Here is a 56,210-nt window from a genome sequence, read left to right as displayed (position 1 = left end):
CCGGGCGCGGCGTGCGGCTGGTTGGACTGCATGTCACCATGGTGGATCCCCAGCTAGAGCGTCAGCTGCTGCTGGGTCTGTAACGGTCAGCCTCACCCATCGGGCAGGCTGACGCTGGATTACTTCTTATATTTCGCCTCAAGGGTGGCAAACCACGGCGCGACGAAATCTTCATTGCTGCCCCAGCCCGGAATGATCTTGTTCAGCGACGCGACATTCACTGCGCCAGGCTGGCTGTTGAGCTGCTGCTGAGAGATTGACGCGGCTTTAAACTGGTAAGTCGCTGGCGTCTCTTCACCGGCAATCTTCTTCGCCACCAGCCGCATATTCACCGCGCCAATGGTTTTCGGATCGACTGCTACCGTCTGCACCCACGGGCTGTTTTTCTGGCGCATCAGCTGCAAATCCTGGTTCGAGACATCAATGCTGTAGAGCTTGATCTCGGTTCGCCCATTCTCCTGCAGCGCTTTGTAAGCGCCCTGGCTGAAGGCATCCCACGCACCCCAGATCGCGTCGATTTTTCCTTTCGGGTATTTCGCCAGAATCGCACCAATTTTGTTGGCGGTATCGCCCTGAACGTCAGTCGAAACTGCACCAATCGACTCCAGCTGATGAATGCCCGGGTTCTCTTTCAGCAGCTTTTCATACACTACCTGACGGCGTTCCATCGGTGGGAAACCGGCGACCCACAGCTTGACGATATTCGCCTTGCCGTTGAAATCATGGATGAGCTGGCCCAGCGACAACTGCGCCAGTGAAGCGTCATCCTGTGCAGTGACCGTGACGCCCGGAATCGGGCTATCCACCGGCGTATCAAATACTGACAGCTTGATGCCCGCGTCGGCAATGCGCTTCACCAGTCCGCTGGCGTAGGGCGCTTTACCGTGCGACAGCACGATGCCGTCATATTTCTGGCTGATCGCCTGATTCACGAAATCCTGGAAGCGCGCATCGTCGCCGTTGCTCAGGAAGGTGCTGACCTTGAAGCCCAACTGGCGGCCCTGCTGAATGGCACCAGCAACAAACTGGGTGGTGTTGTCATCGGAGCCGAGGTTGCGGATCACCGCAATACGGATTGGGCCATCATGGCTGGCGATAGCCGCAGGCACCGGGTTGACCGTGTCCGCGAAGGCGGCGCTGGCGTTCAGCAGGCTCAGGGCCAGCAGCGAGAGTGTTATTTTTTGCATTGTTATCAACTCCGGTAAATGCGCCTCAGCGGCGCTGGATATAGGTGATCGCCAGTGCTAAAGCCAGCACCAGCCCTTTAATAATGTCCATGGCGTAGTAGGGAACAGAGAGCATCACCAGGCCGTTCTGCAGCACGCCGAGAATAACCGCGCCGACCAGCGTGCCCAGCGCATTGGGTTTGCCGGAGCCTGCCAGTGAGAAGCCAATCCACGCCGCCGCGACGGCATCCATCAGGTAGCCGCTCCCGGCATTCACCTGCGATGAACCGATACGCGAGGCGAGCAGGATACCGCCCAGACCGGCCAGCAGTGAGGCGATCACATAAGCCAGCACCCGGTAGCGGGTGGTGCGGATGCCGGAGAGGCGCGCCGCTTCCGGATTTCCGCCCAGCGCGTACATCCGCCGGCCATGTTTGGTCAGGGACAGCGCCAGCTGCGCGGCGACGGTGACGACCAGCATAATGATGACGATGGTCGGCACCTGGCCGAGCAGGCCAAACGTGGCCGGAATGGTGCCTTCCGCCATATCACCGCTCGGCAGCACCATGTTCTCGGTGATCGACCCGCCAAAGCTGTAGGTCATCGCCACACCCTGAATCACAAACAATGTTGCCAGCGTAGCCAGCATGTCCGGGATGCGCAGGATCACAATCAGGAAGGCGTTAAACAGCCCGACCAGAGTGCAGAGTGCAAGGGTGATCAGGATCGCGGCTGTGGTACCGAAGCCGTACCAGACAAACAGCGAAATCACTAACGCATTGGCCAGCGAGGCGGTCGAGCCGACCGACAGATCGAAGCCGCCCACGGTCAGCGAGATCGAGACGCCGATCGCAATCACCGTAACAATGGCAATGGATCGCAGAATATTGATGATGTTGTTGGGTTCAAGGAAGCTGTCGGAGGCAAGGCCAAAGGCGGCGATCAGGATTACCACCGTGAGCAACATGCCCCATTTATAGAGAAAGTCGAACAACTGGTGACGCCACGGCGAGGGGGTCAGATTCAGGCTGGTTTCTTTGCTGCTCACGCAGGGGTTCCTCCGGTGGAATAGAGCAAAAGCGTCTCTTCGGTGACGTCGCGTGCAGCCAGCTCGGCCACAATGCGTCCATCCCAGAGCACGCAAATCCGGTCGCATAAGCCGACCAGTTCAGAAAATTCACCCGACGCGTAGATGATGCCTTTACCCTCGCGCGCCAGGTTGTCGATCAGGGTGAATAGCTCGGTTTTGGCTTTGATATCGACGCCTTTGGTTGGCTCATCGAAGATCAGCACGTCAGCGTTGTTGCGCAGCCATTTGCCAATCGCTACCTTCTGCTGGTTGCCGCCGGAAAGGCGTCGCAGTGTCTGTGCCGGGCCGGTGGTGCGCACCTGTAACTGCTGAATAACCTGCTCCGCCCAGCGCCATGCCTGGCGATGCCCGAACAGGCTCCAGCGCGAAAAGCTGTCGTCCGCGCTGACGCTGAGGTTCATCGCCACCGACTCATCAATAAAGATCCCCTCTTTACGCCGCTCTTCAGGAACCAGCGCCATGCGGCGACTGACGGAGTCGTGCGGGGAACGGGGCTGCCATGGCTGACCGTGTAGTTCGCCGCGACTGATGCGGCTTTTGCTGGCACCAAACAGCGCTTTGCAGAGTTCGGTTTTGCCCGCACCGGCCAGTCCGGCAATCCCCAGAATTTCGCCTTTGTGCAGCCGCAGCGAGATATCCTGCAGCAGTTGCTCATCGTGCAGTCCCTCAACCGCCAGCAGCAGCGGCTGTACCTGCTGTGCACGGCGGGCCGGGAAGATATCGGTCAGCTGATGGCCCAGCATCTTCTCCACGATCTGTTCGCCGCTCAGCGCCGCCATCGGGCCGGTTTCGATCAACCGGCCGTCCCGCAGCACCGTCAGCTGGTCGCAGATCGCTTTGAGTTCATGGATACGGTGAGAGATAAACACCACGCCGATGCCGCTGGCCTTCAGGCGACGTACCACGGCAAACAGCCGCTCGCTTTCATGCTGATCCAGCGGGGCAGTGGGTTCGTCGAGAATCAGGAAGCGGCAGTGATGCGACAGCGCCCGCGCCAGCAGAATTTGCTGTTTCTCCGCCAGGGTGCAGCGCTCCACCAGCCGGTTGACGTCCAGCGCCACGTCGAGCTGAGCCAGCAAGGTCCGCGCCTGACGGCGGATCGCGCCCCAGCGATAGCGGTGGCCTGGCTCTGCCAGCCGATCCAGCAGAATGTTTTCCGCCACGCTGAGTTGCGGCACCAGGGCGACATCGACTTCCTGCTGAACCAGATGGATACCCAGCTGTTTCGCATCGCGCGGCGTGCGGATAGAGACCGGCTCACCATCCAGCAGGATCTGGCCGCTGTAGTGGCTGTGCGCGCCGGAAAGGATTGCCATCAGCGTGGACTTTCCCGCGCCGTTAGCGCCGGTCAGCGCATGAACTGAATGGCCCTCACTGCGGAAATCCACCGACGATAGCGCGGCAAACCCGCCAAAAGCGATGGAGATGTTACGCATCTCAAGGCAGTTTAACCCTGGCATGTCATTACTCTCCTGAAGAATCACTGGCCGCATTTTTTCCTGAACCTTCAGGCGCGGCAACAGCCGAAAGCGCATAAGCTAGCACGAAATCTTATTAGCCATCCAGACATCTGGACATAATGGCGGCTACAACCAGCGAAGCGCGGGAAAGCGGCGGAATAGCGGGGTAAAGGGCGGAAAAGGCAGCGAATCATGCTGGTGAAAAAGTTAAGGCTATAAAACCAGGTCAAAGCCGGGTATGGGTGACTTAAGAGTCTGGTGCCAGCTAAGCGTCTATCCCGGAGCCTGCGATGGCAACGGGGATTTGAGAGATGATGAAATGGAAATCATGGATATCTGGCGTCTGCATAAAGCCTTTATCACCCCGGCGCTGGAAGTGTATTGGCTAAAAGCTAAAAATGGTCGCCTCAACATAATGTGGGATTGAAGCAGGAATGCCTATATCGCTTTTCGGCTATTTTTTACTGCCAGAAGTCGGGAAAGGGGGATGTGGTATTTTTCCTTAATATTGTTGCTTTCTGTCAGCCACCAGTTGATCTTTCCGTGATCGGTTAAAGGAAAGCTTTTTACTAAAACAGCGCTGAAGCCACGATGACCTTTATGAATAGCAATGATCTCAACCGGACGTGAGATTAACCAAAAAAATAGCCTGCCATCAATAGCCCTGCAACAGCAAGCACCTGGGACGCCTGTTTAATGATGCCTTTTATTATAGCCTCCGATAATTTTAAGGCCTTTTGCAGTACTGTTCATAACTATTTTAAAGTCAAAATTATTGCTGGCTAATAGCCTATTTAACGGCTATCCGCTATCCTGTCAGGACATTGAATTACCTTTGTTCCTTTATTATTCTACCGTCATCTTCCATGCGGTATTCTCCATCATCAACAGTATATGTAATGCCACTATTTTTGCTGTAACTGATTATAAAAACCCTGTCCTTCTCGATGCAGTTCATGGGTGGCTTCATGTCAGAAAAACAGAGTCGGTCATATTGATCATCTTCTTTGTAGCCTTCTCCAAACAACCAGATACTTACGGTATAATTACCGTAAGATGCTGGTTTGGGGATGTCATATTGTCGTTTCAGGGCGTCTTTGTTTTTTAACCACCAGTCAATTTTTCCACGATCTGTAATCGGAAAGTTTTTTACTAAAACATCACTAAAATTTCCGCCTCCATGAACTCTGACGATTTTAACAGGACGGAGTTCGGACCATAGAAAGTAACCAGCCAGCGTGAAGCCAAAAACTGTCAGTAAAATAAGAGTTTTTATTTTATTTTTCATTGCGATCCCCCATGATTTCTATAGTGGTTTCCATATTTGTCATAAAGGGCTTAAAACCAAATTGATTGTATCTCTGAAGAACAAACCAGATGCGGAAAAAATGAAACTGGCTGAACTTTGTCTTTAGTATATCAGCACTGTCGAGACCAAAATGATCCTGTGATTTATAATGCACCGTTGCCCGATAGTGGTTATTATCAATATGCAGTGATTTTATGGTGATATGCATTGCCGAGATATCATGAACGGTAATCCCCATGCCATTATAATTATCCTGTAACCTGTCGAATTTTGGTAGCCTTCCCCTGAGAACGACTTTCCGTAATTCTTCTTTTCCCAATAGATATATTCTATTCTTCCAATCTATTTCTTTTTTAAGATGTTTCTCCAGCAATAAGCGAGTGCTGTTTTCACTTTTATCACTGACAATATGATTTTCTAAAGCCCTATCCAACGCCATATCACGGAAGGTCTTACCGCTATTGTTCTGCATATGTGTGATCATCTTTTCGATCAGGTGACTGTAAGGCCTGCTCAGGGAAAATTTACGGGACAACGATCGAAATTCATCAAATAGCATTTCAGCACACTGCTGGCGGGAAATCGTTCGACCCTGGCCACGCAGATTACAGCAGAACATGGATTGAGGACGATCCAGTGAGGAACGCAGAGTCAGGGTCCAGGGATCAACCCGATCAGAAATGTAATCCAGCCGGTATTTGGATTTTAACTCTGCTTCAGTCAGATCGCCGCAGCGCATATCATCAGCACTGTAGTCGTCCATCGCCTTTCGGGTGATAAATATTGTGCAGGGAAACTGTAATGCGGCCATTGTGATACACTCCTTGTATTATTGTCCGTTCAGCTTTTCATGGGAAATATACCATTCTGGTAATGGTGGGATGTGCCGTATATCACATTATCGTAATAATTAAACAGATTGCCTGTAATGATCTTTTCTCAAAGAGTGTGTCAGTAAGCTGGATGCACAGGATAATAAAGAAAGCATTAAAGATGTTAAAGATTTATGAATTAAAATGAGTTGATTTAAATTTTATTCAATTTTTTATTTTTATTGTAATTTATACTGGTGTTGGGATGGGAAAATGCGAGATTTTATTACTGTCTCTGCAGCAGAAGCGCAGGTTTAATCACTTTTAAGCTTTGTTATTTTACCTTCTTTAAAATTCCCATCCTCATGAACGCTGGTAAATTCAGCAGGATGAAGGGATAACCATAGAAAGTAACCAGGCAGAGTGCAACCAGCAGCGGGTAGCAGAGCATAAGGTTTCTTTCTGTTTTTTACAGTGCCTTCCGATAGTTTTTTATCGTGGCTTTCCTGTTATTCATAAATGGTTTAAACCAAATCGATAGTATCGTTGTGCGTATATCTCTGACCCTGTCGTCGTCCATCGATTTCCGGGTTTCCGCTATTTGCAGGGAAACGGCCTTCCGGTCATCATGATATTTTTCATGTATTCTTGTTCTTTTCAATTTTCACAGAAAATATTACAGGGTGGTCGTCAGGAGAGTAAATTCCGTAGCCACACGACCTTAATAATTTAAAGATTTCGGGCGGGGTAACTTACGCAATGGCTAAAAGGTTGTGACCGAAGAGGACAGTGGCGGGGACGGGCTGAACAGGTCAACATCACCGATCAGGAAAAGTGCCGGTCACTGAGATGACCGGCATCAGGCCGGAACCTAGTTTACTTTTCTGGCACCACATTCAGCAGGGTGGTCAGCAGTTTCCAGTAAAGGCCTACGCTTTCGATGTGAACCTGCTCATCAGGCGAGTGCGGCCCGGTGATGGTCGGCCCAATCGATACCATATCCATCTCCGGATAAGGCTTCTTGAACAGACCACACTCCAGACCGGCGTGAATCACCTGAATGTTCGGAGTCTTATCAAACAGCGCGATATAGGTCTGACGGGTCAGCGCCATGATGGCGGAGTCCGCATCCGGCTGCCAGCCAGGGTAGCCGCCTTTCGCTTTGGTCTGTGCAACGGCCAGCTGGCCCAGTGAGGTCAGCATCTGCACCACATAATCGCGGCCGGTGTCGATCAGCGAACGGATCAGGCAGTTGATCTCTGCATGATCGGCTTCCATGGTCACCACACCAATATTCAGTGAGGTTTCTACCACGCCTTTCGCCACGTCGGAGTTGCGGATCACGCCGTTTGGCATGCTGTTGAGCAGGTTCAGGAAGCGATCGCGGCTGTCAGCGTTCAGGGCATCACCCTGATGCGCGAGCGGCTCAGTGACCAGTGCGATGTTCGGCTCTTTGATGCCGTGCTCATTTTTGATGGCGCTCAGGAAGTGCGCCGCAGCTGATTTCAGCGCATCTGCTTTGTGGCTCTCGACCGCCACGGTAGCGAAGGCTTCACGCGGGATCGCGTTGCGCAGCGTACCGCCGCTGAAGGCCAGCAGACGCAGATCCAGTTCAGCAGCGTGTGCCGCCAGGAAGCGCGCCAGCAGTTTGTTGGCGTTGCCGAGGCCCATATGAATATCGGCACCGGAGTGACCGCCTCGCAGGCCTTTCAGCGTCAGCTTCAGGGTCTGGAATTCAGCAGGCACCGCTTCACGGGTCAGTGGCAGGGTGGTGACGAAGTCGATACCGCCCGCGCAGCCCATGTAGATCTCACCTTCTTCTTCGGAGTCGGTGTTGATCAGGATTTCTGCCTGCAGCCAGTTGGGTTGCAGACCGAATGCGCCATCCATACCGGTCTCTTCCGTCATGGTCAGCAGCACTTCCAGCGGGCCATGCGTCAGGCTGTTATCAGCCAGCACTGCCAGCGCAGAAGCCATACCGATGCCGTTGTCCGCGCCCAGCGTGGTGCCGCGCGCTTTCACCCACTCGCCGTCAACCCAGGGCTGAATCGGATCTTTGGTGAAGTCATGAACGGTGTCATTATTTTTCTGCGGCACCATATCCAGATGCGCCTGCAGCGCAACCGGGGTACGGTTTTCCATGCCTGCGGTGGCGGGCTTACGAATCAGGATGTTGCCGACCTGATCGCGCTCACACCAGAAGCCTTGCTCTTTGGCCCAGCCGACGATGTAACTCGCCAGCGCTTCTTCGTGAAAAGAGGGATGGGGAATAGAGCAGATCTTAGCGAAAATATCCCACAGCGGCTGTGGAGAGAGTTGAGACAATTCAGACACGACAGGTCTCCTGTGTCAGTGTACCGGCGAGGCCGGACATCGCGAGTTTCCAGTGAAAAATCGCCGTCAGAGAATCTGACGAGCCAGGCCCGAGAATATCACTGTTTTCTACCGGGTGCGCTCTCAGACGCGCTAAAAAGCCGCAACCAGTGCGCGGGTGCTGGTTTTTAGTGCGTCAACTCCTTATAATCTCGCGCAACCTTTTCCCCGTTGCACATTTTTACGCCACCTCGGTTGGCTGGGATTTCTATTCTATGAGCGAAAAATACGTCGTTACCTGGGACATGCTTCAGATTCATGCCCGTAAACTGGCCCAGCGCCTGCTTCCTGTTGAACAGTGGAAAGGCATTATCGCGGTGAGCCGCGGCGGTCTGGTACCGGCTTCGCTGCTGGCACGTGAACTGGGTATCCGCTACGTCGATACCGTCTGCATCTCCAGCTATGACCACGATCATCAGCGCGAAATGAAAGTCCTGAAGCGCGCAGAAGGCGACGGTGAAGGCTTTATCGTGATCGATGACCTGGTGGATACCGGCGGCACTGCCCAGGCGATTCGCGAGATGTATCCGAAAGCGCGTTTCTGCACCATTTTCGCTAAACCGGCCGGTCGCTCACTGGTTGATGATTATATTGTCGATATTCCGCAGGATACCTGGATCGAGCAGCCGTGGGATATGGGTGTGGTCTACATCCCGCCGATTGTTAAAAACTGATTGATACACATCAGACAGCGCCCGGTTTTCCGGGCGTTGTGCTTTCTGTGCCTCGCACCCCGAATTGCCGTACAGTACACTTAGCCATCGCCGTTTCTGTTGCAGGAGAAGTGAGTATGTCGAGCAAAAATCTCAGCGAGGAGTTGTTCAAACCGCGCTTTAAACATCCTGAAACCTCAACCCTGGTTCGCCGCCACCATCATGCTACTTCGGATGTCCACTCAGCCCTGGATGGTGACAGCCAGCGTGGCTGGTATCGTATGCTGAATAAGCTGATGTGGACATGGCGTGGCCTGACGCCGCAGGAGATCAGCGAAGTGCTGGCACGTATTGCCATCAGCAATGTTGAACATACTGATGAGACGCTGCTCGACACTGTAATAGGTTTTCGCGGCGGCAACTGGCATTTCGAATGGTGTAAACAGGCGGGTATCTGGCAGCAGAAAGCGCTGGAGGCCACCGACGACAGCGAGGCGGGCGACTACTGGCTACACGCGGCGCATCTCTACAGCGTTGCGGCCTATCCCTATATAAAAGGGGATGAACTGGCCGACCAGGCGCAGACGCTGGCGAACCGCGCCTATGAAGAGGCGACTCAACGCCTGCCGGGCGAGCTGAAACCGCTGACTTTCGCCATTCAGGGTGGCAGCCCGGTTAACGGCTTTCTGCACATGCCGCCTGACGTTGAAGCGCCTTATCCCACCGTGCTGTTCTGTGGCGCGCTCGACTCATTACAGAGCGATCACTATCGCCTGTTCCATGATTACCTTGCACCGCGCGGCATCGCCATGCTGACCATTGATGTGCCGTCGGTAGGCAACTCGGTGAAATGGACGCTGAATCAGGACACCAGCTTTCTGCATCAGCAGGTGCTGCGCGATCTGAAAAACGTGCCCTGGATCGACCATACCCGCGTGGCGGCGTTTGGTTATCGCTTTGGCGCTAACGTGGCCGTACGACTGGCCTATCTGGAATCGCAGCGGCTGCGTGGGGTCGCCTGTCTTGGCCCGATTGTGCATGCACTGCTGACGCAGACGGCGTTGCAGGATGAGATCCCGGATATGTATATGGATATGCTGGCGAGCCGGCTGGGCATGGCAACCGCCTCTGACAGTGCGCTGCGTACCGAACTCAATCGATATTCGCTGAAAACCCAGGGACTGCTGGGCCGCCGGACGCCGACACCAATGCTGTCGGGCTACTGGCAAAACGATCTTTTCAGCCCGGAAGAGGAGAGCAAGCTCATCGCTAACTCTTCGTCAGACGGTAAGGCGTTGCTGATTCCGGTGAAGCCGATGATGGCCAGTTTCGACAAGGCGCTGAATGAAATTTGCGACTGGCTGGAGAAGCGTTTAAAAAGGTAACTGGCAAAATTTACAGTATTTGCTACAACTAGTAGCGGAATTCTTCCGGGCTGCCGTTAAGCGAAACATGACATCCCCTGGCCGTCCGGAAAATCAAGGCTGTATAGCGGTCAAAAACTATGGAGAATCAGCATGACGTTACCAAGTGGTCATCCCCGCAGTCGCCTGCTTAAGCGCTTTACGGAGCTTGGGCCTTATATTCGCGATGGGAAATGTGGCGAAACCCGGTTCTTCTTCGACTGCCTGGCTGCCTGCATTAATGTGAAACCGGCACCGGAACTGCGTGAGTTCTGGGGCTGGTGGATGGAGCTGGAAGCGCAGCCTGACCACTTTACCTATGTCTACCATATCGGTCTGTTCGATAAAGAGGGTGACTGGTCAGTGGCAACCATTAAAGGCAAAGAGAATACAGCGCGCGTGGAAGAGACCTTACGGAATTTCCATACCCGTCTGAAAGCGATGCTGAAAGAGTTCGAGCTGGATTTGATCCCCGCCAGCGACTTCGATGAGAAACCGGTAAAGCTGAGCGCCTGATAGGGTGGTTCGGTTAAAGAACGCGTAAAAAGGGCGAGTGGAAACACTCGCCCTTTTTTACTTTTACGCTCACAAATACTGTAGCTTATGCTGTGCGGCATAAGCCTGAAATCAGAACTGGTAAGTCACACCCATCGCGACAATGTCATCGTTGTTAAGCGACAGCGCGTTGTCGTCATCCAGCTGGTTGATTTTGTAATCAACAAAGGCTGACATGTTTTTGTTGAAGTAGTAGGTCGCGCCCACATCGATATATTTCACCAGATCCGCATCGCCGATACCGTTTTCGATATCTTTGCCCTTGGTCTGTACGTAGCCGATTGACGGACGCAGGCCGAAATCAAACTGATACTGCGCAACCAGTTCGATGTTCTGCGCTTTGTTGGCTGCCCCCGCGACGGCAGCGCCAGTATTACGGTTGGTGCCGCTGATTGGCGTCATGTTGCGGGTATCGGTATAGATTGCGGCCAGGTAGACGCTGTTGGCATCATACTTCACGCCTGCGCCCCAGGAATCCGCACGGTCACCGCCGCCATAGGCGCGTGCCTGCTGCTGGTTGGTGCGGTCAGATGAGGTGATGGCACTCATCAGGCTCACACCTGAATCACCCAGGGCATAGCCGAGTGAGGCACCGTAACCGTCGCCATTCTGACGGTTAATGTCAGTACGGGCGTTGGTGCTGGTAGCGTCATTTTTGCCCTGGTACTGCAGCGCAAACTTCAGACCATCGACCAGACCAAAGAAGTTGTTGTTGCGGTAAGTCGCGACGCCGGTGGCGCGCTGGGTCATAAAGTTATCAGAACGGGCAGTACCGTCACCGCCGAATTCCGGGAACACGTCGGTCCAGGCTTCCACGTCATACAGCACGCCGTAGTTGCGACCGTAATCTACCGAACCGTACTGAGAGAATTTCAGACCGGCAAAACCAAGACGTGTTTTGTTGCCGTTGTTGGCGTCACTGCCTTCGGAGTTGTTAACGTTGTACTGATATTCCCACTGACCGTAACCGGTCATCAGGTCGTTAATCTGTGTCTGACCCTTAAAGCCGATACGGGTATAGGACTTGTCTCCATCCTGGCTGGCATTATCGCTGATGTAATGCTCAGCTTTAACTTTGCCGTATAAGTCCAGTTTGTTGCCATCTTTGTTATAGATTTCGGCAGCCTGCGCGGCAGAAGCCAGCGTCAGCGTGGAGAGGAGCAGTGCCAGTGTGCTTTTCTTCATTTGCTATCAATCCCAATGTGAACGCCGTAAATAAATGAAAGTTTTTGTAAAACACGGACTTTTTACCCGTCAGCGATGAACTTTTTATGACACTTTTCGTGATTTCTTGTTAAGGCTGAACTTTTGGTCTACGCCCTTGTCCGCGTAATTTCGTGCTTTTCCCCCGCTGGCTGTTGGCTTCCTTATCGACTCCTGTTAAAACGTCCTTTCGTAAAAATTTTTCACTACGGCAGGAAATATGAGTGGCAGTCAGACCTTAGTGGTCAAGTTGGGTACCAGCGTTCTCACCGGTGGCTCTCGCCGGTTGAATCGGGCGCACATGGTGGAACTGGTTCGTCAGTGCGCGCAGCAGCATGCCGCAGGCCACCGCATTGTGATCGTTACGTCTGGCGCAATGGCCGCCGGACGCGAACATCTGGGTTACCCCGAACTGCCACCGACCATCGCCTCAAAGCAGCTGCTGGCTGCGGTGGGGCAGAGCCGTCTGATTCAGCTGTGGGAGCAGCTCTTTTCTATCTACGGTATCCATATTGGTCAGATGTTGCTGACCCGTGCCGACATGGAAGATCGCGAACGTTTCCTGAATGCCCGCGACACGCTGCGTGCGCTGCTGGATAACCACATTGTGCCGGTCATCAATGAGAACGATGCTGTCGCCACCGCTGAAATCAAAGTGGGCGACAACGACAATCTCTCTGCGCTGGCGGCGATGCTCGGCGGGGCCGACAAGCTGTTGCTGCTGACCGATCAGCAGGGACTCTTCACCGCCGATCCGCGTAACAATCCTGAGGCTGAGCTGATCAGCGACGTGCATGTGATTGATGATGCGTTGCGCGCCCTGGCGGGCGACAGCGTATCGGGTCTCGGCACCGGCGGAATGTCGACCAAGCTTCAGGCGGCAGATGTGGCCTGTCGCGCCGGTATCGATGTGATCATCGCCTCGGGCAGCCGCAGCGGCGTGATCAGCGATGTGATTGACGGCAAGCCGGTCGGCACGCGCTTTCATGCGCAGCAATCGCCGCTGGAAAACCGTAAACGCTGGATTTTCGGTGCGCCACCGGCGGGTGAGCTCACTGTCGATGACGGTGCGCTGGCGGCTATCATCGAACGCGGCAGTTCGCTGCTGCCGAAAGGGATCCGGGCGATCCAGGGGAATTTCTCGCGCGGCGAAGTGATCCGTATTCGCAGTCTGCAGGGGCGGGATATCGCTCACGGCGTTTCACGCTACAACAGCGACGCGATGCGGATGATCGCTGGTCATCACAGCCAGCAGATCAGCGAGATCCTGGGATATGAATATGGCCCGGTGGCGGTTCACCGCGACGACATGATCGTCAGTTAAGGAGCGGACAATGCTTGAAGAGATGGGAAAAGCGGCGCGTGCCGCAGCTTACACCGTGGCCGATCTGTCGACGGCAGAAAAGAATCAGGTTCTGATGACCATTGCCGACCGTCTGGAGGCGGAGAGCGCAGACATTCTGGCAGCCAACGAGCTGGATTTAGCCGATGCGCGTCAGAACGGCATGAGCGCCGCGCTGCTCGACCGGCTGACACTCAATCCGCAACGCCTCAGCAGCATCGCCAGCGACGTGCGCCAGGTCTGTCAGCTGGCCGATCCGGTGGGGCAGTTAATTGATGGCGGCCAGCTCGACAGCGGCCTGCGCATTGAACGTCGTCGCGTGCCGCTGGGGGTTGTTGCGGTGATTTATGAGGCACGTCCCAACGTCACGGTTGATGTCGCCAGCCTGTGCCTGAAAACCGGCAATGCCGCTATTCTGCGCGGCGGCAAAGAGACCTGGCGCACCAATGCGGCCACCGTCCGGGTTATTCAGAACGCGCTGAAGCAGCACGGTTTACCGGTGGCTATCGTTCAGGCGATTGAAAATCCGGATCGCGAACTGGTGAATCAGCTGCTGAAGCTGGATCGCTACGTCGATATGCTGATCCCGCGTGGCGGAGCCGGACTGCACAAGCTGTGTCGTGAAAACTCCACCATTCCGGTGATTACCGGCGGCATCGGCGTCTGTCATATCTACATTGATGAGACGATGGAAATCGAACCGGCACTTGATCTCATCGTCAACGCCAAAAAGCAGCGTCCCAGCGCCTGTAACTCACTGGAAACGCTGCTGGTGAATCAGGCGATGGCCGAGCGTTTTCTGCCTGCCTTTAGCGCGCGTATGGCGCAGGAAGGGATCGCGCTGCATGCTGACAGCAACGTGCTGGCGCAGCTGCAGCAAGGTCCGGTTCCGGTCAAACCGGTTAATCCGGAGCAGTACAATGATGAGTGGCTGTCGCTGGATCTTAACGTCAAATTAGTGGCGGATATGGATGAGGCAATCGATCACATCCGTACGCACGGCACTCAGCATTCGGATGCGATTCTGACACGCAACACCCGCAACGCCGCGCGTTTTGTCCGTCAGGTCGACTCCTCAGCAGTCTATGTCAACGCCAGCACCCGCTTTACCGATGGCGGGCAGTTCGGACTGGGCGCTGAAGTGGCGGTCAGTACCCAAAAACTGCATGCCCGTGGCCCGATGGGATTAGAGGCGCTGACTACCTATAAATGGATAGCATGGGGCGACGATACGCTCCGGCCATAACTGCCATAATTTTTAACAAAGCGGGAGTCTTTTACAGACTCCCGTTTTTTTTAGTTCTATTTTTAGGGCCAGTGAAAGATACAGTTTTCTGCGCGTCAGCTTAATTTCTGTTCCGGTCTCGTCACTACTGGCCATTATTCTGGCTGATATTCACGCAATTTTTTACGGAACATTCCTGAAAGCCGGGGCTGTACGGGGCCTTAGGCAATATTTTTTGTTCAGCCGCGGACTGAAGCGGATAATGATTATCAGGAATGCTTGATAAAGCGGTTAGGTAGTAAACGAGCGGTAATATAAAATGAACTGGTAGCAATAATGAAAATAACATCCAGTATCTCTTCTATGGCTGATTATTAACTAATGGTTAAAAAAGAAAGTACAAGACAAGCTTTCACCGCCAGGCTGATAGCGGCCTGTGAGAGTGCCGGCATTGCCGGACATGGACGAAACAAACAGGTTGCCAGGGCCCTCCAGCAGCAAGGCTGTAAGATTTCAACGCCGGGAGTGTGGAAGTGGTTTAATGCGCAGTCAGTGCCGGATGGCGGCAATTTACTGGCACTCAGTCAGATGCTGGGAGTCAGGGTCGAGTGGCTTCAGTACGGTATGGAACAACCTGCTGAACCGGTGACGCTAAGCGCGCTCTCCGGCCAGAAGAGTGTGTTTCGGATTGATAGCCTCGACATTGGTCAGCGAAGCGCTGCGGGTCTGCCCGCGCGTGATGAGTTTGTCGAGACTATCCAGGCGATCGAATATGGTCTGGATGAGGCGCGGGTGCTGTTCAACGGTCGCCCGGCAGAAAACATCCGGTTAATCGCGATTAACAGTGACTCAATGGCTGACACCTTTGCGCCGCGCGATCAGCTGTTTGTGGATATCAGCGTGCGGATGTTCGACGGCGACGGCATCTATATTTTTACCCTCGATGAGCAACTCTATCTCAAGCGCCTGCAGCTACAGCACAAAAAAATTGCTGTAATATCAGACAATAAACGCTATGAAACCTGGTATCTTAATCATGATGACGTCACCAGCCTGAAGGTGCTGGCAAAAGTGATCATGAGTCAGGCGCGCCACTATCAAATCCTCGGCTAAGGCCGTTTCTGGTGCTTTTCCTGGGAGGCCTGCAAAAAAATAATCGGCATAAATTCATAAATTTAACCAGCGGTAAATAAAAAATTAACCAACAGTGTTTGATAAAGCATAAGAACCTGTTAATAATTTGGATACGGATGAACGAAGCTGTTCTTTCAGGGATGAGCCGCTCTTAAACAATTGAGGCGCTGCACAAGCGCGAATCATACCACCCAAAAGTCAGTGAACTTTGGGATGGGGTGGATGCGCAAAATGCAGCGTCGTCAGATGCCGTTTATTTCCCCTCGCTTACTTTCCACCTGACTGCTAATGCAGCCGGGCGGCGAGCGTGCGACCGTAATACACGACATTCGGGCCCGTTCGGTTCACCGAAAGCTCGTGCCTGCCACCCCATCGCCAAAGACTCATTCACAGGAGGAGTTATGGCGATAATTCACTATGGCAAAAGCGTTTTTATAGGCAACGCACGTACTCGTCGCCACCGGCGGCGCCAACCTCTCACCAGCCTGACACAGAGCATCGACGAGGCTCTGAACTTCCCAACTGAAACACCCACCCTGAGACGTGCAGAGCAAATCTGCCAGCGTCAGGTCGCCCCGCGCGTCGACCGCGCAATCACTGCACCCCGCGTCACCAGTCAGGAAACACCCAGTTTCGATAACTGCTGTCTTCCGCACGTTCATCTCTACGCCGTGAGCTGAAACGCGCAGAAAGCGCATTTTTCCGTTCCGACTAACTCTTCGCTTTCTCCAGTTCTCACTGGGCGCAATTTGCTGAATTACTGTTCAGTTTTGCTGCAGGGTCAGTAAGGCCTTCTGCTGCGCCGTGCTGGGTAATGATCAGTGAGCGTTATGTATTTCTTTTCACAAGGCTGAGTTGCTTTAACCCGTCATTGAGGAGTCGTTATGAGCCAGATAATCGCAGTACTGAATTTTGAAGAGGGGTATGTGGATACGCCCTATCTCGACACGCTGGGCTTTCCCACGGTGGCGGGTGGCATCCGCATCGGGCCAAAGGGGGCGTCGCTGAGTAATTACACCTTCCGCGTGCCACGGCGCGTCGGTGATGTCTGGAAGCAGTGCATTCTTGAGAACAAAGTCCAGGAGATGCAGGGCAGGGACCTGCTGCGCAATGCGCTGACAAAGTGCAACGACGCCCGCACCGATGTGTTGCTGAGCATGACCTATCAGCTGGGCGTCGATGGCGTCCTGCAGTTCAAAAACATGCTCACCGCCATCGCCGCTGAACAGTTTAGTGATGCGGCTGACGCGATGATGAATAGCCTCTGGGCGCGTCAGACGCCGGGCCGCGCTCGTCGTCACGCTGAGATGATGCGCACCGGCACCTATGCGATTTACAGGGGGCTGCTATGAGATGGCTCATGTTTCTCGTCGCCGTGCTGACGGCAATCATCATCCTGCTGCTGCTGCAGCGCTTTACCACTCTGCAGTTTGTCTCTCATGCCCGCCTGCTCTTCAAAACCTGGTCTGTCTGGCTCGCGTCGCTGGGTTCCATGCTCAGCGCCTGGGCGCAGTCATTTCCTTCTGCCGCCGTTGATGCCTGGACCGTGTTGCCGGAGGACGTGAAATCGATTCTGCCGCACAACTACCTCGGGCTGGTGGGCGCGTTCATGGTGGCGATGGGGGTGATTGCCCAGTTCGTTCGACAGAAAAACCTGCTCAACGCGAAGGAGCAGGCGGAAGGAGCGAAACCATGACTCTGATTACCACCTTACTGGGCGGCAGCTGGCACTGGCTGGCCGCACTGGCTGGCGTCCTTGTGGCGCTGGGCGCCAGTTATTTCGGCGGCAAGAAAATCGGCAAAGTGCAGCAAAAAGCGCGTTCTGACATCGCTAACGCGCAACAGGAGGCGTCCCGCGTTAGCGCGGTGGCGCAACAGCAACAATACAACCGCGAGGAGGCTAACCGTGTGGCGACCGACAACCATAGCCTTGATGACACTGCTGCTCGCGACAAGTTGCAGCAGTCGAAATACAACAAACCCTGAGCCGGTAGCGATCACTGACTCTGCCTGCGTACTTTTTTCCCCTCTTTATACCTACGGCGATGACGCGCAAAAAATGGACGTTCGTACGGTGCGTGCCATCAACACCCACAACGACATGTGGGACTCCCTTTGCGGCCATGTGGCTGAGGCTAAGTAGTGCGCTGATTTCAGCGCGATATCTCTGTGATCCTGAGGAGGATTCTATGATCGAAGTTAACTCTTTTGCTGAACTGCGCACCACTGTTCCACCAAAATCAGGTGAAGTCGCGAGCCTTAAACGCTATTACGATAAGGACTCCAGCTTCCGTGGTGGCGCAGACTTTGTCGGTTTTCTCAGCACCACACCGCTGAAAGATGATGGCGGTACGGTAGCGGTGGGTAACGGTTTCTACTGGAAGCGCACTATCAACGATCCCGCCGAAGTGAATATCCTGCACTTTGGCGCGAAAGGGGATGGCGTCACCGATGACACTGATGCCTTCAGGCGGATGCTGGCATGGACGCAGACTTATAACACCTATGCGAAAGCGATTCCGGTGCGTTTTCCGGGTGGCCGCTTCTTGATTTCACCCATCGATATCAGCGATACGGAATTGTCATTCTTTGGTCTGATAGGGGATGACATTGAACAGGGATCGTCACCCCGCACCACCATTGTTTCTGACAAAAGCGCTAATCCGGTGTTTAAGGTTAATGCGCGCAAAATCGCCATTAAAGGCATCTGCTGGCACGGACAGGCTAACGCCGGGACTGTCGACACTACTCTCAAAGTTACCGTCACGCCTGAACAGTGCAGTAACGTTCAGCCGTTCTTCGAAAATACGATTGTCGGAGGCCAGATCGTCAATATCTTCTGCTTCAAGGCGCAAAGTACAGGGGGAACCGTCTTTAAGCTGCAGGATACGCTCGACAGTAAATTCGATCAGATCTACAGCTCCAGTACCTATTCCCGCGTGTTTGATATCGGCTGGTCAAATACGCCGAAGGGGAACTGGGATCACTCAACCGCAATTGAGCTGTGTAATGCCAACTTCCAGTCAGGCTATGGCGATGCCACGCTCTATATGCCGCGCGTCACACAGGGGGTCATGCGCAACGTCTGGATTGAACACACGACTAACCCGGGTGACCTGTCGGACGGTGGCTGGAACATCGAAACGCTCAACATTGAAGATTGCGCGACGCCGCTCAATCTCAACAATGCCCGCGTGGTGATGCGTCATATTAACCTGCAGGCGGGGGCGAAAATCACCACTGATCTGGCCGGAAGTAAGTGGTTATCGACCTTTGAATATGGCTATCGTCGGGATGAGAACTACGGAACGTTCATGACCGGCTCGCTGCGTGCCGGCTATTACAGCGGCTATAAAGTGGTGAACAACACTGATACCGATAACTGGTATCGGCTGGGGCAGCTCTATTTTCCGGCGCCTAACCAGCAATGGGTAATGGAGCTGATCGGTAAAGCGGATGCCACCACGCCGTCCGGCACCGCCGGCTCGCCAGTTAATGTGGTGGGCACCGGTAAAACCCTGATCAACCTGCAGCGACTGGAGACGGTCTGGGCCGATGCTTACCATATGGGGCAGCCTTCAGTGCTGGACATTCGTTATGGCCGGGTAGGGACCACCTATGCCGTAATCTGGGTCAAGCTGAAAGCTAAAAGCGGCGAGACCATGTTCAACCTGAAGACCACCGGTCCGACCCGCTTCGATACCGGTTCCTGCTCGCTGTTCCAGGCTGATATGTCGGTGGTTGCGGACATTACCAACATCAGCAACCTGAAACCTGCTGCGCGCTTCGGCATGCATAATGGACTGGCGGGTATCGGTGCCAACGAGAAAGGGGTGGTTACGCTCGCGACCGCTGCGGGTACGCCGACCAATAAGACCGCTCCGACCGGTTTTGTGCTGATCAATATCAACGGTGTTGACCGTAAGGTTCCTTACTACGATTGATGATCGGCATGTTTTGGGCGAGGCTCCGGCCTCGCCCTTTTTTGATCGAAGGTTATCTTCGCTTCTCTCCAGGCTGTCAGCAAGCCATGGGGCACGATTGAGCCAGACCGCCTCCCTGGCACAGCCTTCTTCTTTTACCTTCTTCAAAAGGATGATAGTGATTAATTTGAATTAGGAGTTGCGTCACTGTGAGAAGTGTGGCCTAATGAATCGTCGGTTTGATTAACAGACACTATCAAAGTAAGTAACCAAAGCAGTTCTCATCTCTAAGTTTGTCGCGAGACATCCCTTCTTTTTGAGTCTTCTCTTACGTTCTGATTAAAATCTGTTCTCAGGCCATTATGCCGGAAGGCTCGATATATTAAGGATTTAAGCATGTCTAACAAAATTCGCGGTACCGTTAAATGGTTTAACGCAGAGAAAGGCTTCGGTTTCATTTCTCCTGCAGACGGCAGCAAAGATGTATTCGTACATTTCTCTGCAATCCAGGGCACCGATTTCCGTTCATTAGATGAAGGTCAGCAAGTTGAATTCACAGTAGAAAATGGCGCCAAAGGCCCAGCTGCTGCGAACGTTGTTGGTCTCTAAGGACTGAAAATTACTTTTAAATGTCCTCACTGTAATGGCTCACAGTTTCGTACATCACATTTTGATGTTACAAGAGCCAACCCGCATGGAGCGAAATGCATTTTCTGCAAATCTGCTGTGATTCAAGTGAATCTGGCAAGGATTGCAATTCAGAGCCAGCCTCGCGCTGTCTGATAAAGGCTAGTGAGCTTTATAGCGTTGTTGCATTTACAGTAATAAAAGGTCGCCTCTGGCGGCCTTTTTTGTTTCTGCGTTTCCCATGTTCTAACCTCGAACCTCCTCATTAATCCTGTCCGTTTACCTCTGCTTTCACCTGTATGACTCCCACTGTGAGCGCCTTGTAATCTATCCACTGTCTGGCATCAGGCAAAAAACAGCCCGCCGAAACGGGCCGTTGAAAGAGATTAGCGCAGTACGGGTTGCAGTGAGAGCTTGCCGGTATTAAACACGCTCATCGCTTGTGCCATACGCTCTGCCTGATCCTGCAGTGCCTGAGAGGCGGCTGATGCTTCCTGAACCAGCGCGGCGTTCTGCTGCGTTACTGCTTCCATCTGGGTAATCGCCTGATTGATTTCATTAATACCGCTGCTCTGTTCGCTGCTGGCAATGGTGATTTCGCTCATGATGTTCGCCACGTTCTGCACGCTGCTCACCACTTCACCGATCGTTGAACCGGCATGTGTCACCAGCTTGCTGCCTTCATCAACTTTAGCGACAGAATCTTCAATCAGAACCTTAATCTCTTTGGCTGCTGACGCTGAGCGCTGCGCCAGATTACGCACTTCGCTCGCCACTACCGCAAAGCCACGGCCCTGTTCACCGGCGCGGGCCGCTTCAACGGCGGCGTTGAGGGACAGAATATTGGTCTGGAAGGCGATGGAGTCGATAACGCTTATGATGTCGACAATTTTGCGAGAGGAGAGGGCGATTGCTTCCATCTTCTCAATAACCTTCTCCATCACTACGCCACCTTCACGCGCCACGCTGGTGGTAGTCGACACCAGGTGATTAGCTTCACGGGCGTTATCGGCATTATGTTTCACGGTCGACGTCATCTGCTCCATGGCAGAGGCGGTCTCTTCCAGCGAACTGGCCTGTTGTTCTGTGCGGGTTGAGAGATCAAGGTTACCGCTGGAAATCTGATTAGAAGCAACTGCGATGGTGTCGGAACCGGTACGCACTTCGGTGACAATCGACAGCAGGTTATCGTTCATGCGCTGCAGCGCCTGCATCAGGAGGCCGGTTTCATCGCGTGAAGTCACTTGCATCTGCGTGCTCAGATCGCCTGCGGCAACGCGTTCAGCCACATTAACGGCTGCAACCAGCGGACGGACAATAGAACGGGTCAGGAAGTAGCCCAGCATGATAGAGGCCAGAATCGCCAGTGCAGAGAAAATCAGCGTGATGGAGATGGCAGACTGACCATTTTCCACAATACCCTGACCTTCAGTGCGTAGCTGTGCGTCCTGAGAGTTGGCAAAATTCACGGCATCCTGCAGGAATTTATTCTGGGTAGCTGTCATCGATTTCAGCACATAGGTGCTGGCGGCATCAAGGTTGCCCGCTTTGATCAGGGTAATCAGTTCGGTCTTAACTTTCTCAAATGCCTGAGACGATTCCAGCAGACCGGCGATCTTTTTCTTACCTACTGCCGTAACCTGAATGTCTTCAATCTTTTTCATCGCGCGGTTGGTGCGTTGTGTGGCTTCATCCAACTGGCCATAACGCTTCACATTCATTTCCGGTCGATTTGTGTCGATCACCATGCCGCGCAGGTATTTGATCTGATCGTTGACGCCATCGCGCACATCAAATGCCAGTCGTACTTTCACATAGCGATCGTCAACGATCGATGAGATCGCCGTATTGATACTATTAATTCTGGTAATGGATGTCACGCCAATCACTATCAGTAACGTCACAATAATACCGAAGGCTGCTGCGAGCCGCATTCCGACCTTCATATTCTTGATACTGACCATGTTTTCTTCCCCGTTTTATTATTAATCAATTTGTTAGCAATGCTCAGGTTCCCTGCTGTTGTGCGCAGTGCCTTGCTGATGTCTGTGGTCACAGCCGCAGGCAAAAAGGTGATCTCGCGCATACTGTTATCGGAACACGTAGTTGTACCTTTAATATTTTTTAAGTAATAACCGTGCGTGAATAAATAATCAGTGAAAAGCATCAGAAAGGGTTAACAAATGAGCGGAGGCGAAATTAAGGCAAAAAAAAGGGCTGTCAGCAGTGATGCTGACAGCCCGATCCAGACAAACATGAATGGATTCAGAAAACTAAGAAGTAGAGGCCTACCCAGAACGCGACGCTTAAACTGACGGCGCTAATCCAGGCCAGCTGACGTAAACGGCCACGCAATAACTTTTGAGGAGAAGGGGTAGCAGGTGCTGGCGTAACAGGTAAAGTATCAATGTGCATAGTCGGTTCCTGGTCAGGTCAGCGATTCCGCTGTATAAAAAGTAAAAGCGCAGCGGGCATTCTTAGCGGCCCGCATTCGCTTAGCGGGCAGTCTCGAGAACGTTGAAAATCACGTCTGAAAGTTCATTCAGCTCAAACTTCGCCACATAGCCGTCGGCACCCACTTTACGCACGTGGTCTTCGTTGGCGCTGCCAGAGAGTGAGGAGTGGATCACGACCGGCAGCGTTTTCAGAATCGGGTCACGCTTGATGTTGCGGGTCAGCGTAAAGCCATCCATCTCGGGCATCTCCAGATCGGTCAGTACCAGGGCAATTTTGTCGTGAATCGACTCGCCTGAAGCCTGCACTTCCTGGCTTATCAGCTTAATTTTTTCCCAGGCATCAAGGCCGGTGTTAAACATCAGCGCCGGAATGCCCATGCTTTTCAGCCCCTGCTCCAGCAGCTGACGCGCGACTTTGGAATCTTCTGCCACAATCGCTACCGCACCCGGGCGATAGTTGAAGGCGCGCGGTTTGGCCGCTTCAGGCTCGACGCCGCGCGACGACGGGATGATGTCATACAGGATTTGCTCAACGTCCAGCACCATCGCCAACTCGCTGCCCTGCTTATCTGTGTCCAGACAGGCGATGCTGGTAATGTTGCGACCGCCAATACCGGCCTCAGCGGTATGGACCTGGCTCCAGTCGAGACGCACGATGTTATCCACGGATTCCACGGCAAACGCCTGGGTGTTACGGGCATACTCGGTGACCAGCAGCAGGTTAAGGCCGGTTTCGGGTACACAACCTGCCACAGCAGGCAGGTCGATGACCGGAATGAACTGACCGCGAATACTGGCCATACCCAGCAGCGGCGAACTCATACCCGCAGCTTTGGTGATGGTCTGCATCGGCACAATTTCACGCAGCTTGAAGACGTTAATGCCAAACAGCTCAGACTTGCCTTTCAGCTGATCGGAACCTAAGCGAAACAGCAGCAGCTCAAACTTGTTCGATAATGCGAGGTTCGCTCTCTCATCGATCTCTTTCTGAAAATTATCCATGGTTGCCTCTGCATTAACGCAGCTGGTGAAATAGGGTGTGAACAGGTTATCGGCAGCAAATGGAAAAAGGTGAGAAGAGAAGAGTGAAATAAAACGGACGCCAATTATTGTGCCAGGCTTAACACTGAAGGTTCAACATGGAGACCTTTCCAATTAAGGAGTGTGAAATGAAAAAAGTGATTTTAGCGTCGTTGCTGGTGATGATGAGCGCGGGTGTGTCGGCTGAAGAAGGCGGATACAAAGCGGGTGATACGCCACCGCCACAGCAAAAGCAGGATGCTGGCTATAAAGGCTCAGAAGATACCGGTCAGACACATATTGATCAGATCCGCGATTTCCGTCAGGGCGGGTATGTGACGCTGGAAGGTTACATCGTGAAGAAAGAGCAGGGCGAGCGCTATCAGTTCCGCGACAACACCGGTACGTTACCGATTATTGCACCGAAGAAGACCTTTGATGGTAAAACCTACACCGCGGAAGACAAAGTACGTGTCAGTGGCAAGGTACAGGGCAAAGGGGATAAAACCATTCTGCATGTGACACAAATCGAAGAGCCATAAGAAACCAGGCGAGGTGATGACCTCGCCGGTTTTTATTCAGTCTTTCAGCAGAACCGCCCGGCAGGTTTTGCCTTTGATTTTGCCCTGCTTGAGTTTCACCAGCGCGGCTTTGGCCTGGCTTGCTTCAATCGCCACGTAGGCATGGGCCGGGGTCAGGACAATTTTGCCGATCTGATCCGCGCGATAACCCGCTTCACCGGTCAGCGCACCCAGAATATCTCCCGGACGTATCTTGGCTTTACGGCCACCATCAATGCACAGCGTCATCATGGCGGCTGGCAGCGGTTTGCTGCTGCCTTTTTTCAGCGTGCTGGCAGAGACCCACGGCAGTTTCTGTTGCAGGAAATCTTCCAGTGCATGGGCGCGCACCATCTCATCGGCAGCGACCAGGCTGACAGCAACGCCATGTTCACCTGCGCGTGCGGTACGACCGATGCGATGCAGGTGAATTTCAGGATCCCAGGCGAGCTGGTAGTTGACCACCATTGCCAGAGATTTGATGTCGAGTCCGCGTGCGGCGACATCGGTGGCGACCAGTACGCGACCGCTGCCGTTTGCGAAGCGGATAAGTACGCGTTCGCGATCCCGCTGTTCCAGGTCGCCATGCAGTGGCAGGGCGCTGATATCACGCGCATTAAGCGCCGCCGCGACATCATCACATTCACGTTTGGTGTTGCAGAAGACCACGCAGGATGAAGGCTGACGATCGCTGAGTAGTGCGATGAGCAGGCCCAGTTTTTCATTGTGGCTGGCTTCAAAGAACTGCTGGTCGATTGAGGGCAGTTCACTGACATCTTCAGTCACGACGCTCAGCGCATCACGCTGGAAGCGGGTACTGATAGCCGTAATGCCGTCGGGCCACGTAGCGGAAAAAAGCAGCGTCTGGCGCGAGGCGGGCGTCGCTTCAATGATGGTTTCCATATCATTGAGGAAGCCCATCTCCAGCATGCGATCCGCCTCATCCAGTACCAGCGTATTGAGCTGGTCCAGCTTAAGGTTCTCACGGTTGATGTGGTCGAGGATACGGCCAGGCGTGCCGACCACGATATGCGGTGGATGCACCAGCGAATCACGTTGGGCGCTCATCGGTTGTCCTCCACACAGGGTGAGAACTTTGATGTTGCGGGTGAAGCGCGCCAGCTGGCGCAGCACATTGCCCACCTGATCCGCCAGTTCACGGGTCGGACAGAGGATTAATGCCTGCGTCTGAAAGCGGGTGCTGTCGATATGGTGCAGTAAACCAATACCAAAGGCAGCCGTTTTACCGCTGCCGGTTTTCGCCTGCGCGCGCACGTCGCGACCCTGCAGAATGGCGGGCAGCGTAGCGGCCTGCACGGGCGTCATGCTGGTGTAGCCCATCTCGCGCAGGTTATCGAGCTGGCTGTCGGGGAGCGAATTGAGGGTAGAAAAAGCGGTCACGGGCGCGGCCTCTGAGGCTGAAAGTGTAGGGCATTATTGCGGGGCAAGTCTGGCAGAAAGCACGCCTGACAGCAACGGGAACCTCGATGGTTAACAGCATGAAACAATCTCTGCCGGTGCGCTTAGGAATAGACTGAACTTTAACGTTAAAAGGTGGTTTTTTTTTATGGATTGGCTGGGTGTAAAGGTTTTTATATCATAGGGATAACTTATCAAGGCCATTCATTATTTTATAAGCTGTCGTTTTTAAATATTAATTTCATTGTTAATCAGATAATTCCTTAATAATCACTCCAGTAATGGAATTAATCATTAAAAAATATCACTCTCCGTGCCGATAAAAATCCTGAGCTAATTGCTTTATATTTAGCGCGCCATATTCCTGGTACAACGACCGGTAGAGGGTATTTGCATTGAGTAATCGCATCCAGGGACCACATGAAAATGTGCTTAAAATAGTAGGCCGCGCCGTACTGACATTGCATATTCATGGAGAGAGCTTATCAGCTGATAAGATCGCTTCGATGATTGCGTGTTATGCGGAAGATGAGCCCTGTGATCAGGAAGATCGTCGCTTATACGCGCTGGCAATGGAACTAATGTCGAACGATAAATGGGCCAAAAGCGCATAACACGCACTCCGCTCAGGTAAATGCAGAGCCTCCCTTGTGGAGGCTCTGTTGTTTTTGGAGGTGGGGCTCGCGGCTGATTGAGTCTGGCTCTGTGGAACGGGTGGTGGCTCCCAAAGCTTTACGTTGGGTTGGCCGCCTGAAAGCCTTATGTAGCACCCACCGTGAATGTTTCAGGCCGATGCCAGCGCAAAGACCGCTTTACCGCGCGAGAAGGTCGCGACTACGGGCGAGATCCGGGCTACGGCTTCGGCGGAACAGCTCGCCGCGACCAGCATCATGCTCGCTTCATCGCCCGGCGCGGGCCACTGGCGTTCGCCCTGGGCGGAGAGCGGCAGCCGATCGTCTGTGGCGATCGCCAGCGCCCGCGACAGCGAGAACTCATCTGAGCCGCGATAGAGCTGCGCGTAGAGATTCGCTTTTTCCAGCATGCTACCGGTGCCAAACGGGGACCAGTGATCGATGACGCTATCGGTCCCGGTCATCACTTTTATGCCTGCCGCCTGCAATTGCGGAATCGGCATGGTGAGCTTGCCGATCGGCAGCGTGGAGGCAACGCTCAACTGCTGCTCTGCCAGCCCTTCGATCATCTTGTCCAGTGTACTGCCGGTCAGGGTCGCCAGCGCGAAACCGTGGCTCAGCGTCACTTTGCCTTTCAGCAGCGGATTCTTCGCTACGGTGTCAATCATGTACTGAATCGCCGCCACGCCAGCCGGGGAGGTCTCATGCAAGTGAATATCCACGCCACGCTGGTAGTCGAGCGCAATCTGAAACATCGCATCCAGCGACTTCTCCATCGCGCCATCGACCTGGGTGGGATCCAACCCGCCAACATACTCAACGCCATGCTGCATCGCCTCACGCATCAGCCCATCGACCTGCGAGTGCAGCAGACCGTGTTGCGGAAAGGCGACGATCTCGCAGGGGAAATCGGGGTGACGGGCTAACGCGGCCTGCAGATGTTCCAGGCTCTTCAGGCCGCTGACCGGATCGATGTTGCAGTGGCTGCGGGCGCAGGTGGTGCCCCTGGCGTGCAGCAGGGCGATCAATCCTTCGGCGCGCACCTGGGAGTGCGGAAGCAGTTGTGGAATCAGCACCTGTTCGCGCGCAATCATATCCATGATGGTTTTGCCCTGACGCGGACGCGGGGCCTGCCACGGGCCACCGTAGAAGGTTTTATCCAGGTGGATGTGCATATCCCGGGTGGCGGGCAGCAGCAGGGCATCCTGCGCATCCCAGGATGGCAGTGAGCTGTCCCCCTGGCCTGCGGGCGTCAGCTGGTCAATTTTACCGTCGCGCACGCTGATGTCGTAAAGACCGGTCCGGGTTGCGACGATTTCGTCATCCTCACGGATAAAGCTCTCTTCCAGCCGTACATTGCGCAGCAGGTAGTGTTCCTGCTGTGGCAGTGCGGCGGGCTGGTCAGGATTGAAGGCGGACAAAGATGGGGAGGTGGCGGCACTGGCCTGACCGAGACCGGCGGCCAGCAAGCCGCCAGCAGCGGTCCAGCGCACGCTTTGTCCCAGGAAATCACGGCGGCTCGGCGAAAGGGAAATAGGCATCAGAGGCTCCTGCAAAGTGAACAAGGTCTTAATCTGACAAATGCGGGTTCAGCCTGCTGCGTTATTTTCCACTGACGCCTATTCGATATCTCACTGCCAGCGCAGCTGACCAAACGCCGCCAGTGACTCCGCCAGTTCTCGCTGCAGCGGATCCTGCGGATGACGGCAGAACAGCGCCAGTTCAAAGGTATCAATCACCGGCAGACCCTGTTCAGGACCCAGTACCCGATGTCGCGGCAGGCGGCAGCTGGCGGGGAGTAACGTGAGTCCCAGCCCCTGAGCACTGGCAGCGGCCAGCGCGACCAGACTGGCGCTACTGTAACCAATGCGCCAGCTACGGCCCAGTGCATCGAGCGTCTGACAGACCTCATCACGATAGAGCCCCTGCTGGGGAAACAGTACCAGCGGCACCGGCGTCTGCTCAAAGCAGGGCCACTCTGCGCTGTCGAGCCACAGTAGCGGTTCAGGACGCGACGCCAGCGGACGTTCGCCGTAAGGCTGCTTAATCAGCATGATGTCCAGCTCTTCACGCTGCCAGGCGCGCCGCAGCTCTACCTGCATGCCGCTCATCACATCCAGCCTTAACTGCGGATGGTCACGACTGAAGTGAGCCAGCAGACCGGCGGTAGGCGCGGCGAAATCTTCCGGCACGCCGAGACGCAGCACGCCGTCGCGCCATTGGTCACTCAGCACATCGTGCGCTTCGCCATTCAGGGCGATAATCCGCCGGGCGTAACCCAGAAGTTTTTCGCCCTCTTCGGTGATCTGCACCTGATGCGACGAGCGCACCAGCAGTTCTTTGCCTACCATCTCCTCCAGCCGCCGCACCTGCTGGCTGACAGTGGACTGCGACAGATGAACCCGGTCGGCGGCGCGGGTAAAGCTGGCGGTTTCGCACACCGCCACAAAGCTGAGCAGCTGCTGTGGGGTAAACATCGGATGACGATTCATTTTTTCACTACCTGGCAGAGCAATATTTCATTTCCAGATAGTAGCGACTGCTGCCAGGCTGGCAACTTTTAACTGTGTGGATCTCAGATGAAGAGAGAGAACAACCTGCTGCTGGCGGCGCTGGTGCTGGCCGGACTCAATATGCGACCGCTGATGACCTCGGTCAGCCCGTTACTTGGCCAGCTGCGGCAGAGCATCGGTCTGTCCCCGCTGGCGGCCTCGCTGCTGCCTGCAGTGCCGATGATGATGATGGGCGCTATTGCGTTAATCAGCGCCCCGCTGATGCAGCGCTTTGCGGTGCGCAGACTGCTGCTGGGCGGTTTGCTGCTGCTGTTGCTGGCGCTGGTGAGTCGGCTGTTTGTCACGGACGGTCGCTGGCTGGTGCTGACTGCCGTGCCGGGTGGGGCGGGCATTGGCATTGTGCAGATGGCGATGCCGGGATTGATCCGTCAGCGCTTTGGCAGTCGCAGTGCAGGCGTGACCGGACTGTGGGCAGCGGCGCTGATGGGCGGTGGCGGGATTGGCGCGGCGATCTCGCCGTGGCTGAGTGCGCATTCTGGCTGGCAGGGCGCGCTGAGTAGCTGGGCGCTGCCGGTGCTGCTGGCTATCCTGCTCTGGCTGTTTATCACCACCACACCACCCGCAGCCCGGACAGCGACAGCAGAGATGCCGTCGCTGTGGCGAAAAGCCCGCGCATGGACCCTGGCGTTGAGCTTTGGTCTGGTGAACGGCGGTTATGCCATCTGTGTCGCCTGGCTACCCGATTTTTACCATCAGCTCGGCTGGAGCGCGCAGGCGGGCGGTTCACTGCTTGGCATGATGATCGGCTGTCAGGTCACCGGTGCACTGCTGCTGCCGTTGCTGGCGCGGGGTCGCGATCGCCGTCCGCTGCTGCTGCTGACCCTGGTGATGCAGTTCAGCGGTATGCTCGGCTTCCTGTTCGCACCACAACTGGCTCCGTGGCTCTGGGCGGGGATCGCGGGCTTTGGGCTGGGCGGGGCGTTTCCGCTGGCACTGGTGCTGGCGCTGGATCATCTAGAGCAGCCTCAGGCTGGCGCGCGGCTCGTGGCCTTCATGCAGGGCGTCGGTTTTATTATCGCGGGCAGCATGCCGTTTATCGCCGGACAGTTACATGCGATCACGGGTGACTTCACCTGCGTCTGGATTCTGCAGGCGGCCGTCACGCTGCTGCTGATTGGATTGAATCTGCGATTCCATCCGCGCAGCTATCAACGTGCCTTTCCGGAGGTGAATTCCTGATTTTGGTCCGACCAATGCCGGTAATATTTTTCTCTGGTTCACACTCCGGGAAAATTCGCGCATCTTCTGTTGCCATAGGTTAACAATGCATTAACTATCTGTTGCCATAAGCCCCGACATAGCGGTTTGGTCTGACCAATCCTGGGGCGGATGGCATGCAGTTTCACGGCTGCATTCCACGTTACCTCTTCCTCTGGAGATACTGGCATGCAGATCTGGCAACAAAACTACGATCCGCTGGGTAATATCTGGCTCTCAAGCCTGGTCGCACTGATCCCGATTCTCTTTTTCTTCTTTGCGCTGATTAAGCTGAAGATGAAAGGCTACCTGGCGGCCACTACTACCGTAGTGCTGGCGCTGCTGGTGGCGCTGTTTCTCTATCAGATGCCTACTGCACAGGCGTTGGCTGCCGTGGTGTATGGCTTTTTCTATGGGTTGTGGCCGATTGCCTGGATCATCGTCGCCGCAGTCTTCGTCTACAAAATCTCGGTCAAAACCGGTCAGTTCGATATTATCCGCGCCTCTATCCTGTCGATTACGCCCGATCAGCGTCTGCAGATGCTGATTGTCGGCTTCTCGTTCGGGGCCTTCCTGGAGGGCGCGGCGGGCTTTGGTGCGCCGGTGGCGATTACGGCCGCGCTGCTGGTAGGCCTCGGCTTTAATCCGCTCTACGCCGCCGGACTCTGTCTGATTGTGAATACTGCGCCCGTAGCCTTTGGCGCGATGGGTATCCCGATTATCGTGGCGGGCCAGGTGACCGGGCTGGATAGCTTTGCCATCGGCCAGATGGCCGGACGCCAGTTGCCGCTGCTGACCCTGATTGTGCTGTTCTGGATTATGGCGATTATGGATGGCTGGCGCGGCGTGAAAGAGACGTGGCCGGCGGTCGTTGTCGCCGGTGGATCCTTTGCCATTGCCCAGTTCCTCAGCTCCAACTTCCTGGGGCCGGAGCTGCCGGATATCATCTCGTCGCTCGCCTCGCTGATTTCGTTGACGCTGTTTCTGCGGGTCTGGAAACCGGTGCGCATTTTCCGCTTTGCCGATACAGAGGCGAAGCAGGGCGATTCGCTGCTGCCTTCGCAGAAGTATCGGCTGGGGCAGATCATTCGCGCCTGGATGCCGTTCCTGTTTCTTACCGCCACCGTCACGCTCTGGAGCATCCCGCCGTTTAAAGCGCTGTTCGCCAAAGGCGGTGCGCTCTATGACTGGGTGCTGGCTGTGCCGGTGCCGATGCTGAATGAACTGGTGGCACGGATGCCGCCGGTGGTCGGCAGCGCCACGCCCTATCCGGCGGTCTATAAACTGGATCTGGTCTCCGCCACCGGCACGGCCATTTTGATTGCGGCGATCATGGCAATTCTGTTCCTGCGCATGAAGCCCAGGGCGGCGCTGCAGACCTTTGGTGAAACGCTGAAAGAGCTGGCGCTGCCGATCTACTCCATCGGGATGGTGCTGGCATTTGCGTTTATCTCCAACTACTCCGGCCTGTCCGCGACGCTGGCCCTGGCGCTGGCACACACCGGCCACGCATTTACCTTCTTCTCGCCGTTCCTCGGCTGGCTGGGTGTCTTCCTCACCGGATCCGATACCTCATCGAATGCGCTGTTCGCCGCGTTACAGGCCACCACCGCGCAGCAGATTGGCGTCTCCGATATCTTGCTGGTGGCGGCCAACACCACCGGCGGCGTGACCGGTAAGATGATCTCCCCGCAGTCGATTGCTATCGCCTGTGCGGCGGTCGGGCTGGTGGGAAAAGAGTCCGACCTCTTCCGGTTTACCCTTAAACACAGCCTGATTTTCACCTGTATGGTTGGTGTGATTACCACGCTTCAGGCCTATGTCTTCCCGTGGATGATCCCATGAACAGCCATGCCGATTCGCTGGTGACGCGCCTCCGGGCGTATATCACCGACCATCAGCTTGAGCCGGGCATGCGCCTGCCCGCTGAGCGTCAGCTCTCTGCGGAGCTTGGGGTCTCCCGCTCCTCGCTGCGGGAAGCGATACAACAGCTAATAAGCAGCGGAATGCTGATTAGCCGACGCGGCGGCGGCACCTGGCTCCGTCAGCAGCTGGCGCCCTGGTCGGAACAGCGTATCGTCGAGCCGATTCGCCAGCTGCTGCGCGACGATCCTGACTACCGCTACGACATTCTGGAAGCGCGTCATGCCATCGAGGCCAGCACTGCCTGGCACGCCGCCCTGCGCGCCACTGATGCCGACAAAGAGAAGCTGCAGTACGCTTTTGACGCCACCCTGAAGCTGAAAGAGAGTGACGATCCCGATCTCGCTGCCCAGGCGGATGTGCGCTTCCATCTGGCGATTGCCGAGGCGTCGCACAACGTGGTGCTGTTGCAGACCATGCGTGGCTTTTTCGAGCTGCTGCAATCGTCGGTAATGCAGAGCCGTCAGCGCATGTATACCCAGCCAGCGATTTTCGCCCGCCTGACAGAACAGCATCAGGCGCTGCTTGATGCAATCCTCGCGGGCGACGCCGAAGCGGCCCGTCAGGCGGCGATGCAGCATCTGGGCTTTGTGCACACCACCATGAAAAGCCTGCATGAAGATGAAGCGCGTCAGGCGCGCATCACCCGCTTACCGGATAACGACACACGCAACCCAAAGGAATTTGACTGATGATTATCTCAGCTGCCAGTGACTATCGCGCCGCCGCGCAACGTATCCTGCCGCCGTTCCTGTTTCACTATCTTGATGGCGGGGCCTACGCGGAGCACACCCTGCGACGCAACGTGGAGGACCTTTCTGACGTGGCGCTGCGCCAGCGCATTCTGAAGAACATGTCGGAACTGAGCCTTGAGACAAAATTATTCAATGAAACCCTGTCGATGCCGGTTGCGCTGGCACCGGTCGGCCTGTGCGGCATGTATGCCCGTCGGGGAGAAGTGCAGGCCGCGCGTGCGGCAGATCTGAAAGGCATCCCGTTTACCCTGTCGACGGTCTCGGTCTGCCCGATTGAAGAGGTGGCTCCGCAGATCAACCGTCCGATGTGGTTCCAGCTCTATGTGTTGCGGGACCGCGGTTTTATGCGCAATGCGCTGGAGCGCGCCAAAGCCGCCGGTTGTTCAACGCTGGTGTTTACCGTTGATATGCCGACGCCGGGGGCGCGCTATCGCGATGCGCACTCCGGGATGAGTGGCAATCACGCCGCGCTGCGTCGTTACTGGCAAGCGGTCACCCACCCACAATGGGCGCTGGATGTGGGTCTGCAGGGACGTCCGCACGATCTGGGGAATATCTCCGCCTATCTCGGCAAACCCACCGGACTGGAAGATTATATCGGCTGGCTGGCGAACAACTTCGATCCCTCCATCTCGTGGCACGATCTGGAGTGGATCCGCGAGTTCTGGGACGGGCCGATGGTGATTAAGGGCATTCTCGACCCGGAAGATGCGCGGGATGCGGTGCTTTTTGGCGCGGATGGCATCGTGGTCTCGAATCATGGCGGACGTCAGCTGGATGGCGTGCTCTCCTCAGCGCGTGCGCTGCCAGCGATTGCCGATGCGGTCAAAGGCGACATCACTATTCTGGCGGACAGCGGGATTCGCAACGGGCTGGATGTGGTGCGGATGATCGCGCTGGGCGCAGACAGCGTGCTATTGGGACGGGCGTTTATCTATGCGCTGGCGACCCACGGTCAGCGCGGCGTTGAAAACCTGCTGAACCTGATTGAGAAAGAGATGCGCGTCGCCATGACGCTGACCGGCGCAAAATCGATAGGCGAGATCACCCGCGATTCACTGGTGCAGGCGGAGGCGTTACTGGCACCGCAGAGCACTACGCCACGTCCCCGCGCGGTGAGATAGCCTGCGAAAATGAATGAGTTGTCTATACTTAGCTTCTTTACCAACAGGAGGAATGACATGACCATTCATAAGAAAGGTTCGGCGCACTGGGAAGGCGATATTAAAGGTAAAGGCACCGTCAGCACCGAAAGCGGCGTGCTGAGCCAGCAGCCTTATGGCTTTAACACCCGTTTTGAAGGCGGCAAAGGCACCAACCCGGAAGAACTGATTGGTGCAGCGCATGCAGCCTGTTTCTCTATGGCGCTGTCGCTGATGCTGGGTAACGCGGGTCATCCGCCGGAAAGCATCGATACCACGGCTGACGTGTCGCTGGACAAAAAAGACGACGGCTTTGCCATCACCAAAGTGGCGCTGACCAGCACCATCTCCCTGCCAGGCATTGATGAATCAACCTTCGACGAGATCATCAATAAAGCCAAAGCGGGCTGCCCGGTTTCTCAGGTTCTGAATGCGGAAATTACGCTGGATTACACCCTGAACAACTGATGCCGGCAACGGGTCGCCTTTTGGCGGCCCGGACGTTATGCTATGCCTCCCGGTCCTGTTACTGACCGGAACAGATGCGCCTTCTGGCGCATCTTCGCTTTCTGATTAGGGGAGACCGAGGTGACAAGATACCGGGCGGCCAAAAAGTACTGGAAGATGGTACTGGTTCTGTTGTGCATTTGCGGCGCGCTGCTGCTGATCCGCTGGGCGGCTATGATCTGGGCCTGAACCGATGAAAGGGATTGGCCGTCACACGCTGGGCATCTTACTGATGGTGATCATTGTGCTGGAAGTGATTCTCTATCTGCTCACGGCCTCGTGGCTGCCCTGGCGATAGTCTCTTTCAGACAAAGGCATCTTCTCGCCGTTGTTTAGCACGCACGTCGCTGCGCGCAATGCGATACGCCTTGCGGGGATCGCCTACCACAAACTCAAAGGTAGGCGTGTAGTAAAATGGCAACCAGCCGCCATAGCTGCTCTCCCACTCCCATCGGACGGGGCAGGGCCACAGAATGCCATCATACAAAAGATAGTAAACCCAGCGTCCACCAGGACGACGGGGGCGTGATGTTTTCATGGGATTCACAACGATAATGGTTAACAACAGCTTATATTTTGTACGCTAAAGCGCCAGCTTGCAATGTTACAGCGCGGCTTTATTACACCTGGCCCTGAATCAGCGATGGACCTCACCACAAAGCAGTACCACATTCGGGCGGACTTTATGAATGCGGTTCGCCATCGTTTCGCAGTCGACCTTCGTCGGATAAATGCGCTCCGAGACCGGCAGGGCTTCACAGGCATCGTAACCGCACGCGCTCACTAACAACACAAATCCTATCAACATAGTTCCTCTCCTTTGCACGGTCTGGTGGTCCGGACTGCGGTGCTTTTTATCCCTTTTTAACATCCAGTATAGACAACCGTGACAGGGCGGCATTGTCAGTGTGAGCTATGACCCGCCAGCAGAGTGAGGCGACGCTCTGTCAGACATCAGAAGCGGAGGATAATCAGGAACTAGCCAGCAAAATACCAGGCGGGCAGCAGCGCAATCAGATTGTTCAGGGTGTGCAGGAAGATGGGCAACGCCAGACTGTTACTCCGCAGCCGGGCATAGCAGAGCAACAGCGAAAACAGCGTCAGGGCGATCAGCGTCTGCCAGTGCACATACTGCGTATGCATCACCGCAAACAGCAGCGAGGTCAGCAGCATACAGGCGAAGCGGCTGCGCGGCGCCCAGAGCAGAAAACCCTGCAACAGAAAACCGCGGAACAGCACCTCTTCAAATACCGGGGCCAGCAGCACGGCGGTGAGCAGAAGGATCAGCAGCGAATTACGTCCCTGCTGGGCCTGCATCACCAGCCAGCCTTCCGGCTGCATAAACTGCATCTGTGCCGCCATCAGCACAAACAGCGCGCCGGTAAACAGCAGGGTTTGCAGCGTGCAGAGTTCGCCCAGCGGCAAATCGGTGCGGCGCTGGCAGTAGAAGCGGTAAAGCGGGTAGATCACGGCAAATTCAAACAGGCAGAGCACCGGCACCAGTAGACCGTCATTACGCAGTACGCCGTAATTAGGGAACAGCGTGATCAGCATGGTAACCAGGTAATAGACCACAAAGCTGCCGACGTAGAACAGCGTCAGGGTCACTCTGTCGGAATTGGTATTCATAGGCGACTCTGCCAGCGAAGGTAAGCGCATAGTAGCAATGCACCCGATCGCTGTCGAGTCAGCCTGTAACACAATATTTAAGCGCAAAATGTTAACTGCAGACTAAACACCAGGACGCGTGAGCCGATAACTGAGGAAACTAATCTGGTCAGCACCGCATGTTGTATTGCAGGCCCGTCATCTCAAACCCTGGCTGTGTAGTGAGCACTCTTAATGACATTTAACCCACCAGCGCCACCTTCGCCTCCATTCAGACATGCTGCTGAAGATCGCACTGTCCGCTTTACGCGGCGCAGCCTGCGCACGCTTTCGCTGCTGCTGTTTAGTGTGCTGGTGCTCTCGATGCTGATGGTGCTGACGATTGCGCAGCGTCAGAACAGCGCATCGGTCGATCATGACCGGATGCTGGTGCAGCAGGCGTGGACAAATCGTCAGGATGCGATGATCACGGATATCCGGGATTATGCGTTCTGGGGTGAGGCCTGGCGTAATCTTCATGTCAGGGTGAACAAAGTCTGGGCTTTTGACGAAGAGAATTTTGGACCGGGTCTCTACGAAGAGTATCACTACGAGGGCGTGTTCGTGATCGACGGCCAGGGCCATACCTCTTACAGCGTGATTAATGGACAGCTGGTGGATATGCCGCTGGAAACCTGGCTGGGCAAAGAGACCCCTGAGCTGATTGCGGCGGCACGTAAGCTTAACAACCGGGCGATTACCCGGGATGCGCTGGTCAACCATCAGCCCGCCATTGTGGTTGCCGCCCCTATCAGCAGCGGCAAAGTGACGACGGTGCCGCCAGTGGCGGGGCCTGCATCTATCATGGTGTTTGTGAATCTGTTCACACCTGCCAAATTACAGGCGCTGGGCACCACGCTGGATGTGCGTGAACTGCGTCTGCCCGTCAATCAGGAGGATGTCCTGCGTGAACCACGGCTGGTGCAGCCGTTGCCAGGCAGCGATCCGATTGTACTGCGCTGGACATCGAAGATGCCTGGCATGGGCCTGATCTGGTTCCTGCTGCCGCTGCTGATGCTGATGGCGATCATCATCGCTATGATTACCCATCGCGTCAGCCGCCATGCGCTTTCCAATGCGATACTTTCTGACCGCCGTTTTGCCCTGCTGGTGATCAGTCAGCAGGAGCTTGCCAGTAGCGAAGCGCGGTTTCGCGATCTTGCTGAGGCAGCGTCAGACTGGATCTGGGAGACGGATGAAGAGGGCTGTCTGATCTATCTTTCCGCGCGCTTTCACACCGTGACCGGCCACGACATTACCCACTGGCTGGGGCGTCACATCGATCATCTGCTGACGCATCCCAGCCATTCGCTGGTTGCCTGGCTGCTGCGTCAGGAAGAGAACGGGCAACAGATGCCGCTGCGCTGTCAGTTTATGTCCGCACATGGCAACCGCCGCATCGGCCAGCTGGTGGCGAAAACCATCTGGCATGATGAGCGACGCATCGGGTTTCGCGGCACGGTATCGGACATCACACAGGGCATGGAAGCAGAAGCGCGCATTCATTTTCTGTCGCGTCACGACGTCTTAACCGGCCTGTCAAACCGCGTGCAGCTGCTGGAGTTTCTGACGCTGCATCTTGAGTTACCTGATGGCAACGCGCCGTTGACGCTGGTTACCCTCGACCTTGATCAGTTCCGGCCGATCAATGAAACCTGGGGTCATGCAGCGGGTGATGAGGTGCTGAGCCAGATCGCGCAGCGTCTGAAGCGCTGTATCGGCCCGCAGGAGCTGGTGGCGCGGCTGAGTGGCGATGAGTTTGTGCTGGTATTGCGTGAAACGAACCATGAGCGGGTCGATCAGCGTTGTGCTCAGCTGGTGCATGAGGTTCAGCAACCCATCAGCACCGGCCAGCATGTTCACTATCTCACCATCAGCATGGGGATCGCCTCTGCACCGCAGGATGCCAGCCATCCCGAAGCGCTGCTGCAAATGGCGGATATCGCGCTGAATGAAGCGCGTGATGCGGGGCGCAATCAGTGGGTCTGGTATGCCAATGAAATGGCCAGCCAGCGTGAAGATAAACGTGAAATGGCACGGCGGATCGAGAAAGCGCTGAAGAACAATGAATTCCGCCTGCACTACCAGCCGCGCTATCAACTGCTGACCGGTCAGCTGGCGGGTGCCGAGGCGTTGATTCGCTGGCAGATTGCTCCGGATCAGTGGATTACGCCTGATCACTTCATTCCGCTGGCGGAAGAGAGCGGTCTGATCGCTACCATTAGCGACTGGGTGCTGATGAGCGCCTGTGAGGATGCGCTGGGATGGGGTGGCGAACGCTATGTGTCAGTCAATATCTCGCCTATGGAGTTCCGCACCAGCGACCTGGTGCAGCGGGTGGCTCATGCGCTGGAGAAAAGTGGCCTCCCTGCTACGCGACTGGAGCTGGAGATCACCGAGAACGTCACCTTCGAACATCCGCAGCATGCGCTGGAGGTGATGCAGGGACTACGGTCACTGGGTGTCAGGTTAACCGTTGACGATTTCGGCACCGGCTATGCCGCGCTGGGCTATCTGAAAACCTTCCCGTTTAATGGTCTGAAGATCGATCGTTCCTGGATGAAAGATTTCCCGGAGTCGCAGCAGGCACAATCAGTGGTAGCGGGCATTATTGCACTGGCACGCGCTTTTGCGCTGACCATCACAGCAGAGGGCATTGAGACAGAAGCGCAGCTGAACCAGCTAAAACAGCTCTCGTGCGAAGAGGGGCAAGGCTACTTCCTCGGTCGGCCGATGCCGCTGGCTGCATTCAGTACGCTTCTGGAAAGAACCGCGCAAAACCAGGCTGAACCGGCTTAACGCACTTTGACCGCCACGGCGGTCATCAACATTGCGCAGACAACAAAAATGATCAGCTCCATTATGGCCTCCACAGAGTGATGAATCTTCTGTAAGGGTAGTGGCTGGTTGCGTGTTTTTTAGTCAGATAGTGCGATTAATCTTAAAGCGTGACCTGAACCGCTCTAATTTGAATAGCGTTGTAACAACTTTACTTTTCAGGGCTTCAGGTCAGCAGGCCCGCTTTGCTACTCTTGGGACAGAGTTTTACACGTCCAACAGGAGAAAAAACGTGAAATTTTATGGAAAAGGGCTGCTGGTAGTGGGCCTGTTCGCCTTAACCGCCTGCCAGTCTGCCTCAAAACCCGACACCGCACGTGTGGTGCAGGATCCCGACGCTGACCGCTGCGGGGCCTCTCAGTTTCAGAACTATGTCGGCAAGCCGTTAACCGTACTGCAGGGGCAACACTTCGAACAGCAGGTGCGTCCAATCCCCTATAATTCTGCCGTCACCATGGATTTCAATCTCAACCGGCTTAACTTCCTGGCCGACAAAGATGGCAATATCAGCTCTGTTTATTGTGGTTAACGGCCAGTCTGTCATAGGCTTGTCATAACGGCAGGCGAGGATAGCAGCGCGCTTCAAAACTTCCTCGTCACACAGATAGACAGTGCTCGTCTTGTTTATTCCCGCCCCGGCGGGAATTTTTTTAGCGCCTTCGGGCCAGAACAGGAGCGAAGAAGATGAAACGCATCATCGGGGCATTCCTGCCCACGTTGTTACTCAGCAGCACACTGGCGCACGCCTCCAGTGAAGAGGCCTGGCAAAAGAGCCGTGAAGTGATGGTACAGGCGTGCATTAACGCCAGTCACCTGAGCAAAGTAAAGGTGCTGGGCGATCCGATTGAGTATGACGACAACACCGGTTACAGCGCACTGTTGCTGGAGGGGCGCTATCCCCAGCAGCACATGAAAAACAGGCGCGGACAGGAGCTCTGCCTGTTTCAGCGCAGCAGCGGACGGGCCAGCGTCAGCGAAGCGGATAAATTGCGCTGGGTGAAGTAGGCCGCAGTTTTTAATTTTCTGGTTGCGTGTCAATCAACTGCGCCAGCAGGGTCCGGTAACGCTGCAACTGCATCTCGTCGCCTTCCACTTCCAGTTTGTCGATCACCCGCGCAATCAGCACTTTATTAGTCGCGGGCTCGCCCGCTTCCATTATTTCACGCAGGATCACCGCCAGCAGATCGGACTCCGGCGGTGTTCGCCAGTTCGGGCCTTTGAAATAGTCGCTGATGGCACGGCTGGCGCTGTTTGCTTGTACTCTCATTTCCCCACCTCCGCTGAAACACTGCCCTATCCCTTACAGTTGAGTAAGGGCGTCTCTGCATGAAATAAGCTGGTCTGCCTCAGCGTAGCCGGACGGTCTGCACCGTTTTTTTGCGGAGGACGTCGCGCCGATCAGAACGATCGCCACACCGCCACAACTGGCGGTTTTTTAAACATAGAAGCGGGGGAGAGGGTTGTCAGTAACAGAATGACATATTTTTCCATATTGATGAGGGTTGGTTTAGGAAGCATGCGTCTGGGCAGTCCAGTTCCCGCGTGGTTCGCGCTATAAACTTTCACGCCGGGAAAATTTTTAGCGGTAATTGCGCTGAATCAAGAGGAATTCGTTCTTTTGCCGTTTGTGCCATGTTTTGTCGGTCATGCTGAGAAAGTGCGCGTTAGACTGAGCCTTCCCTCTCTTTAAATCATCTGCTCATGCCACGCACTATAGAACCCTGGAAAATAAACCTGATCTCGGTCTGGTTTGGCTGTTTTTTTACCGGACTGGCCATCAGTCAGATTATCCCGTTTCTGCCGCTCTATCTTGAGCAGCTTGGCGTCACTGGTGGCGAATCCCTAAGCCTCTGGTCGGGTCTCACCTTCAGTATCACCTTTGTGATCTCGGCGGCGGTCGCTCCCCTGTGGGGCAGTCTGGCCGATCGCAAAGGCCGTAAACTGATGCTGCTGCGTGCCGCGTTTGGCATGGGCGTGGTGATCCTGCTACAGGCGTTTGTCACCGAAGCCTGGCAATTGCTGCTATTACGCGCCCTGATGGGGCTGACCTCCGGATATATTCCCAACGCGATGGCGCTGGTGGCGGCTCAGGTTCCGCGTGAACGCAGCGGCTGGGCGCTTAGCTGTGTCTCAACGGGTCAGATAGGTGGGGTGATTCTGGGGCCGATGCTGGGCGGGCTGCTGGCCGACTGGGTCGGTTTGCGCACGGTGTTTATCGTCACTGCAGTTCTGCTGATGATCAGCTTTCTGGTAACGCTGTTCCTGATTAAAGAGACCGGTTACACCCCGGTGAGTAAAAAGGACAAGCTCAGCGGACGCGAGGTTTTCCGCTCGCTGGATAACCCAAAGCTGATGCTCTGCCTGTTTTTCACCACTATGGTGATCCAGATGTGCAACGGATCGGTGAACCCGATCCTGACGTTGTTTGTGCGCGAGCTGGCACCGACTGCGGAGAATATCGCGTTTCTGAGCGGCGTGATTGCCGCACTACCTGGCGTCTCTGCGCTGCTGGCCGCGCCCCGGCTGGGACGACTCGGCGATCGCATCGGCACGCAGCGTATCCTGCTGGCGACGATGGTTATCTCGCTGCTGCTGTTTGTTGCGATGTCCTTTGTCACCAGCACCACGCAGCTGGGCGTCTTACGTTTTCTGCTGGGCTTCGCCGATGGCGCGATGATGCCTGCGGTGCAGACCCTGCTGGTGCGTCACTCACGCGACAACATCACCGGCCGGATCTTCGGTTATAACCAGTCATTTATGTATCTCGGCAATGTCGCGGGCCCGCTACTGGGTGCTGCGGTGTCGGCGGTGGCAGGTTTCCGCTGGGTCTTTTTTGCCACCGCCGTGGTCGTGCTGATTAATGTGCTGTTTCTGAAGCGATTTTATCGGCGACCAAAGACCGTGCTGCCCGCGTCGGCTGACAAATCGTCAGCTCAGCCTGCCAGCGCTGCTGAGTCAGTAAAAACTCAGGACTGACGCTGGGGCTCCAGGAGTCATCGCCGCCCACGCCCATGTGGAAGGCATCCAGATGCAGCCAGCAGCCCGCCTCCGGACGCAGCAGGTGGCGGTGTGATGTCTCCCGCAGCTGCTCCAGGCTGAAGCGGCTCAGCGAGAAAGCAAAATCGCCGCTGACCTGCCAGCTGCCGCTGTCAAGCTGACGGGTACCGCCACGCTGACCATTCTCGCTAGGGAAAACGTAGGGCGTTGAAAGCTGATCCAGCGGCAGCTGCCAGCGTGAGAACTGCGCGGCCAACTGACGATCGGGATAATTTTCATGCGGTCCCAGGCCGAGCCAGCTCACCTGCTGCGGGATTAGCGCCAGCTCGCAGCGTAAGCCGATGCGCGCTGGCGGGGGTAATCCGCGCGACTGCTCAACGGAAAGCTGTAACTGCAACTCCCCCCGCGGGTTGATCAGATAACGTTTACGGCTGATGAAAGCGAGCTGGCCGTTGGCGAGCCAGCTGTGCAGCGTCTCAATCTGCACCGCCTGCGATAACGCATTCGCCGTAATCGACACCAGATTGTTGCTCATCTGGTCATAACCCGCGGCTTTCCAGCGCTCAACCCAGGCGTTAGGATCAACCCGTTCCGCTTCGCTGGTGCCGATATCATTGTCCAGCGGCGCGCGAATAAAGCAGTCCTGGAGAGGGGAGAGCAGCGTCGGCTCCCCATCGACAAACCACTGTGTCAGTTCGCCGCTGTGGCGTGAAAAATGCCAGCGTTGCTGCTGATGCGTGATGACAATCTCACTGGCGTCATCGTGCAGCAGCGGTGCTTCGCCAGCCTCCGGCTGTAATGGCAGCGCCATCACCGAGGGCAGCGCCCATTGATGCCAGGCGACACACCAGCCGGCGGCGCTCCAGCGGGTCGGGTGAATCTGATGAACCGCGACATTAAGCCAGCATTCGCCGTGTAACGCGGGCGGTGTTGGCAGCGTAATCCGCTGCTGACCCTGCGCGGCGATATCCAGCAATACTTCACCTTCCGTCACCACATGCCCCTCCTGCTCGATGCGCCAGCGGAGCACCTCATTGTCACTGTGGCGGAACAGATAATCGCTGCTGACCGTAAAGCTCAGCGGATCGCCGGGATCGACCGTGAACTGCCAGAACTGCTGGGCGCGCTGCGCCTCATACAGCGCAGGATGCGACGTGCGATCGGCAAACACCAGCCCGTTCATGCAGAACTGGCGATCGTTGGGCTTATCGCCAAAATCGCCGCCGTAAGCCTGCCAGGGGTTGCCCTGCTCGTCATGGCGGGTCAGGCTCTGATCCACCCAATCCCAGACGAAGCCACCCTGCAGACGCGGGAACTGGCGGAAGGCCTCCCAGTATTTCGCGAAACCGCCGAAACTGTTGCCCATGGCATGCGCATACTCACACAGGATCAGCGGACGGGTTTCGCCCGGCAGACCGATCCACTTCTTCAGCGACCATTTCGGCACCGCCGGGAACGGTTGATCTTCATCGACCCTGGCGTACATCGGGCAGATGATATCGGTCGCGGCAGTATCCGCACCGCCGCCTTCATACTGCACCGGACGGGTCGGATCGCTGCTTTTCACCCAGCGATAGAGAGCATCGTGCGTGGCGCCATGTCCCGACTCATTGCCCAGCGACCAGATAATAATGCTGCAGTGATTACGATCGCGCTGCACCATGCGCGTCACGCGTTCGCTATAGGCGCCAAACCAGCGGGGATCATCGGAGAGCCGGTTCATCGGCTGCATGCCGTGGGTTTCGATATTGGCCTCATCCACCACATAAAGCCCGTACTTGTCACATAACCGGTACCAGAGCGGATGATTAGGGTAGTGCGAACAGCGCACCGCATTGAAATTGTGCTGCTTCATCAGCTCGATGTCGCGGCGCATCGTCGCCTCATCCACCACCTGACCGTACTCCGGATGGTGCTCGTGACGGTTGGTGCCCCGGATCAGCAGCGGTTTGCCGTTGAGGCAAAGCAGGCCGTTGTCGATGGTGACCTGACGGAAGCCGACATCATAGGCTTCCACCTCAATCAGCTGCTGATCCCCATCCAGCAGTGCCAGCGTGGCGCGATAGAGGTGGGGCGTTTCGGCGCTCCACAGGGCGGGCTGTTCCACCGGGAGGCTGAGAAGGGCGCGTTCAGGATAGTGACCCCGTTCGTCAATAATGGCGCTGCCCAGCGGCTGCTGACACTGCGCAACCTGCTGTTCCCCCTGCCACAGCGTCAGGCGCAGCTGATAGCGCGAGGTGACATCCGGCGGCAAGGCGACGCGGACCTGAGCGCGTAGCTCGGCACTGTAAAACTCCGGGCTGAGCCGGGTTTCCAGCTGAACGTCAGCCAGATGCACCTGCGGTTTATGCAACAATGTGACATCGCGGAAAATGCCGCTCATCCGCCACATATCCTGATCTTCCAGATAGCTGCCGTCGCTCCAGCGCAGCACCATCACCGCCAGCCGGTTTTTGCCCGGTCGCAGATGGGGAGTCAGATCGAATTCGGCGGGCAGACGGCTGTCCTGAGAGTAACCAATCCAGCCTCCGTTGCACCAGAGGTGAAAGGCCGAGTTTACCCCGTCAAAGATGATGCGTGTCTGCCCGGAATCAAGCCAGGCTGCGTCAGTACTGAATGTGAGCGAGTAACATCCGGTGGGGTTCTCTGCGGGAACCAGCGGCGGATCGACCGGAATAGGATACTGCACGTTGGTGTAAATGGGCGCATCAAAGCCGTGCATCTGCCAGTTAGCCGGGACCGGCAGCGTGGTGGAATCCGGCAGATCCTGCAGTAACCAGCTGGCGGGAACCGCTTCAGGCTGGGTAAAGTAACAGAAATCCCACTCTCCGTTTAGGCTCCGCAGTGAAACAGAAGGCAAGTCATCGCGCGCCGCCGCTTCATCGCGCCAGCTGGCGAATGGCGGGTGCGCATCCAGCCGATGCAGCGAGGTCACGACCGGGTTTTCCCAGTCGCGCCGGGAGAGGATGTCACTGAAAGCAGCCTGAGAGAGAGTCATGGTTTTATCCTGTAAATGTAATGCGCTCACAATGCGCAAAATTACTCAGGCTGTAAAGAGTCCGCCATCCCGATTCAGACAAATAGTTTGTGCCACAAACCGGCCGGGATGTTGAGAATCTGGCGGCATAGTGACGGTAAAACGTTAAGTCTGGTCAGCAAAGATGAATAGCGGCCGGATGCGGAGGAATCTCACTTGTCGCCATGCAGGAGGCTTCATACACTCAGCCCGATTTCTTCACCCTGAGGTAGATATGGTACGAATCGTTAAGCTGGCTGCCGTTGTGGCATTTGTGACTGCGTTAAGCGGATGTATTTTCCCTCCTCCTGGCGGCGGTGGTGGTGGTGGTGGCTGGGGCGGACATGGCGGCGGGCCGGGCCGTGGATTTGTTGATCCGCGCTAAGCCTCACTCATTGATCGGTAGCAGGCGAAACGTTTAACAGCGGTGATATATGCCCGCAAAACGTTTCGCCTGCAAGGTTAGCCGGAAATCGCTGAAAAGAGGGCGGAGATGTGGGCTAACTCGCTGAAAAAATGACTGTTACCCTCTGTTTTTTTAACCAGTGTGGTGATAATTTCAGCTTTTCTCCACCGCTGAGACAACAGCATGAAAAACCTGATTGCTGAATTACTGGTAAAGCTGGCTGAAAAAGAGGCGACCGCGAAAGAGCAGATGGCGCAGATTGAAGCGCTGGAAATTGTTGTGACGGCGCTGGTTCGCAAGCTGGAGCCGCAACAACATCTGGCGATAACCACCAGTATTGAAACCGCAATGGACAATGTAGCCGATGCTGACGATGACGATGCGCGCCTGCTGCGCAATTACATCGAAAAGCTGCTCCGGCATCCCCGCCAGTAACAACCTCAGTGCCAATATGGAATGGGATCTTCATATCACTTTGACCTCAAACATTTTCCGCTTTGCTTATTCGCTGCCAGAATAATAAAGGACAGCCCACTGTGGAGATAACAAAATGAAAGTCGGTTTAATGGCGATGATGATGGCGGGCCTGCTGGTCAGCGGGCTGGCAGGTGCGGCGGAGAAGACCCCGCAGCAGGAGAAGATGACCCTGTGTAACCAGCATGCTAAATCTCAGGATCTTAAAGGCGATGCGCGTAAAAGCTTTATGAGTGAATGCCTGAAAAAGGATAGCAAGATGTCGAAGATGTCACCGCAGCAGATGAAAATGAAGAGCTGTAATGGTGAAGCTGGCGATAAAAAGCTGGCGGGTGATGCGCGTAAAACCTTTATGAGCCAGTGCCTGAAAAAAAGCGCATGATTCTCCCGGCCACGCAGGTGGCCGCTTCTCTTTGCCGCGCAATGCAGATCCACTTTCCCCTCAACGCCGATTAAATTCCCTGTCACAACAGCAGGTTACCATCCTGAAACAGATTCATCATCAGGCTTACTGGTTCCTTTGCCACACTTACTGTTTGTGGGGATTTGCGCCGCGCACTGTTTCGCCGCGCAGCACCAGACCAGAAACAGCTAAAGGAGCTATGCCGTGAACTATCAATTTACCGCCGACCTGAAGGATCTGCCCCAGCGACAGCCGGTTAAGAAAACGCTCGGCGAGGTGGATGTATTACTGATCCGCGATGGGGAGAATGTCCGCGCTTACCAGGCGAAATGTCCACACGCGGGCGCGCCGCTGGAGCAGGGCGCGATCTGTGGCGACCGGCTGGTCTGCCCGTGGCACAAAGCAGCGTTTAATATCGCTGATGGCAAAATGTGTGAACCGCTGGCGTTAGCCGATCTCAAACAGTATCCGTTGCGCATTGAAGAGGGCCGGGTGCTGGTTAACCCGAAAGCGATGTCACCCGCGGCACCGATTGGCAGCGGGGCAGCCGCGCCGGTCTTTGTGGTGCTCGGTGGTGGCGCGGCGGGCAGTGCCGCGCTGTGGCGTCTGCGCCATGACGGCTTTAAAGGCCGCTTGATTCTGGTCGAGCGGGAAGCGGACGCGCCTTATGACCGCACGGCGCTGACCAAGTTTGTGCCGTCGGGCAAAATGGATATCAGCGAGGTCCCGCAGCTGCTGAAAGCGGATGTGATGGATCACGTTGAACGTCTTCAGGCTACCGTGAGCCGCCTCGATGCGCAGCAGCAGCAGTTAATCTTCGAGGATGGCGGGACGCTCGCGTTCGACAAACTGCTGATCGCCAGCGGCGCGGCACCTGTACGCCCTGATTTACCGGGCAGCGATCTCGACGGGGTTTATCTGCTGCGTAGCAAACAGCAAACCGATGAGCTGCTTCAGGCGGTGGATGCCAGCCATAAGATCGTGATTATCGGCAACAGTTTTATCGGCACCGAACTGGCGTCGGCACTGCGTAACCGTGACATCGACGTGACGGTGATTGCCCGTCAGACGCTGCCCTTTGCTAAACGGTTTGGCGATCAGATTGGCCGCTATTTCTACCAGCTGCATGAGCAAAACGGCGTGAAGTGGGTGCAGGGCGAGATCGAATCACTGCAGGGCAACCAGCAGGTGAGTGGCGTGCAGCTGAAAGGTGGACGGAAGCTGGATGCGACCGTTGTGCTGTTTGCTACCGGGGTCGAACCGGCCACCGACTTTATTCACGATCTGCCGCTGGCAGAGGATGACAGCCTGCAGGCGGATGAGCAACTGCGGGTCGCTGACAACATCTGGGTAGCGGGGGATATCGCCACGTACCCGGCGGCACAGGGTCCGCTGCGGATTGAGCACTATCGCGTCGCGCATCAGCAGGGACAGACCGCCGCATTGAATATGCTGGACCAGAACGTCGCCTTTGATCGTGTACCGTTCTTCTGGACGACCCAGTATGGCACCCGTTATGAGTATGTTGGCCATGCGGCAGAATGGGATAACTTCCAGTTGATCGGCTCGCTGGAGGATAAAAAGTTTATGGCGTTTTATGGTCAGCAGGGGCAACTGGCGGCAATCTGCTCATGCGGCATGTATACGCTGACCGCCGAGCTGGTGGAGCGGATGCAGCAACCGATGACGCTTGCCGACGCGGTGGCACTCTGTCAGGCGCGCATCAGTTAAGCTGCACGCAAGGCGGGCCAGCATGCCGGGCCGCCTTGCGCAATTACTATGGGTTAGCTGCGGCTCAGTTTTTCTGACTTCGCCATGCACTGCAGCATCGCTTCCATCACCGCCGAGCGCATCCCTTTTTCTTCCAGCACTTTCACCGCTTCAATGGTGGTGCCGCCCGGTGAGCAGACCATATCTTTGAGTTCAGCTGGATGTTTACCGGTGGTCAGCACCATCTGGGCTGCCCCTTTTACCGCCTGCGCAGCAAACTGATAGGCCTGAGCGCGCGGCATCCCGCCCAGTACGGCCGCATCCGCCATCGCTTCGATAAACATAAACACGTAGGCCGGTGCAGAACCGCTGACGCCGACCACCGAGTGAATCAGATATTCATCTACCACGGCTGCTTTGCCAAAACTCTCAAAAATCGCCACCACCTCGTCGATTTCTGCTTGCTCAACCAGCACATTGGGGGTTACCGATGTCATACCTTCGCTCACCAGCGAAGGGGTATTTGGCATCGCGCGGACAATTTTGCGATCGTAACCCAGCACGGATGAGAGCGAGTCCAGCGTCACGCCAGCTGCAATCGATACCACCAGCGCCTCTTTTTTCAGGCTGCCGGACAACTCTTTTAATACTTTCAGGATGACATTGGGTTTTACCGCACCGAACAGGATATCCACTTCGCGCGCCAGCGCATCCGCACTCTCTGCCGCGTTGATGCCATATTGCTCAGCCATCGCCTGGTTGGTCTCGACTTTGCGATCGTAAACGAAGATATCAGACGGGGCGATTTTGCCGCTGTTGACCAGTCCGCCGATAATGGCTTTCGCCATGTTTCCCCCGCCGATAAATCCGATTTTCTTTGCCAGCATCGCCACATCTCCTTAGGACATTATTCGTTTTTCTCAGTGCGCTAGCTTACTTAAGCCAGCCCGAATAACAAGTCAGCCGGGTATAGGCTGGAAAGTGTGCCGCAAATAAAATTTGCCATTTAAGGGGAACCCGGCAAGATCTCAGGCTTCTCTGACTGTAAGGAATCATGATGTTTATCTGGGTCGATGCCGATGCCTGTCCGAATGTGATCAAAGAGGTGCTCTACCGTGCGGCGGATCGCACCGCGACCACGGTGACTTTTGTGGCGAATCAGTTTCTGCGCGTACCACCCTCGCCTTATCTGCGCACCCTGCAGGTGCCTGCTGGCTTTGATGTGGCGGACAATGAGATCGTCAGACGTTGTCAGCCTGGCGATCTGGTGATCACCGCTGATATTCCGCTGGCGGCCGAGGTGATTGAGAAGGGGGCAGCAGCGCTGAATCCGCGCGGCGAGCGTTACTCACCGGCGACGATACGTGAACGTCTGACGATGCGGGATTTTATGGATACTCTGCGGTCAAGCGGCGTGCAGACCGGCGGCCCCGCGACGATGAGTCCGCGTGACCGTCAGCAGTTTGCGAATGAGCTGGATAGCTGGCTCACCCAGCAGAAACGCTCAACTTAAACGAAGCTGTCGTCGTCGTAATCGTTGCCGCCAAAATCGTTGAGATCGCTGTTATCGGCATAATTACTGTCCCAGCCCGTATTCTGGTCCAGGAAGGCGCTGTCGTTACCGCCGTTAAAGTTATCGGCACTGTCATCGCCACCGTTGAAAGTATTGAGATTATCATTCACCTCCGGCAGCGGCGGCTCATTGATAATGTTCACAATCTCTTCCGGCTGCGAATGGTGGAACATGCTGGTCAGCATGTCGGCCATCACGACACCACCCGCGACGCCCACGGCAGTTTGCAGTGCGCCGCCAAGGAAGCCAGTGCCACGTGGCGCGGGTGCCTGAGCAGGAGCATATTGCTGCTGTGTCGGTTGCTGTGGCGCACTGTTCCACGGCGACTGTTGCTGTTGTTGCTGCTGCTGTTGAGCGGGCGGCTGCTGACGCGAACCGCTGCCAAACAGTCCCGACAGGAAGCCGCCGCTACTTTGTGCGGGTTGCTGCTGCTGTTGCTGTTGCAGCTGTGCCACCTGGCCTTCCAGCGCCGATACTTTCTCATTGAGTTTTTTCAGCGCCGCTTCCTGAATCAGGATCGCCTGTGCCATGTAGTAAGGCGCGCCCGGCTGCGCCTGAAGATGCTGGTTAATCAGTTGTTCGGCAGCGGCATCGCGTGCCACGGCCTGGCTTTCGGCCTGTTTCAGACGGCTGAACAGCCCTTCAATCAGTTGTTGTTCTTCGCGTTGCATGATGACTCTCCTGTGGCGATTGTTATCAGTATATGGGGGCGTCAACACGAAAAGTAAAATCGGGGCGGTAAGCAAATATTGCCAACCCATTTTAACCCCCGTTTTGCGGGTTTTTAAACGCCCGGTTACCACCCTTATGCACAAAACGTGCATGCATTTCCCCTTGAAAGTATAGAGATTATCGCTGCTCTGGTGAGGAAAATGCGTAAATCATGCCTGACAGGTGGAGGCCATAATAATTTCCAGTTATTATGCGTCGCATTAAGAAACTAACCATGCAACCGCATCGCGCGGTCAGGCGGAGGAACGGCCCTGATGTCACTACCCATCTTTTTGATTGGCGCTCGCGGTTGCGGCAAAACCACGGTCGGCGAGGCGTTGTCGCAGGCGCTGGGCTACGCCTTTACGGATACCGATCACCATCTGCAACTCAGCACGCAGCGCAGTGTGACCGAGATTGTTGAGGCGGAAGGCTGGGAAGGTTTCCGTGCCCGTGAAACGGAATCGCTGAAAGCGGTGACGGCCCCCCGGACGGTCATTGCGACGGGCGGTGGCATGATTCTGGCTGAAGAGAACTGCCGTTTCATGCAGGAGCATGGTCAGGTGATCTGGCTCAGCGCATCGCCCGAAGTACTGGCCGGGCGACTGGAAAGCGAACCTGAAGCGGCCCAGCGTCCGACCTTAACCGGACGTCCGATTGCCGACGAGATGAGTGATGTGCTGCGTGAACGCGCGCATCTTTATCAGGCGGCGGCCCATCATCAGGTGAATGCCATGCAATCGCCGGAGTGCGTAGTGGAAGAGATTTTGCTGTCACTTTCCCTGGCCCGCGCCAGCTAACCCTCAGATTTTTGCCGCTTTGATTCCGCTTCTGATGTCATTGTCTATACTTATCCTATGACAGGCAGCAGCCTGTCCTGTGGATTGTTATTGAGATAAGAGGGACACAGTATGCCGAGCAGACCACCGTACCCACGTGAAGCCAAAGTTGTGCCTGTTGAAAAGGGCACTGAAGGTAATAAAGTAACCTCTTACGAATTGCGTGCTGATCATCCCAAACCAAATTCATTAATCAGTGAACACGAGACGGAAGAAGAAGCGCACGACGCAAAAGCACGCTACGAAGACGTCGAAAAAGAGTAAAATGTTGCGGCTGGCAGGGATGCCAGCCTGACATTCAGCATCGTTTCGCGATTTGCCAGTAAGATGCCTGAGTTTCCCATTACCTTTTTATTCCCGACCTCCCACTTGCCGAAGCAAAACAAAGCTGCCTGGAGCACTGGCATAATGCTCTCTCTCTGCGCGTTTGATCTCTCCCCCGAAGGAGATCACAAACGACCATCATTTCGCGTGACAGATCAGCGGGTTCCCTTCTACACTGCCAGACACACAACATGTGCTCTGGAGAACTATTATGCTCAACGTAAGTGAGTATTTTGACGGAAAAGTTAAATCTATCGGTTTTGACAGTGCGAGCACCGGTCGTGCCAGCGTGGGCGTGATGTCAGAAGGTGAATACACATTTGGAACCGGCCAGCCGGAAGAGATGACCGTGGTCAGCGGCTCGCTTAAGGTGTTGCTGCCGGGTGAGACCGAGTGGAAATGGTTTGAAGCGGGTTCGGTGTTTAATGTGCCGGGTCACAGTGAATTTCATCTGCAGGTTGGCGAGCCAAGTTCCTATCTCTGCCGCTACCTGAAAGATAAAGATTAAAAAAAGGGCCGCTTAGCGGCCCTTTTTTTGGCAAGCATCCTCGTCCGGAGGATTCTGCTGGTTACACTTAACGCTGGGCTTCGCCGCCTAACGCTTCCACCAGATTGCTGGTGAGTGCCGCCAGTTCGCTGGTCATCAGAATAAAGTCGGCATCAAAGCGCTGCGCAAAATCTTCGCGGTCAATATCGTCGTTTTGATCGCGCAGGGTGTCGCTGAACTTCAGACGCTTCACTGAACCGTCATCGGCCAGCACAAACTGAATACGCTCCTGCCAGTCGAGTGCCAGCTTGGTCACCACTTTGCCGGCTTCGATATGGTTGGCGATCTCATCGCACACCAAATCCTGTTTCTTGCAGCGGATGACGCCGCCATCTTCCAGCAGTGCTTTCAGCTCCGCTTCATCCATCAGCGCAAAACCGGCTGGCAGATCGCCTGAACGCACCCATTGGGTCAGAGTCAGCTCAATTGGGTTTTCCAGCGTCAGCGGCACCACCGGCAGTGAACCCAGGCTTTTGCGCAGCAGCGCCAGGGTATCTTCTGCTTTTTTAGCGCTGGCACAGTCCACCATAATCAGGTTGTTGACCGTGTCGATCCACAGGTAAGTCTGGCTGAAACGGCTGAAGGCGCGCGGCAGCAGGCTGTGCAGCACTTCATCTTTCAGCGAATCTTTTTCAGTCTTCTTGAGCTTGCGGCTCTGCTCAGATTCCAGTTTGTCGATTTTTGCTTCCAGTGCCTGTTTCACGACCGGCGAAGGCAGGATTTTCTCTTCTTTGCGGGCGCAAATCACAATCTGGCCTTTGTTCTCGTGGGTCAGCGCGTCGCTGCGGTTACCCATCGGCGAGACCCAGCCGGTCTTGCTCATATCCTGACTGCCACACGGTGAAAAAGTGAAGGCGTCGAGCTGTTTTTCCATCTCATCTGCGGACAGCGGAATGTCACGATTCAGACGATAAACCATCATATTTTTAAACCACAACATCGGGATTCCTTACCGTGGCGCGATCGGGCGCACAAGTCTGCGAGAGTCAGCGCGCATGATAGCGAAACATCGGAGTGGTTTCATTGCCTTTAAGGCAGCCGCCTTCTACTGTATCTCTCACCTGAACGAATAACGAGGAAGTAACCTTGCGCATAGGCATAGATCTGGGTGGCACCAAGACAGAAGTAATCGCATTGTCAGATAAGGGACAGGAGCTGTTCCGCCACCGGGTGAATACCCCGCGTGATGACTATCAGGCAACGGTACAGGCGATTGTCGATCTGGTCACACTGGCGGAGCAGAAAACCGGTGAGACCGGCACGGTCGGCCTCGGTATTCCCGGCTCGCTTTCGCCTTTCAGTAAGCGGGTAAAGAATGCCAACTCCACGTGGCTAAACGGTCAGCCGCTGGATAAAGATCTGGCTCAGGCGCTGAACCGGGAAGTGCGCATCGCCAACGATGCTAACTGCCTGGCGGTGTCAGAAGCGGTCGATGGTGCGGGTGCCGGACAGTCGCTGGTGTTTGCCGTGATCATCGGCACCGGATCGGGTGCGGGGGTGGCGATCAACGGTGAGTCGCGCATCGGTGGCAACGGTAATGCCGGTGAGTGGGGCCACAATCCGCTGCCGTGGATGGATGAAGATGAGCTGCGCTACCGTCAGGAAGTGCCGTGTTATTGCGGGCAACAGGGCTGCATTGAGACCTTCGTTTCTGGCACCGGTTTTGGTATCGACTATCAGAGGCTGAGCGGCGTGCATCGTAAAGGCGCAGAGATCGTCTCGTTGCTGGCGCAGCAGGATCCGATCGCCGAACTGGCAATGAGTCGCTATGAACTGCGGCTGGCAAAATCGCTGGCGCAGGTGGTGAACCTGATCGATCCCGATGTCATCGTGCTGGGCGGCGGGATGAGCAATGTGGATCGTCTCTATCAGACCGTGCCGGTGCTGATGAAGAAGTGGGTGTTTGGCGGGGAGTGTGAAACGCCGGTGCTGAAGGCGCAGCATGGCGACTCCAGCGGCGTACGCGGTGCGGCATGGCTCTGGCCACTCAACGGCTGAGTTTCCCGCGCATTTGCTGACGATTCAGCGCCCAGGCTTTCAGGCGCTGAACTTAACTTTCGGCGCGGCCCCCTGCCGCGCCGCGTTTATTCGCCGACCAGCATAGTGTCCTGTGGCGCACGATCGCGCTGCGCTTTGGTGGCGAGGAAGTAGAGATAGCCCACCAGCATGATGGCAAAGAACAGCGCGCCAATCACCGGGTTAAACCACAGCATCGCCAGCAGACAAACCACCGACAGCAGCAGAGCGATGCCCGGAACTATCGGATAGCCCGGCGCACGGAAGCTGCGAGGCATATCCGGCGCGCTGCGGCGCAGTTTAAACAGGCTCAGCATGCTCATGATGTACATCACAATCGCACCGAAGACCGCCATGGTGATCATCGCAGCCGTCAGCGTCATCCCCTGCAGATTAATCACGCCATCGCTGTAAATCGCCGCGATACCCAGCAGGCCGCCGAGAATAATTGCCCGATGCGGGGTCTGGAAACGTGACAGTTTTGCCAGAGAAGGTGGCAGATAGCCCGCGCGTGCCAGGGCAAAAAACTGCCGTGAATAGCCAAGGATGATGCCATGGAAGCTGGCAATCAGGCCAAACAGTCCAATCCACACCAGCATATGCATCCAGTTAGAATGTTCGCCGACGATCATTTTCATCGCCTGCGGCAGCGGATCGTTAATGTCCGAAAGTTTGCGCCAGTCGCCCGCGCCACCCGCCATCAGCATCACACCAATCGCCAGCACTACCAGCGTCAGGATCCCGCTGATATAGGCGCGGGGAATAGTCCGGGTTGGATCTTTTGCCTCTTCGGCTGCCATTGCGGCGCCTTCAATGGCAAGGAAAAACCAGATGGCGAAGGGAATGGCGGCGAAAATGCCGGAGAAGGCGGGTAGTCCGAAGCTGTCGCTGCCCGCCCAGCCGTGCGCGGCAAAGTTCGCCAGGCTGAAGCCGGGTGAGACCACGCCCATAAACACCAGCAGCTCAATGACTGCCAGCACGGTGACAACCAGTTCGAACATCGCCGCCAGTTTTACACCCAGAATATTCAGCGTCATAAACACCAGGTAAGCCCCGACCGCCGCAGTTTTCGGGTTGAGCTCGGGATACTGCACATTGAGATAAGCCCCTATCGCCATGGCGATAGCCGGGGGCGCAAAGACAAACTCAATCAGCGTCGCCAGACCAGCAATCAGTCCGCCGGTTTCGCCAAAAGCGCGACGGCTATAGGCAAATGGCCCGCCCGCATGGGGGATCGCAGTGGTCAGTTCGGTGAAGCTAAAGATAAAGCAGGTATAGAGCGTGGCGATCAGCGCGGTAGTGACCAGGAATCCCAGCGTGCCCGCCACAGCCCAGCCGTAACTCCAGCCGAAATATTCGCCTGAGATCACCAGGCCAACCGCAATCCCCCACAGATGCAGGGTGCCCAGAGTGGGCTTGAGTCTGTTTGTCATACTGTTATCCCCGTCGTTGTTGGTCTCACGCGGCGTTACACCGCCATTACTACTAAAGTAAGGGGATAATGCCGTTGCATTACTCACCACGACTTGACGCGGGCGCAGTGACTTCTGTCCTCCACGGTCAACTCACAGGCAACAACCGGGCCGGATGCACGCTGCGGTCAACTTTGTCTCTTCTGAGGTCAAGCAGCTCACCTTCTGGCAACGCATGCTGAGATAACGCAAGTGAAAAGGAGCCGGACTGATGAGCGCTAAACAATATGACAACCTGACTGATTCCCAACTCACGCTGATGGCGCAGCAGGCGCTGACCTGCTATCCCGCCGCGCTGCAGGGGCAGCTCAGCCTGCTGTGCCGCTCAGAGAACGCCACGTTCCTGCTGCAGGCGGCAGGCCGGCGTTATGCGCTGCGGCTGCATCGCGGCGATTACCATCAAAAAGCGGACATCGTTAGCGAACTTCTGTGGCTCAATGCGCTGCGCGAAACCGGCATTATGGTGCCGGAAGCGGTGCCGGACAAAGAGGGCGAAACCGTGCTGACGCTGCGGCTGCCCGATGGTGGTGAACGTTACGTGGTGCTGTTTCACTGGATCGACGGCGAGATGCCGACCACCGACGTCGATCCCTGCGCTTTTCAGCAACTGGGCAACATTACCGCGCGGCTGCATCAGCACAGTAAACAGTGGCAGCCGCCTGCGGGTTTTCAGCGGATTATCTGGGATCACCACACGATGACCAGCAGCGAGAGTCACTGGGGACGCTGGCAGGATGCACCCAATCTCAATCCCGCCGATCACCGCGTGGTAGAGCAG

The 56,210-nt window shown here is 55.6% G+C and carries 58 protein-coding genes (2 of these 58 cut by a window edge); 36 read left to right on the top strand and 22 right to left on the bottom strand.

Annotated elements, in window-relative coordinates; translation table 11 throughout:
• Positions 1–83 carry the 3' portion of a DNA polymerase IV gene (gene dinB, locus AC2LB6_RS08780; protein WP_490093205.1) on the top strand. Its footprint begins 973 nt before the window's first position, so 83 of the gene's 1,056 nt are visible here — the last part of the coding sequence; its start codon lies beyond the left edge, outside the window; it ends in the stop codon at positions 81–83.
• Between the two features lie 36 nt (positions 84–119).
• Here the strand turns inward: dinB and AC2LB6_RS08775 are convergent, their stop codons facing one another.
• Genes AC2LB6_RS08775 through AC2LB6_RS08765 form a run of 3 tightly spaced genes read right to left on the bottom strand, consistent with a single transcriptional unit; the run spans position 120 to position 3,716 of the window.
• Positions 120–1,187, bottom strand: coding sequence for a sugar ABC transporter substrate-binding protein (locus AC2LB6_RS08775; protein WP_490093204.1), 1,068 nt, complete (start codon positions 1,185–1,187; stop codon positions 120–122).
• A gap of 25 nt (positions 1,188–1,212) precedes the next feature.
• The gene (locus AC2LB6_RS08770; RefSeq protein ID WP_490093203.1) at positions 1,213–2,214 is read right to left on the bottom strand and encodes an ABC transporter permease; all 1,002 of its coding nucleotides are present in this window, start codon (positions 2,212–2,214) and stop codon (positions 1,213–1,215) included.
• Positions 2,211–3,716, bottom strand: a complete 1,506-nt coding sequence (locus tag AC2LB6_RS08765) for a sugar ABC transporter ATP-binding protein (protein ID WP_490093202.1) — start codon at positions 3,714–3,716, stop codon at positions 2,211–2,213. The genes AC2LB6_RS08770 and AC2LB6_RS08765 overlap by 4 nt, the downstream gene beginning before the upstream one ends.
• A gap of 238 nt (positions 3,717–3,954) precedes the next feature.
• On the opposite strand from AC2LB6_RS08765, the gene AC2LB6_RS08760 reads away from it, so the two are divergent.
• The gene (locus AC2LB6_RS08760) at positions 3,955–4,143 is read left to right on the top strand and encodes a hypothetical protein (protein WP_163841915.1); all 189 of its coding nucleotides are present in this window, start codon (positions 3,955–3,957) and stop codon (positions 4,141–4,143) included.
• Between the two features lie 11 nt (positions 4,144–4,154).
• Here the strand turns inward: AC2LB6_RS08760 and AC2LB6_RS08755 are convergent, their stop codons facing one another.
• From AC2LB6_RS08755 to pepD, 4 genes are all read right to left on the bottom strand, one after another.
• A complete protein-coding gene (locus AC2LB6_RS08755) occupies positions 4,155–4,376 on the bottom strand; it encodes a DUF943 family protein (protein WP_490093259.1) in 222 nt (73 codons plus the stop codon).
• A gap of 169 nt (positions 4,377–4,545) precedes the next feature.
• Complete coding sequence (locus tag AC2LB6_RS08750) at positions 4,546–5,004, bottom strand: DUF943 family protein (RefSeq protein WP_163841918.1); 459 nt, start codon at positions 5,002–5,004, stop codon at positions 4,546–4,548.
• The gene (locus AC2LB6_RS08745; RefSeq protein WP_490093201.1) at positions 4,994–5,836 is read right to left on the bottom strand and encodes a YPO3983 family protein; all 843 of its coding nucleotides are present in this window, start codon (positions 5,834–5,836) and stop codon (positions 4,994–4,996) included. Before AC2LB6_RS08745 ends, AC2LB6_RS08750 begins: the two co-directional genes overlap by 11 nt.
• Before the next feature lie 877 nt (positions 5,837–6,713).
• Entirely contained in the window at positions 6,714–8,171 is a 1,458-nt protein-coding gene (gene pepD / locus AC2LB6_RS08740) for a beta-Ala-His dipeptidase (RefSeq protein ID WP_031590380.1), read from the bottom strand.
• 254 nt (positions 8,172–8,425) lie between these two features.
• On the opposite strand from pepD, the gene gpt reads away from it, so the two are divergent.
• The 3 genes from gpt (at position 8,426) to crl (ending at position 10,782) form a co-directional block, all read left to right on the top strand.
• Positions 8,426–8,884 carry a xanthine phosphoribosyltransferase gene (gene gpt, locus AC2LB6_RS08735; RefSeq protein ID WP_031590376.1) on the top strand — a complete coding sequence of 153 codons (459 nt, stop codon included), beginning with the start codon at positions 8,426–8,428 and terminating at the stop codon, positions 8,882–8,884.
• A 116-nt stretch (positions 8,885–9,000) separates the two neighbouring features.
• Positions 9,001–10,248, top strand: a complete 1,248-nt coding sequence (gene frsA / locus AC2LB6_RS08730) for an esterase FrsA (RefSeq protein WP_033779697.1) — start codon at positions 9,001–9,003, stop codon at positions 10,246–10,248.
• 132 nt (positions 10,249–10,380) lie between these two features.
• Positions 10,381–10,782 carry a sigma factor-binding protein Crl gene (gene crl / locus AC2LB6_RS08725; protein WP_490093200.1) on the top strand — a complete coding sequence of 134 codons (402 nt, stop codon included), beginning with the start codon at positions 10,381–10,383 and terminating at the stop codon, positions 10,780–10,782.
• A 111-nt stretch (positions 10,783–10,893) separates the two neighbouring features.
• Here the strand turns inward: crl and ompC are convergent, their stop codons facing one another.
• Entirely contained in the window at positions 10,894–12,006 is a 1,113-nt protein-coding gene (ompC, locus tag AC2LB6_RS08720) for a porin OmpC (protein ID WP_490093199.1), read from the bottom strand.
• A 238-nt stretch (positions 12,007–12,244) separates the two neighbouring features.
• Here ompC and proB point away from each other — a divergent pair, with 238 nt between their 5' ends.
• From proB to ymcF, 10 genes are all read left to right on the top strand, one after another.
• Positions 12,245–13,348, top strand: a complete 1,104-nt coding sequence (gene proB / locus AC2LB6_RS08715; RefSeq protein ID WP_010255198.1) for a glutamate 5-kinase — start codon at positions 12,245–12,247, stop codon at positions 13,346–13,348.
• A gap of 10 nt (positions 13,349–13,358) precedes the next feature.
• A complete protein-coding gene (proA, locus tag AC2LB6_RS08710) occupies positions 13,359–14,612 on the top strand; it encodes a glutamate-5-semialdehyde dehydrogenase (protein ID WP_490093198.1) in 1,254 nt (417 codons plus the stop codon).
• Between the two features lie 360 nt (positions 14,613–14,972).
• On the top strand, positions 14,973–15,704 hold the full coding sequence (locus tag AC2LB6_RS08705) for a S24 family peptidase (protein ID WP_490093197.1): 732 nt from the start codon (positions 14,973–14,975) through the stop codon (positions 15,702–15,704).
• A gap of 422 nt (positions 15,705–16,126) precedes the next feature.
• A complete protein-coding gene (locus tag AC2LB6_RS08700; protein WP_490093196.1) occupies positions 16,127–16,405 on the top strand; it encodes a transcriptional antitermination N peptide in 279 nt (92 codons plus the stop codon).
• Positions 16,406–16,609: 204 nt separating this feature from the next.
• Positions 16,610–17,077 (top strand): glycoside hydrolase family protein, encoded by a 468-nt coding sequence (locus tag AC2LB6_RS08695; RefSeq protein ID WP_490093195.1) that lies wholly within the window; start codon positions 16,610–16,612, stop codon positions 17,075–17,077.
• Positions 17,074–17,421 carry a DUF7940 domain-containing protein gene (locus AC2LB6_RS08690; RefSeq protein WP_090963382.1) on the top strand — a complete coding sequence of 116 codons (348 nt, stop codon included), beginning with the start codon at positions 17,074–17,076 and terminating at the stop codon, positions 17,419–17,421. The genes AC2LB6_RS08695 and AC2LB6_RS08690 overlap by 4 nt, the downstream gene beginning before the upstream one ends.
• Entirely contained in the window at positions 17,418–17,711 is a 294-nt protein-coding gene (locus AC2LB6_RS08685; RefSeq protein WP_490093194.1) for a hypothetical protein, read from the top strand. The genes AC2LB6_RS08690 and AC2LB6_RS08685 overlap by 4 nt, the downstream gene beginning before the upstream one ends.
• 203 nt (positions 17,712–17,914) lie before the next feature.
• The gene (locus tag AC2LB6_RS08680) at positions 17,915–19,669 is read left to right on the top strand and encodes a glycosyl hydrolase family 28-related protein (protein ID WP_490093193.1); all 1,755 of its coding nucleotides are present in this window, start codon (positions 17,915–17,917) and stop codon (positions 19,667–19,669) included.
• Between the two features lie 375 nt (positions 19,670–20,044).
• Positions 20,045–20,257 carry a transcription antiterminator/RNA stability regulator CspE gene (gene cspE, locus AC2LB6_RS08675; RefSeq protein ID WP_003854408.1) on the top strand — a complete coding sequence of 71 codons (213 nt, stop codon included), beginning with the start codon at positions 20,045–20,047 and terminating at the stop codon, positions 20,255–20,257.
• A gap of 3 nt (positions 20,258–20,260) precedes the next feature.
• Positions 20,261–20,431 (top strand): cold shock small protein YmcF, encoded by a 171-nt coding sequence (ymcF, locus tag AC2LB6_RS08670; RefSeq protein ID WP_490093258.1) that lies wholly within the window; start codon positions 20,261–20,263, stop codon positions 20,429–20,431.
• Between the two features lie 230 nt (positions 20,432–20,661).
• Here ymcF and AC2LB6_RS08665 read toward each other — a convergent pair whose 3' ends face one another.
• Positions 20,662–22,239: a methyl-accepting chemotaxis protein gene (locus AC2LB6_RS08665; protein ID WP_490093192.1), complete on the bottom strand. Its 1,578-nt coding sequence runs from the start codon at positions 22,237–22,239 to the stop codon at positions 20,662–20,664.
• Between the two features lie 531 nt (positions 22,240–22,770).
• Positions 22,771–23,733: a chemotaxis protein gene (locus AC2LB6_RS08660; RefSeq protein WP_490093191.1), complete on the bottom strand. Its 963-nt coding sequence runs from the start codon at positions 23,731–23,733 to the stop codon at positions 22,771–22,773.
• A gap of 167 nt (positions 23,734–23,900) precedes the next feature.
• On the opposite strand from AC2LB6_RS08660, the gene AC2LB6_RS08655 reads away from it, so the two are divergent.
• Positions 23,901–24,293: a YgiW/YdeI family stress tolerance OB fold protein gene (locus AC2LB6_RS08655; protein ID WP_490093190.1), complete on the top strand. Its 393-nt coding sequence runs from the start codon at positions 23,901–23,903 to the stop codon at positions 24,291–24,293.
• A 36-nt stretch (positions 24,294–24,329) separates the two neighbouring features.
• On the opposite strand, the gene dbpA is transcribed toward AC2LB6_RS08655, so the two are convergent.
• The 3 genes from dbpA to AC2LB6_RS08640 form a co-directional block, all read right to left on the bottom strand.
• Positions 24,330–25,712, bottom strand: a complete 1,383-nt coding sequence (dbpA, locus tag AC2LB6_RS08650; protein ID WP_490093189.1) for an ATP-dependent RNA helicase DbpA — start codon at positions 25,710–25,712, stop codon at positions 24,330–24,332.
• A gap of 802 nt (positions 25,713–26,514) precedes the next feature.
• Positions 26,515–27,903, bottom strand: a complete 1,389-nt coding sequence (locus tag AC2LB6_RS08645; protein WP_490093188.1) for an amidohydrolase — start codon at positions 27,901–27,903, stop codon at positions 26,515–26,517.
• Positions 27,904–27,993: 90 nt separating this feature from the next.
• Positions 27,994–28,854 (bottom strand): LysR family transcriptional regulator, encoded by an 861-nt coding sequence (locus AC2LB6_RS08640; protein WP_490093187.1) that lies wholly within the window; start codon positions 28,852–28,854, stop codon positions 27,994–27,996.
• An 87-nt stretch (positions 28,855–28,941) separates the two neighbouring features.
• On the opposite strand from AC2LB6_RS08640, the gene AC2LB6_RS08635 reads away from it, so the two are divergent.
• From AC2LB6_RS08635 to yniD, 6 genes are all read left to right on the top strand, one after another.
• The gene (locus AC2LB6_RS08635; protein WP_490093186.1) at positions 28,942–30,114 is read left to right on the top strand and encodes a cyanate transporter; all 1,173 of its coding nucleotides are present in this window, start codon (positions 28,942–28,944) and stop codon (positions 30,112–30,114) included.
• Between the two features lie 207 nt (positions 30,115–30,321).
• Positions 30,322–31,977: an L-lactate permease gene (gene lldP, locus AC2LB6_RS08630; protein WP_490093185.1), complete on the top strand. Its 1,656-nt coding sequence runs from the start codon at positions 30,322–30,324 to the stop codon at positions 31,975–31,977.
• Positions 31,974–32,747 carry a transcriptional regulator LldR gene (gene lldR, locus AC2LB6_RS08625; protein ID WP_490093184.1) on the top strand — a complete coding sequence of 258 codons (774 nt, stop codon included), beginning with the start codon at positions 31,974–31,976 and terminating at the stop codon, positions 32,745–32,747. Before lldP ends, lldR begins: the two co-directional genes overlap by 4 nt.
• Complete coding sequence (gene lldD / locus AC2LB6_RS08620; protein WP_490093183.1) at positions 32,747–33,934, top strand: FMN-dependent L-lactate dehydrogenase LldD; 1,188 nt, start codon at positions 32,747–32,749, stop codon at positions 33,932–33,934. Before lldR ends, lldD begins: the two co-directional genes overlap by 1 nt.
• Before the next feature lie 57 nt (positions 33,935–33,991).
• Positions 33,992–34,420, top strand: coding sequence for an OsmC family protein (locus AC2LB6_RS08615; RefSeq protein ID WP_490093182.1), 429 nt, complete (start codon positions 33,992–33,994; stop codon positions 34,418–34,420).
• A gap of 120 nt (positions 34,421–34,540) precedes the next feature.
• Positions 34,541–34,648, top strand: coding sequence for a small membrane protein YniD (gene yniD, locus AC2LB6_RS08610; protein WP_022625163.1), 108 nt, complete (start codon positions 34,541–34,543; stop codon positions 34,646–34,648).
• A gap of 115 nt (positions 34,649–34,763) precedes the next feature.
• On the opposite strand, the gene AC2LB6_RS08605 is transcribed toward yniD, so the two are convergent.
• The 3 genes from AC2LB6_RS08605 to AC2LB6_RS08595 form a co-directional block, all read right to left on the bottom strand.
• Positions 34,764–34,997, bottom strand: coding sequence for a hypothetical protein (locus tag AC2LB6_RS08605; protein ID WP_008924857.1), 234 nt, complete (start codon positions 34,995–34,997; stop codon positions 34,764–34,766).
• 99 nt (positions 34,998–35,096) lie between these two features.
• A complete protein-coding gene (locus tag AC2LB6_RS08600; protein ID WP_003850083.1) occupies positions 35,097–35,267 on the bottom strand; it encodes a hypothetical protein in 171 nt (56 codons plus the stop codon).
• Positions 35,268–35,437: 170 nt separating this feature from the next.
• Positions 35,438–36,088, bottom strand: coding sequence for a CPBP family intramembrane glutamic endopeptidase (locus AC2LB6_RS08595; RefSeq protein ID WP_090963347.1), 651 nt, complete (start codon positions 36,086–36,088; stop codon positions 35,438–35,440).
• Positions 36,089–36,301: 213 nt separating this feature from the next.
• On the opposite strand from AC2LB6_RS08595, the gene AC2LB6_RS08590 reads away from it, so the two are divergent.
• From AC2LB6_RS08590 to AC2LB6_RS08580, 3 genes are all read left to right on the top strand, one after another.
• The gene (locus tag AC2LB6_RS08590) at positions 36,302–38,905 is read left to right on the top strand and encodes a bifunctional diguanylate cyclase/phosphodiesterase (RefSeq protein WP_490093181.1); all 2,604 of its coding nucleotides are present in this window, start codon (positions 36,302–36,304) and stop codon (positions 38,903–38,905) included.
• Between the two features lie 271 nt (positions 38,906–39,176).
• Positions 39,177–39,473, top strand: coding sequence for an I78 family peptidase inhibitor (locus tag AC2LB6_RS08585; protein WP_490093180.1), 297 nt, complete (start codon positions 39,177–39,179; stop codon positions 39,471–39,473).
• A gap of 155 nt (positions 39,474–39,628) precedes the next feature.
• Positions 39,629–39,949 carry a hypothetical protein gene (locus AC2LB6_RS08580; RefSeq protein ID WP_490093179.1) on the top strand — a complete coding sequence of 107 codons (321 nt, stop codon included), beginning with the start codon at positions 39,629–39,631 and terminating at the stop codon, positions 39,947–39,949.
• 10 nt (positions 39,950–39,959) lie between these two features.
• Here AC2LB6_RS08580 and AC2LB6_RS08575 read toward each other — a convergent pair whose 3' ends face one another.
• Positions 39,960–40,211, bottom strand: a complete 252-nt coding sequence (locus AC2LB6_RS08575; RefSeq protein ID WP_090963338.1) for a biofilm development regulator YmgB/AriR family protein — start codon at positions 40,209–40,211, stop codon at positions 39,960–39,962.
• 434 nt (positions 40,212–40,645) lie between these two features.
• On the opposite strand from AC2LB6_RS08575, the gene AC2LB6_RS08570 reads away from it, so the two are divergent.
• Positions 40,646–41,920 (top strand): multidrug efflux MFS transporter, encoded by a 1,275-nt coding sequence (locus AC2LB6_RS08570; RefSeq protein ID WP_490093178.1) that lies wholly within the window; start codon positions 40,646–40,648, stop codon positions 41,918–41,920.
• Here AC2LB6_RS08570 and AC2LB6_RS08565 read toward each other — a convergent pair.
• Positions 41,802–44,939 carry a beta-galactosidase gene (locus AC2LB6_RS08565; RefSeq protein ID WP_490093177.1) on the bottom strand — a complete coding sequence of 1,046 codons (3,138 nt, stop codon included), beginning with the start codon at positions 44,937–44,939 and terminating at the stop codon, positions 41,802–41,804. The genes AC2LB6_RS08570 and AC2LB6_RS08565 overlap by 119 nt on opposite strands.
• Positions 44,940–45,192: 253 nt before the next feature.
• Between AC2LB6_RS08565 and AC2LB6_RS08560 the strand changes: the two genes are divergently transcribed.
• From AC2LB6_RS08560 to AC2LB6_RS08545, 4 genes are all read left to right on the top strand, one after another.
• Complete coding sequence (locus AC2LB6_RS08560; protein WP_490093176.1) at positions 45,193–45,342, top strand: hypothetical protein; 150 nt, start codon at positions 45,193–45,195, stop codon at positions 45,340–45,342.
• Between the two features lie 204 nt (positions 45,343–45,546).
• Positions 45,547–45,798, top strand: a complete 252-nt coding sequence (gene iraP / locus AC2LB6_RS08555) for an anti-adapter protein IraP (protein WP_490093175.1) — start codon at positions 45,547–45,549, stop codon at positions 45,796–45,798.
• A gap of 115 nt (positions 45,799–45,913) precedes the next feature.
• On the top strand, positions 45,914–46,219 hold the full coding sequence (locus AC2LB6_RS08550) for a PsiF family protein (RefSeq protein WP_490093174.1): 306 nt from the start codon (positions 45,914–45,916) through the stop codon (positions 46,217–46,219).
• Positions 46,220–46,444: 225 nt separating this feature from the next.
• Entirely contained in the window at positions 46,445–47,971 is a 1,527-nt protein-coding gene (locus AC2LB6_RS08545) for an FAD-dependent oxidoreductase (protein WP_490093173.1), read from the top strand.
• A gap of 53 nt (positions 47,972–48,024) precedes the next feature.
• On the opposite strand, the gene proC is transcribed toward AC2LB6_RS08545, so the two are convergent.
• Positions 48,025–48,837, bottom strand: a complete 813-nt coding sequence (gene proC, locus AC2LB6_RS08540) for a pyrroline-5-carboxylate reductase (RefSeq protein ID WP_490093172.1) — start codon at positions 48,835–48,837, stop codon at positions 48,025–48,027.
• Between the two features lie 170 nt (positions 48,838–49,007).
• Between proC and AC2LB6_RS08535 the strand changes: the two genes are divergently transcribed.
• The gene (locus AC2LB6_RS08535; protein WP_003850071.1) at positions 49,008–49,463 is read left to right on the top strand and encodes a YaiI/YqxD family protein; all 456 of its coding nucleotides are present in this window, start codon (positions 49,008–49,010) and stop codon (positions 49,461–49,463) included.
• On the opposite strand, the gene AC2LB6_RS08530 is transcribed toward AC2LB6_RS08535, so the two are convergent.
• On the bottom strand, positions 49,460–50,194 hold the full coding sequence (locus AC2LB6_RS08530) for a DUF2076 domain-containing protein (RefSeq protein WP_490093171.1): 735 nt from the start codon (positions 50,192–50,194) through the stop codon (positions 49,460–49,462). The two genes, AC2LB6_RS08535 and AC2LB6_RS08530, sit on opposite strands and share 4 nt — an antisense overlap.
• A gap of 315 nt (positions 50,195–50,509) precedes the next feature.
• On the opposite strand from AC2LB6_RS08530, the gene aroL reads away from it, so the two are divergent.
• The 3 genes from aroL (at position 50,510) to ppnP (ending at position 51,905) form a co-directional block, all read left to right on the top strand.
• Complete coding sequence (aroL, locus tag AC2LB6_RS08525) at positions 50,510–51,034, top strand: shikimate kinase AroL (RefSeq protein WP_490093170.1); 525 nt, start codon at positions 50,510–50,512, stop codon at positions 51,032–51,034.
• Positions 51,035–51,145: 111 nt separating this feature from the next.
• The gene (locus AC2LB6_RS08520) at positions 51,146–51,337 is read left to right on the top strand and encodes a YaiA family protein (protein WP_090963318.1); all 192 of its coding nucleotides are present in this window, start codon (positions 51,146–51,148) and stop codon (positions 51,335–51,337) included.
• 271 nt (positions 51,338–51,608) lie between these two features.
• Entirely contained in the window at positions 51,609–51,905 is a 297-nt protein-coding gene (ppnP, locus tag AC2LB6_RS08515) for a pyrimidine/purine nucleoside phosphorylase (protein WP_003850060.1), read from the top strand.
• Positions 51,906–51,972: 67 nt separating this feature from the next.
• Here the strand turns inward: ppnP and rdgC are convergent, their stop codons facing one another.
• Positions 51,973–52,884, bottom strand: a complete 912-nt coding sequence (gene rdgC / locus AC2LB6_RS08510) for a recombination-associated protein RdgC (protein ID WP_003850053.1) — start codon at positions 52,882–52,884, stop codon at positions 51,973–51,975.
• A 146-nt stretch (positions 52,885–53,030) separates the two neighbouring features.
• On the opposite strand from rdgC, the gene mak reads away from it, so the two are divergent.
• Positions 53,031–53,942: a fructokinase gene (gene mak, locus AC2LB6_RS08505; RefSeq protein ID WP_013356950.1), complete on the top strand. Its 912-nt coding sequence runs from the start codon at positions 53,031–53,033 to the stop codon at positions 53,940–53,942.
• Positions 53,943–54,028: 86 nt separating this feature from the next.
• Here mak and eat read toward each other — a convergent pair whose 3' ends face one another.
• Entirely contained in the window at positions 54,029–55,393 is a 1,365-nt protein-coding gene (gene eat, locus AC2LB6_RS08500) for an ethanolamine permease (RefSeq protein ID WP_490093169.1), read from the bottom strand.
• A 250-nt stretch (positions 55,394–55,643) separates the two neighbouring features.
• Here eat and AC2LB6_RS08495 point away from each other — a divergent pair, with 250 nt between their 5' ends.
• A protein-coding gene (locus AC2LB6_RS08495; protein ID WP_490093168.1) for a phosphotransferase enzyme family protein crosses the window boundary here: on the top strand, positions 55,644–56,210 show its 5' portion. The gene runs 438 nt beyond the window's last position; only the first 567 of its 1,005 coding nucleotides appear in the window; the start codon lies at positions 55,644–55,646; its stop codon lies beyond the right edge, outside the window.

It is taken from the genome of Pantoea sp. RCC30.1, from assembly GCF_058148845.1.
The sequence above is the reverse complement of the archived record's forward strand: the minus strand, read 5'-3'. Positions and strand labels throughout refer to the sequence as shown.

Excerpts from the sequence above, each read along its gene's own strand:
- AC2LB6_RS08605 (WP_008924857.1), bottom strand. The coding sequence starts at position 34,997 with ATGAAAACATCACGCCCCCGTCGTCCTGGTGGACGCTGGGTTTACTAT.
- gpt (WP_031590376.1), top strand. The coding sequence starts at position 8,426 with ATGAGCGAAAAATACGTCGTTACCTGGGACATGCTTCAGATTCATGCC.
- ompC (WP_490093199.1), bottom strand. The coding sequence starts at position 12,006 with ATGAAGAAAAGCACACTGGCACTGCTCCTCTCCACGCTGACGCTGGCT.
- AC2LB6_RS08570 (WP_490093178.1), top strand. The coding sequence starts at position 40,646 with ATGCCACGCACTATAGAACCCTGGAAAATAAACCTGATCTCGGTCTGG.
- AC2LB6_RS08530 (WP_490093171.1), bottom strand. The coding sequence starts at position 50,194 with ATGCAACGCGAAGAACAACAACTGATTGAAGGGCTGTTCAGCCGTCTG.
- AC2LB6_RS08680 (WP_490093193.1), top strand. The coding sequence starts at position 17,915 with ATGATCGAAGTTAACTCTTTTGCTGAACTGCGCACCACTGTTCCACCA.
- AC2LB6_RS08695 (WP_490093195.1), top strand. The coding sequence starts at position 16,610 with ATGAGCCAGATAATCGCAGTACTGAATTTTGAAGAGGGGTATGTGGAT.
- crl (WP_490093200.1), top strand. The coding sequence starts at position 10,381 with ATGACGTTACCAAGTGGTCATCCCCGCAGTCGCCTGCTTAAGCGCTTT.
- lldP (WP_490093185.1), top strand. The coding sequence starts at position 30,322 with ATGCAGATCTGGCAACAAAACTACGATCCGCTGGGTAATATCTGGCTC.
- AC2LB6_RS08580 (WP_490093179.1), top strand. The coding sequence starts at position 39,629 with ATGAAACGCATCATCGGGGCATTCCTGCCCACGTTGTTACTCAGCAGC.
- rdgC (WP_003850053.1), bottom strand. The coding sequence starts at position 52,884 with ATGTTGTGGTTTAAAAATATGATGGTTTATCGTCTGAATCGTGACATT.
- AC2LB6_RS08565 (WP_490093177.1), bottom strand. The coding sequence starts at position 44,939 with ATGACTCTCTCTCAGGCTGCTTTCAGTGACATCCTCTCCCGGCGCGAC.
- AC2LB6_RS08700 (WP_490093196.1), top strand. The coding sequence starts at position 16,127 with ATGGCGATAATTCACTATGGCAAAAGCGTTTTTATAGGCAACGCACGT.
- proB (WP_010255198.1), top strand. The coding sequence starts at position 12,245 with ATGAGTGGCAGTCAGACCTTAGTGGTCAAGTTGGGTACCAGCGTTCTC.
- AC2LB6_RS08550 (WP_490093174.1), top strand. The coding sequence starts at position 45,914 with ATGAAAGTCGGTTTAATGGCGATGATGATGGCGGGCCTGCTGGTCAGC.
- AC2LB6_RS08615 (WP_490093182.1), top strand. The coding sequence starts at position 33,992 with ATGACCATTCATAAGAAAGGTTCGGCGCACTGGGAAGGCGATATTAAA.
- frsA (WP_033779697.1), top strand. The coding sequence starts at position 9,001 with ATGTCGAGCAAAAATCTCAGCGAGGAGTTGTTCAAACCGCGCTTTAAA.
- AC2LB6_RS08775 (WP_490093204.1), bottom strand. The coding sequence starts at position 1,187 with ATGCAAAAAATAACACTCTCGCTGCTGGCCCTGAGCCTGCTGAACGCC.
- iraP (WP_490093175.1), top strand. The coding sequence starts at position 45,547 with ATGAAAAACCTGATTGCTGAATTACTGGTAAAGCTGGCTGAAAAAGAG.
- AC2LB6_RS08765 (WP_490093202.1), bottom strand. The coding sequence starts at position 3,716 with ATGCCAGGGTTAAACTGCCTTGAGATGCGTAACATCTCCATCGCTTTT.
- AC2LB6_RS08645 (WP_490093188.1), bottom strand. The coding sequence starts at position 27,903 with ATGCCTATTTCCCTTTCGCCGAGCCGCCGTGATTTCCTGGGACAAAGC.
- AC2LB6_RS08520 (WP_090963318.1), top strand. The coding sequence starts at position 51,146 with ATGCCGAGCAGACCACCGTACCCACGTGAAGCCAAAGTTGTGCCTGTT.
- AC2LB6_RS08575 (WP_090963338.1), bottom strand. The coding sequence starts at position 40,211 with ATGAGAGTACAAGCAAACAGCGCCAGCCGTGCCATCAGCGACTATTTC.
- AC2LB6_RS08690 (WP_090963382.1), top strand. The coding sequence starts at position 17,074 with ATGAGATGGCTCATGTTTCTCGTCGCCGTGCTGACGGCAATCATCATC.
- eat (WP_490093169.1), bottom strand. The coding sequence starts at position 55,393 with ATGACAAACAGACTCAAGCCCACTCTGGGCACCCTGCATCTGTGGGGG.
- AC2LB6_RS08660 (WP_490093191.1), bottom strand. The coding sequence starts at position 23,733 with ATGGATAATTTTCAGAAAGAGATCGATGAGAGAGCGAACCTCGCATTA.
- aroL (WP_490093170.1), top strand. The coding sequence starts at position 50,510 with ATGTCACTACCCATCTTTTTGATTGGCGCTCGCGGTTGCGGCAAAACC.
- AC2LB6_RS08595 (WP_090963347.1), bottom strand. The coding sequence starts at position 36,088 with ATGAATACCAATTCCGACAGAGTGACCCTGACGCTGTTCTACGTCGGC.
- AC2LB6_RS08760 (WP_163841915.1), top strand. The coding sequence starts at position 3,955 with ATGGGTGACTTAAGAGTCTGGTGCCAGCTAAGCGTCTATCCCGGAGCC.
- lldD (WP_490093183.1), top strand. The coding sequence starts at position 32,747 with ATGATTATCTCAGCTGCCAGTGACTATCGCGCCGCCGCGCAACGTATC.
- AC2LB6_RS08560 (WP_490093176.1), top strand. The coding sequence starts at position 45,193 with ATGGTACGAATCGTTAAGCTGGCTGCCGTTGTGGCATTTGTGACTGCG.
- proC (WP_490093172.1), bottom strand. The coding sequence starts at position 48,837 with ATGCTGGCAAAGAAAATCGGATTTATCGGCGGGGGAAACATGGCGAAA.
- AC2LB6_RS08750 (WP_163841918.1), bottom strand. The coding sequence starts at position 5,004 with ATGAAAAATAAAATAAAAACTCTTATTTTACTGACAGTTTTTGGCTTC.
- AC2LB6_RS08600 (WP_003850083.1), bottom strand. The coding sequence starts at position 35,267 with ATGTTGATAGGATTTGTGTTGTTAGTGAGCGCGTGCGGTTACGATGCC.
- AC2LB6_RS08705 (WP_490093197.1), top strand. The coding sequence starts at position 14,973 with ATGGTTAAAAAAGAAAGTACAAGACAAGCTTTCACCGCCAGGCTGATA.
- AC2LB6_RS08635 (WP_490093186.1), top strand. The coding sequence starts at position 28,942 with ATGAAGAGAGAGAACAACCTGCTGCTGGCGGCGCTGGTGCTGGCCGGA.
- AC2LB6_RS08745 (WP_490093201.1), bottom strand. The coding sequence starts at position 5,836 with ATGGCCGCATTACAGTTTCCCTGCACAATATTTATCACCCGAAAGGCG.
- lldR (WP_490093184.1), top strand. The coding sequence starts at position 31,974 with ATGAACAGCCATGCCGATTCGCTGGTGACGCGCCTCCGGGCGTATATC.
- cspE (WP_003854408.1), top strand. The coding sequence starts at position 20,045 with ATGTCTAACAAAATTCGCGGTACCGTTAAATGGTTTAACGCAGAGAAA.
- AC2LB6_RS08665 (WP_490093192.1), bottom strand. The coding sequence starts at position 22,239 with ATGGTCAGTATCAAGAATATGAAGGTCGGAATGCGGCTCGCAGCAGCC.
- proA (WP_490093198.1), top strand. The coding sequence starts at position 13,359 with ATGCTTGAAGAGATGGGAAAAGCGGCGCGTGCCGCAGCTTACACCGTG.
- AC2LB6_RS08535 (WP_003850071.1), top strand. The coding sequence starts at position 49,008 with ATGTTTATCTGGGTCGATGCCGATGCCTGTCCGAATGTGATCAAAGAG.
- AC2LB6_RS08655 (WP_490093190.1), top strand. The coding sequence starts at position 23,901 with ATGAAAAAAGTGATTTTAGCGTCGTTGCTGGTGATGATGAGCGCGGGT.
- AC2LB6_RS08685 (WP_490093194.1), top strand. The coding sequence starts at position 17,418 with ATGACTCTGATTACCACCTTACTGGGCGGCAGCTGGCACTGGCTGGCC.
- AC2LB6_RS08590 (WP_490093181.1), top strand. The coding sequence starts at position 36,302 with ATGACATTTAACCCACCAGCGCCACCTTCGCCTCCATTCAGACATGCT.
- AC2LB6_RS08640 (WP_490093187.1), bottom strand. The coding sequence starts at position 28,854 with ATGAATCGTCATCCGATGTTTACCCCACAGCAGCTGCTCAGCTTTGTG.
- ppnP (WP_003850060.1), top strand. The coding sequence starts at position 51,609 with ATGCTCAACGTAAGTGAGTATTTTGACGGAAAAGTTAAATCTATCGGT.